The sequence below is a fragment of the Alteromonas sp. 76-1 genome, assembly GCF_900654235.1.
Taxonomy (GTDB): Bacteria; Pseudomonadota; Gammaproteobacteria; order Enterobacterales; family Alteromonadaceae; genus Alteromonas; species Alteromonas naphthalenivorans.
Genome location: NZ_LR136958.1, coordinates 3,978,753 through 4,036,423 on the forward strand (window position 1 = coordinate 3,978,753; position 57,671 = coordinate 4,036,423).

43 protein-coding genes, 2 tRNA genes and 3 rRNA genes (2 of these 48 cut by a window edge) are annotated in these 57,671 nt (G+C 43.4%); 26 read left to right on the plus strand and 22 right to left on the minus strand.

Features of this window, described 5'->3' with window-relative positions; all coding sequences use genetic code 11:
- From ALT761_RS16855 to ALT761_RS16870, 4 genes are all read left to right on the plus strand, one after another.
- Positions 1 to 595: the end of a monovalent cation:proton antiporter-2 (CPA2) family protein gene (locus ALT761_RS16855; RefSeq protein ID WP_129740077.1), read on the plus strand. Its footprint begins 1,265 nt before the window's first position; 595 of the gene's 1,860 nt are visible here — the last part of the coding sequence; the start codon falls outside the window, past its left edge; it ends in the stop codon at positions 593 to 595.
- A gap of 156 nt (positions 596 to 751) precedes the next feature.
- A complete protein-coding gene (locus tag ALT761_RS16860; RefSeq protein ID WP_129740078.1) occupies positions 752 to 1,912 on the plus strand; it encodes a GGDEF domain-containing protein in 1,161 nt (386 codons plus the stop codon).
- A 242-nt stretch (positions 1,913 to 2,154) separates the two neighbouring features.
- Positions 2,155 to 4,356 (plus strand): VTT domain-containing protein, encoded by a 2,202-nt coding sequence (locus ALT761_RS16865; RefSeq protein ID WP_129740079.1) that lies wholly within the window; start codon positions 2,155 to 2,157, stop codon positions 4,354 to 4,356.
- On the plus strand, positions 4,344 to 5,072 hold the full coding sequence (locus tag ALT761_RS16870; RefSeq protein WP_129740080.1) for an endonuclease/exonuclease/phosphatase family protein: 729 nt from the start codon (positions 4,344 to 4,346) through the stop codon (positions 5,070 to 5,072). Before ALT761_RS16865 ends, ALT761_RS16870 begins: the two co-directional genes overlap by 13 nt.
- Here ALT761_RS16870 and ALT761_RS16875 read toward each other — a convergent pair.
- Entirely contained in the window at positions 5,021 to 6,025 is a 1,005-nt protein-coding gene (locus ALT761_RS16875; RefSeq protein ID WP_129740081.1) for a LysR family transcriptional regulator, read from the minus strand. The genes ALT761_RS16870 and ALT761_RS16875 overlap by 52 nt on opposite strands.
- A 421-nt stretch (positions 6,026 to 6,446) precedes the next feature.
- Between ALT761_RS16875 and ALT761_RS16880 the strand changes: the two genes are divergently transcribed.
- From ALT761_RS16880 to ALT761_RS16905, 6 genes are all read left to right on the plus strand, one after another.
- Positions 6,447 to 9,047, plus strand: coding sequence for a TonB-dependent receptor plug domain-containing protein (locus tag ALT761_RS16880; RefSeq protein ID WP_129740082.1), 2,601 nt, complete (start codon positions 6,447 to 6,449; stop codon positions 9,045 to 9,047).
- Between the two features lie 118 nt (positions 9,048 to 9,165).
- Positions 9,166 to 9,987: a sulfite exporter TauE/SafE family protein gene (locus ALT761_RS16885; RefSeq protein WP_013782671.1), complete on the plus strand. Its 822-nt coding sequence runs from the start codon at positions 9,166 to 9,168 to the stop codon at positions 9,985 to 9,987.
- Between the two features lie 32 nt (positions 9,988 to 10,019).
- Positions 10,020 to 11,189: a pyridoxal phosphate-dependent aminotransferase gene (locus tag ALT761_RS16890; RefSeq protein ID WP_129740083.1), complete on the plus strand. Its 1,170-nt coding sequence runs from the start codon at positions 10,020 to 10,022 to the stop codon at positions 11,187 to 11,189.
- A 251-nt stretch (positions 11,190 to 11,440) separates the two neighbouring features.
- Entirely contained in the window at positions 11,441 to 11,809 is a 369-nt protein-coding gene (locus ALT761_RS16895) for a response regulator (protein ID WP_126872624.1), read from the plus strand.
- A complete protein-coding gene (locus tag ALT761_RS16900; protein WP_129740084.1) occupies positions 11,806 to 12,390 on the plus strand; it encodes a chemotaxis protein CheX in 585 nt (194 codons plus the stop codon). Before ALT761_RS16895 ends, ALT761_RS16900 begins: the two co-directional genes overlap by 4 nt.
- A complete protein-coding gene (locus ALT761_RS16905; protein WP_129740085.1) occupies positions 12,390 to 13,673 on the plus strand; it encodes a sensor histidine kinase in 1,284 nt (427 codons plus the stop codon). Before ALT761_RS16900 ends, ALT761_RS16905 begins: the two co-directional genes overlap by 1 nt.
- Positions 13,674 to 13,676: 3 nt before the next feature.
- Here ALT761_RS16905 and ALT761_RS16910 read toward each other — a convergent pair whose 3' ends face one another.
- Positions 13,677 to 14,687: an MBL fold metallo-hydrolase gene (locus tag ALT761_RS16910; protein ID WP_129740086.1), complete on the minus strand. Its 1,011-nt coding sequence runs from the start codon at positions 14,685 to 14,687 to the stop codon at positions 13,677 to 13,679.
- A gap of 231 nt (positions 14,688 to 14,918) precedes the next feature.
- Between ALT761_RS16910 and ALT761_RS16915 the strand changes: the two genes are divergently transcribed.
- Both ALT761_RS16915 and ALT761_RS16920 read left to right on the plus strand, forming a co-directional pair.
- Positions 14,919 to 17,288, plus strand: coding sequence for a DNA polymerase II (locus ALT761_RS16915; RefSeq protein ID WP_129740087.1), 2,370 nt, complete (start codon positions 14,919 to 14,921; stop codon positions 17,286 to 17,288).
- A gap of 240 nt (positions 17,289 to 17,528) precedes the next feature.
- Positions 17,529 to 18,128, plus strand: a complete 600-nt coding sequence (locus tag ALT761_RS16920; protein ID WP_129740088.1) for an EF-hand domain-containing protein — start codon at positions 17,529 to 17,531, stop codon at positions 18,126 to 18,128.
- Positions 18,129 to 18,622: 494 nt separating this feature from the next.
- Here ALT761_RS16920 and rrf read toward each other — a convergent pair.
- The 5 genes from rrf to ALT761_RS16945 form a co-directional block, all read right to left on the minus strand.
- Positions 18,623 to 18,738, minus strand: a 5S ribosomal RNA gene (rrf, locus tag ALT761_RS16925).
- Positions 18,739 to 18,960: 222 nt separating this feature from the next.
- A 23S ribosomal RNA gene (locus ALT761_RS16930) occupies positions 18,961 to 21,838 on the minus strand.
- A gap of 736 nt (positions 21,839 to 22,574) precedes the next feature.
- A tRNA-Ile gene (locus ALT761_RS16935) sits at positions 22,575 to 22,651 on the minus strand.
- Between the two features lie 4 nt (positions 22,652 to 22,655).
- Positions 22,656 to 22,731 (minus strand) — tRNA-Ala (locus tag ALT761_RS16940).
- A 100-nt stretch (positions 22,732 to 22,831) separates the two neighbouring features.
- Positions 22,832 to 24,364, minus strand: a 16S ribosomal RNA gene (locus tag ALT761_RS16945).
- The 16S, 23S and 5S rRNA genes sit together here with 2 tRNA genes alongside, the layout of an rRNA operon.
- 681 nt (positions 24,365 to 25,045) lie before the next feature.
- Between ALT761_RS16945 and ALT761_RS16950 the strand changes: the two genes are divergently transcribed.
- Positions 25,046 to 25,510, plus strand: coding sequence for an RNA recognition motif domain-containing protein (locus ALT761_RS16950; protein WP_057789431.1), 465 nt, complete (start codon positions 25,046 to 25,048; stop codon positions 25,508 to 25,510).
- A 38-nt stretch (positions 25,511 to 25,548) separates the two neighbouring features.
- Here the strand turns inward: ALT761_RS16950 and ALT761_RS16955 are convergent, their stop codons facing one another.
- Positions 25,549 to 26,826 (minus strand): DUF5610 domain-containing protein, encoded by a 1,278-nt coding sequence (locus ALT761_RS16955; protein WP_129740089.1) that lies wholly within the window; start codon positions 26,824 to 26,826, stop codon positions 25,549 to 25,551.
- A 157-nt stretch (positions 26,827 to 26,983) separates the two neighbouring features.
- On the opposite strand from ALT761_RS16955, the gene trmA reads away from it, so the two are divergent.
- Positions 26,984 to 28,078, plus strand: a complete 1,095-nt coding sequence (gene trmA / locus ALT761_RS16960) for a tRNA (uridine(54)-C5)-methyltransferase TrmA (RefSeq protein ID WP_129740090.1) — start codon at positions 26,984 to 26,986, stop codon at positions 28,076 to 28,078.
- Positions 28,079 to 28,126: 48 nt separating this feature from the next.
- On the opposite strand, the gene fabR is transcribed toward trmA, so the two are convergent.
- Entirely contained in the window at positions 28,127 to 28,747 is a 621-nt protein-coding gene (fabR, locus tag ALT761_RS16965; RefSeq protein ID WP_129740091.1) for an HTH-type transcriptional repressor FabR, read from the minus strand.
- 323 nt (positions 28,748 to 29,070) lie between these two features.
- Here fabR and ALT761_RS16970 point away from each other — a divergent pair, with 323 nt between their 5' ends.
- From ALT761_RS16970 to sthA, 3 genes are all read left to right on the plus strand, one after another.
- The gene (locus ALT761_RS16970; RefSeq protein WP_129740092.1) at positions 29,071 to 30,444 is read left to right on the plus strand and encodes a DsbA family protein; all 1,374 of its coding nucleotides are present in this window, start codon (positions 29,071 to 29,073) and stop codon (positions 30,442 to 30,444) included.
- 325 nt (positions 30,445 to 30,769) lie between these two features.
- Complete coding sequence (locus ALT761_RS16975; RefSeq protein WP_129740093.1) at positions 30,770 to 31,897, plus strand: acyl-CoA desaturase; 1,128 nt, start codon at positions 30,770 to 30,772, stop codon at positions 31,895 to 31,897.
- Between the two features lie 214 nt (positions 31,898 to 32,111).
- Complete coding sequence (gene sthA / locus ALT761_RS16980) at positions 32,112 to 33,539, plus strand: Si-specific NAD(P)(+) transhydrogenase (protein ID WP_129740094.1); 1,428 nt, start codon at positions 32,112 to 32,114, stop codon at positions 33,537 to 33,539.
- A gap of 53 nt (positions 33,540 to 33,592) precedes the next feature.
- Here sthA and ALT761_RS16985 read toward each other — a convergent pair whose 3' ends face one another.
- Positions 33,593 to 33,907, minus strand: coding sequence for a pyridine nucleotide transhydrogenase (locus tag ALT761_RS16985; RefSeq protein WP_013782656.1), 315 nt, complete (start codon positions 33,905 to 33,907; stop codon positions 33,593 to 33,595).
- A 115-nt stretch (positions 33,908 to 34,022) separates the two neighbouring features.
- Between ALT761_RS16985 and ALT761_RS16990 the strand changes: the two genes are divergently transcribed.
- Positions 34,023 to 34,601, plus strand: a complete 579-nt coding sequence (locus ALT761_RS16990) for a uracil-DNA glycosylase family protein (RefSeq protein WP_129740095.1) — start codon at positions 34,023 to 34,025, stop codon at positions 34,599 to 34,601.
- A 4-nt stretch (positions 34,602 to 34,605) separates the two neighbouring features.
- Here ALT761_RS16990 and ALT761_RS16995 read toward each other — a convergent pair whose 3' ends face one another.
- A complete protein-coding gene (locus tag ALT761_RS16995; protein ID WP_129740096.1) occupies positions 34,606 to 36,840 on the minus strand; it encodes a bifunctional diguanylate cyclase/phosphodiesterase in 2,235 nt (744 codons plus the stop codon).
- A 135-nt stretch (positions 36,841 to 36,975) separates the two neighbouring features.
- Here ALT761_RS16995 and ALT761_RS17000 point away from each other — a divergent pair, with 135 nt between their 5' ends.
- Positions 36,976 to 37,887, plus strand: coding sequence for a TIGR03899 family protein (locus ALT761_RS17000; RefSeq protein WP_129740097.1), 912 nt, complete (start codon positions 36,976 to 36,978; stop codon positions 37,885 to 37,887).
- 80 nt (positions 37,888 to 37,967) lie between these two features.
- Here the strand turns inward: ALT761_RS17000 and ALT761_RS17005 are convergent, their stop codons facing one another.
- From ALT761_RS17005 to ALT761_RS17015, 3 genes are read right to left on the minus strand one after another with little or no spacing between them, the layout of a single operon-like run.
- Entirely contained in the window at positions 37,968 to 38,714 is a 747-nt protein-coding gene (locus ALT761_RS17005) for a phosphoadenylyl-sulfate reductase (protein ID WP_013782652.1), read from the minus strand.
- Positions 38,707 to 40,425, minus strand: coding sequence for an assimilatory sulfite reductase (NADPH) hemoprotein subunit (gene cysI / locus ALT761_RS17010; protein ID WP_013782651.1), 1,719 nt, complete (start codon positions 40,423 to 40,425; stop codon positions 38,707 to 38,709). Before cysI ends, ALT761_RS17005 begins: the two co-directional genes overlap by 8 nt.
- On the minus strand, positions 40,425 to 42,251 hold the full coding sequence (locus ALT761_RS17015; protein ID WP_129740098.1) for an assimilatory sulfite reductase (NADPH) flavoprotein subunit: 1,827 nt from the start codon (positions 42,249 to 42,251) through the stop codon (positions 40,425 to 40,427). Before ALT761_RS17015 ends, cysI begins: the two co-directional genes overlap by 1 nt.
- A gap of 372 nt (positions 42,252 to 42,623) precedes the next feature.
- Between ALT761_RS17015 and ALT761_RS17020 the strand changes: the two genes are divergently transcribed.
- Positions 42,624 to 44,678 (plus strand): TonB-dependent receptor plug domain-containing protein, encoded by a 2,055-nt coding sequence (locus tag ALT761_RS17020; protein ID WP_129740099.1) that lies wholly within the window; start codon positions 42,624 to 42,626, stop codon positions 44,676 to 44,678.
- A gap of 78 nt (positions 44,679 to 44,756) precedes the next feature.
- Here the strand turns inward: ALT761_RS17020 and ALT761_RS17025 are convergent, their stop codons facing one another.
- From ALT761_RS17025 to dusA, 7 genes are all read right to left on the minus strand, one after another.
- Positions 44,757 to 45,512, minus strand: a complete 756-nt coding sequence (locus tag ALT761_RS17025) for a TIGR04219 family outer membrane beta-barrel protein (RefSeq protein ID WP_129740100.1) — start codon at positions 45,510 to 45,512, stop codon at positions 44,757 to 44,759.
- Positions 45,513 to 45,515: 3 nt separating this feature from the next.
- On the minus strand, positions 45,516 to 46,508 hold the full coding sequence (locus ALT761_RS17030; protein WP_013782647.1) for a DUF2333 family protein: 993 nt from the start codon (positions 46,506 to 46,508) through the stop codon (positions 45,516 to 45,518).
- Positions 46,509 to 46,665: 157 nt separating this feature from the next.
- Positions 46,666 to 47,010, minus strand: coding sequence for a hypothetical protein (locus ALT761_RS17035; RefSeq protein WP_129740101.1), 345 nt, complete (start codon positions 47,008 to 47,010; stop codon positions 46,666 to 46,668).
- Entirely contained in the window at positions 47,010 to 47,210 is a 201-nt protein-coding gene (locus ALT761_RS17040; protein WP_013782645.1) for a PspC domain-containing protein, read from the minus strand. The genes ALT761_RS17035 and ALT761_RS17040 overlap by 1 nt, the downstream gene beginning before the upstream one ends.
- 88 nt (positions 47,211 to 47,298) lie before the next feature.
- Positions 47,299 to 47,970: a phage shock protein PspA gene (gene pspA, locus ALT761_RS17045; RefSeq protein ID WP_126872811.1), complete on the minus strand. Its 672-nt coding sequence runs from the start codon at positions 47,968 to 47,970 to the stop codon at positions 47,299 to 47,301.
- Between the two features lie 351 nt (positions 47,971 to 48,321).
- Entirely contained in the window at positions 48,322 to 48,603 is a 282-nt protein-coding gene (locus ALT761_RS17050) for a hypothetical protein (RefSeq protein WP_126872812.1), read from the minus strand.
- Positions 48,604 to 48,831: 228 nt separating this feature from the next.
- Complete coding sequence (gene dusA, locus ALT761_RS17055) at positions 48,832 to 49,875, minus strand: tRNA dihydrouridine(20/20a) synthase DusA (protein ID WP_129740102.1); 1,044 nt, start codon at positions 49,873 to 49,875, stop codon at positions 48,832 to 48,834.
- Positions 49,876 to 50,203: 328 nt separating this feature from the next.
- Here dusA and ALT761_RS17060 point away from each other — a divergent pair, with 328 nt between their 5' ends.
- From ALT761_RS17060 to ALT761_RS17075, 4 genes are read left to right on the plus strand one after another with little or no spacing between them, the layout of a single operon-like run.
- Positions 50,204 to 50,740, plus strand: a complete 537-nt coding sequence (locus ALT761_RS17060) for a hypothetical protein (protein ID WP_013782641.1) — start codon at positions 50,204 to 50,206, stop codon at positions 50,738 to 50,740.
- Positions 50,741 to 50,746: 6 nt separating this feature from the next.
- On the plus strand, positions 50,747 to 52,519 hold the full coding sequence (locus ALT761_RS17065; protein ID WP_129740103.1) for an OmpA family protein: 1,773 nt from the start codon (positions 50,747 to 50,749) through the stop codon (positions 52,517 to 52,519).
- Positions 52,516 to 53,001, plus strand: a complete 486-nt coding sequence (locus ALT761_RS17070; protein WP_126872815.1) for a Rab family GTPase — start codon at positions 52,516 to 52,518, stop codon at positions 52,999 to 53,001. The genes ALT761_RS17065 and ALT761_RS17070 overlap by 4 nt, the downstream gene beginning before the upstream one ends.
- 9 nt (positions 53,002 to 53,010) lie before the next feature.
- Positions 53,011 to 55,116 (plus strand): sensor domain-containing protein, encoded by a 2,106-nt coding sequence (locus ALT761_RS17075; protein ID WP_129740104.1) that lies wholly within the window; start codon positions 53,011 to 53,013, stop codon positions 55,114 to 55,116.
- A 62-nt stretch (positions 55,117 to 55,178) separates the two neighbouring features.
- Here ALT761_RS17075 and fghA read toward each other — a convergent pair whose 3' ends face one another.
- A complete protein-coding gene (gene fghA / locus ALT761_RS17080) occupies positions 55,179 to 56,021 on the minus strand; it encodes an S-formylglutathione hydrolase (protein WP_129740105.1) in 843 nt (280 codons plus the stop codon).
- A 124-nt stretch (positions 56,022 to 56,145) separates the two neighbouring features.
- Between fghA and ALT761_RS17085 the strand changes: the two genes are divergently transcribed.
- Together ALT761_RS17085 and ALT761_RS17090 are read left to right on the plus strand one after the other, a co-directional pair.
- The gene (locus ALT761_RS17085; RefSeq protein ID WP_129740106.1) at positions 56,146 to 57,060 is read left to right on the plus strand and encodes an acyltransferase; all 915 of its coding nucleotides are present in this window, start codon (positions 56,146 to 56,148) and stop codon (positions 57,058 to 57,060) included.
- A protein-coding gene (locus ALT761_RS17090) for an acyltransferase (protein WP_129740107.1) crosses the window boundary here: on the plus strand, positions 57,057 to 57,671 show its 5' portion. Its footprint extends 279 nt past the window's final position; 615 of the gene's 894 nt are visible here — the first part of the coding sequence; the start codon lies at positions 57,057 to 57,059; its stop codon lies beyond the right edge, outside the window. The genes ALT761_RS17085 and ALT761_RS17090 overlap by 4 nt, the downstream gene beginning before the upstream one ends.

A 57,671-nucleotide genomic window follows, 5' to 3' on the forward strand; every position in this document is an offset into this window, starting at 1 on the left:
TGGACGACTGTTAAAAGCCCAAGGTTATGAAGTAAGCGTACTTGATCACAGCCCTAGTCAAATCGACTTGTTAAGGCGATTTGGCAATAAAGTTTTTTACGGGGACGCCGCTAGAAAAGAATTATTAGAAGCGGCAGGGGCAAATTCTGCCGACCTGCTTGTTATTGCCATTGATAATCCACACAAAACAATCGAAATTATCGACATTGCCCGTAAGCATTATCCAAACTTGAAGCTAGCAGTACGTGCCCGAGACAGGCGTCATGCTTATGAACTTATCCGTATGAAGGTCGGCACTTTTAACAGAGAGACCTTCGACTCTGCATTGGTACTCGCGGTTGAATCATTAAAACTATTGGGGAACGATGACATCGATGCCGAACGCGCAGGAAGGCTATTTAGAGAACATGATGTTGAATCCATGAACCTACTTGCTGAATTGTGGGGCGATGACCAATCTTATGGCGTCGCAATTAAACAGCGGATGGATGACCTCACCCAAGTATTAGCACAAGATACTGAAGCAAAGGATATGTTCAACACCTGTGACAGTACCCGAGATCCTAATAACGCTAACGAGGCGAAAGAAGGATGAAACTGAATAAGGGCAAAACTGCAACGATAGAATAGCCATAATAAAGTATAAAATTTAATAACTTTATCTAGTTTACGATACCAGGCTTAGGATGAGTGCCCTATTGCACTTTTTATACTTTGGTATAATTCGTCTTGAATCAATCTTTAGAGCAGTGTGTTGTACATTTTTCTAGCTACCTGCATTCTTGTTGCTATCGCGGTATGTGCTGCTCTTTGCGGCTACTTCACGATAAAAGCGGTCTATCAGAGAAAGACAATATTTCGCTACTGGTCAATTGCCAGTGGCTTGCTTTGCGGTAGCTTAATTTCTCGGCTTAGCGACACGCTATTTGCACTCCCCTCTTCATTTTTCATCTTAGGTCTCATCGCTTTTCTGATAGGCTTCTATCAGATCTTTTTGGGGTTGGAATCACTTCAGAAGCACAAAGACTACAAACTTAACCGCCATGCACTTCCAGTTTTGGGAATGGGTGTAAGTGGAATTTGCGCGTTGTGGACAATGCCCGCACTGGCCGAATCTGTGGCTATGTTTTTTTGTGCTGCACTTGTGCTGTTAAGTGAGGGCGTGCTGTACAACGACAATAGAGTAAAAGAGGAAAGGCATGCCTTACTTCGCCGCTTACTGCTTATCTCCTCATTTTCACTTTTCCTACACGGCACGGTATCAGTGGTAAACTCTATTACCGGCGGTATGGATGACTTATCACTACTGTACCAACTCACGTCAATGTTGATGGTGATAAGTGCTGCATTAATCGTTTTGTCATTGATGCGGTGCAGCATGAAACCAGCTTCTCAATCACTTTATACTCGGTCGATTAGAGGCTCTGGTGCAGTAGTACTAAATCGTGACGACTTTATTCAACAAGCCATTAAAAAACTTCAACACACTGACAAAGATGAAAACGTACTTTTGCTAGTTGAAATAGATGGTTATCAAGACGTTATCGATAACTATGGCGCAAGCGCCGGTGAGAGCGCCAGTTATCAAGTGGGCCAGTCACTCATTCATTTCACCCGCTCAAATGATATAGCAGGGCAAATAAGTGAAAGTAAGTTTGCGATTATGCTAGGCGGTGTCACCATTGATTCAGTTCACGTAGTCGCAGATAGATTAGTGAAACAAGTGTTCTCTAAAAATGTCCAAACATTAGACAGCGCCCCCATGTTTACTGCCAGTATCGGTATTGCACCTTCCTCTGACATCGTATTCGCGTGGCAACAAGGAGCGCCGCTTGATGAAGCCAGCATTGTACGGCAAGATGGAACCAGTTTGGTTTACATGCTGCCATCGCTTATAGTGGCCACGCTGTAAGTTAAATGCGTTAACACCTCAATTTGAGTTCATCTATTTATTACGCCTCAATTACTCTATTTCTGTGAAAAAGTTACATTCTCCAATTCTAACTATTTGAAAAATATTCACTCGCAAAGTGTTAAAACCAAGAAATATTAGTAAGTTAGCATTTTAGCCTAGCACTGCTGTGATCCGGAACGTTTCCTGCAACTTCTCTCGTATATTTACTTTATTACACGGAAGCGATGTCGGGAGACAACATGGTTGATAACAATAATATATTCAAACCAGGTGAAAACTGTTGGGTTAGCAGCAAAGCTAATTTTGTAGCGCCACTTATAGACTGTGGTAACTATTACAAAGCGCTACACAGCGCTATTGTAAAAGCCAAGCACAGTATTTTTATCATAGGATGGGACATTGATAGTCGCATACGCCTTTTAAGAGGCGATGATGAAGCAAACAGTGAAGCCCCGAGTGTTGTCAGCGATTTACTTGCATGGAAAGCAGAAAGTAACCCCGATTTAAATATCTACCTTTTGCGTTGGGACTCCTCTCTCGCGTTTTTCTCTAAACGAGAAATGTGGGCAAAAGAGGTGTGGGAAGAAAAAACCCCAGATAACGTACAAACCGAGCTTGATGACACCATTCCGATGGGTGGCAGTCAGCATCAAAAAATCATCGTGATTGACGATGAACTGGTTTTCTCTGGCGGCATGGACATTTCAACGAACCGTTGGGACACTCGAGACCATCCAGTAGTATCAGAAGAACGAGATGGCCCCGACGGTGAGTATGCACCACTGCACGATGTGCAAATGGTGTCTTCAGGCCCCGTAGTAGCCGATTTTTCTAAACTGGTTCGGTGGAGATGGTTGCGGGTGGCCGAAAGTGAACCGGTAGAGATTCGCGAGCAAGCCGATACGTCTTTAAATGGCCCAATTCCCGACACGTGGCCAGAAGGGTTTCCGCCTATCTTTGAAGAAGTCGATTGCGCGTTAGCCAGAACAATTCCGTTTATGGACGAAGTCGAGCCAGCGCAAGAAGTGCGCACCATGTTGCTTGATTTAATTGGTCAAGCCGAATCGCTTATCTACATTGAAAATCAATTTACTACTCGTCAGGAAATTGCCGAAGCGCTAAATAAACGCATGAAGGCACGCCCTGACTTACACGTCATTATTGTGAGTTCTTACGAACCTAAAGGTAAGTTCGAATGTGAAGCCTTTTGGGCAAGTCGCATTGAATTTAAATCTATTCTTGAAAAAGACATCGACCCTAAAAGAATAAAGCTAACTTACTCATCGTGCGAAGACTTACAAGGCAGAAAAGCCTACAAACGCATTCATTCTAAGGTAATGACCGTAGACGATAAATACTTAGTGATAGGCTCGTCTAACCTAAGTAACCGTTCTATGACGCTAGACACCGAAATTGACGTTGTGCTTAGCGGCAACAGCGACTTAAACCGAGCAGCTATTTTGAATGTTCGCAACGATTTGCTTGCTGAGCATACCGGTAGGGATATCTCAGATATGCCTGCACTGTTCGCTGAAGAATATCCTGTTGAAGCATTAATCCATGGGCAAATTGCACACGGGTATGTACTAACAGAAGTCCGTGATGAAGTATTTACCACGCACTCAGTAAACAATGTATTTCGTTCTTTATCAGACCCAGAGGAGCCCTTAATTTCTATGCCTTCTTTTGATGGCGGGGCGTTACCCGCACGTAATCCAAGACGTAGAACTATTATGATCATGTTAGGGCTAGCCGTTATTGCTGTGCTCGGTGGTCTGATGTTCTGGGCGAGCCAATCCATCTCGTGGTTAAGTGGTGAGAGTATTAATGCGTTCCTTGAAAAAAGCAGAGGCACTTACTTTGCACTGCCTACGGTATTATTAGTTTACGTGGTAGGAGGCATACTCTTCTTCCCGGTTACCGTACTGTCTTTAGCGGTTGCCGCTATCTTCGGACCTATTTGGGGGCCAATATACGGCATCATGGGTGCACTGCTAAGCTCTGCTATTTTATTTGCTATCGGAAAACTTTCTGGTGACGCAGGCCTTAGGAAAGTAGGTGGTCCTAAAGTAGAAGCGTTGGATGAAAAGCTTAAGCAAAGCGGAATAGTGGGTGTTGCTGCCATTAGAATGTTGCCAATTGCCCCCTTTAGCTTAGTAAATTTAGTTGCCGGTATATCGTCTATAGGGTTGTTACAGTTTTTAATCGGTACCTTCTTTGGCATGTTCCCTCCAATGATTGCGAAAGGATTGGTGGGTGACTCTATAACTCAAATCTTCCGCAACCCGTCGGTTGAAACCATTAGCTATTTAGTAGGCGGTATCGTGTTGTGGGGATTGATGATTTGGGGTTCTCAAAAGTTCGCCCGCTATTATCAAGAGTCTCGTCAAAAACGTGCATCAGACAATAAAGCGTCGGAAAGTAAAGAATGTGCCGCATAATTAGTTATAACATTCATAGTGGATTGGGCAGAGACAAGTTACAAAATTATCATCGAATTGGGCAATTCCTAGCTGAATCGGGTGCCGATATTGTACTGTTACAGGAGATGGACACTCGTCCATCCGAGCGTGCAATTGAACGTGATATTGAAGACATTTGCGCTAAAAATGTCTACAACTTGGTGTCTGCCCCTGCTCTACACGAACCAAGCGGATGGTATGGTAACGCTATACTGTCGCGCTTCAAGGTTATCGAACGAGAAACCTTCGACGTAAGCCAGCAGGGGCGTCAGCCCAGAAATGTACAAGTGGTAGTGTTACAAACTGACAAAGGACCCCTTACTGTCGTTAACACCCATAAAGGACTTAAGCGATTAGAGCGCCGCTCGCAATTCGCATTGTTGCATGATTATCTTGAGCAAAGGATGCAAGCCCATCCCATGCCATTGGTATTGGCGGGAGACTTCAATGAGTGGCAATTCTTTTCACGGGCATTCACCTCGTTGAACAAGCTTTTGAATCAACATAAGGTAGGCGCTACCTTCCCGAGTCAATTTCCAATTTTCTCTTTAGATCGTGTGTGGGTAAGTGACGACATTACGGTTTCAGAATGTAAAAAGCTGACATCAAAAAAGGCGAGCGTCTTTTCTGACCACTTGCCAGTTCAACTCGACATTAAACTTCCAGAAGCTAATACGCCTTTCATTTCTGACTGATCAGCAAATGCTAAGGAGCCTCGCCAGTGTTGCAGCGCCTGCTCACTGGCGACAACTTGTTTTATCACTTTAAGCATTTTTAAGACAGCTTCGTTTAACGGACTCGTTTTGTTAGTCGCAGCTAGCACCAAACGCTGCATTTCCGGCTCAACTATTTTTAACGTAGAGACCAAGCCTGATTCTTCAAGATGGAAGATGGCCGAAGTCGGTAATATCATGACTCCCTCGCCTTGCATAACTTGTCGCAACCCTGTCATCAACTGCCCCGAATAGGCTAAGTTATGCTGCAAATTGACACCTGTCGCTTTTTCATAATGTTCGATAAGCTTGCCTAATGCATCTTTGTTTCCAGGCGATAATAGAGGGAATTGGCTCAACGCCCAAAACGGGATACTTTCTCTGCCCGCAAGGTGGCTGTATTCACTGGATGTTGCTTGATTAGCCATCACCAAGTGCAAGTTTTCACGAATAAGCGGTGAAACCGTCATAAACCTTGGGTCTACGTCTTGCTCGTAGGTTAACGCAATATCAACTTGCCGCCCTTCCAGCCATCCTTTTACTGAATACGAAGGGCCAGTACTTATTTCCAATTTCAGTTTTGGATGGTTTTGTTTTACTTCTGCAATAAGCGGCATAGAAAGTACATTACCAATAGACGGAAGCATACCCACTTTTACGGTACCTGCCGTTTTCCCCACTAACTCTCGCAGTTCAGATTTAGCGTTATTGATATCATCCATAAGCCTAGTGGCGTGGGTGAGAAACAAGTCGCCTGCTGGCGTTAACGTTACTCCAGAGAAGGTTCGGCTTAATAACTGCGCACCCATCTCTCTTTCAAGGCTTGCTAACTGCTGACTAATGGCAGGCTGGGCGATATCAAGCTCACGTGCTGCACCTGCTATACTACCTTTGTGTACTGTGGTTAAAAAATACTGAAGTTGCTTAGAGTTCAAAGTCTAATTTCCCGAATATGACAGTTTTTAACACGTTGCCATAAAGCACAGGTCGCTTTATTAAGATTAAAATCAGCAAGTTACATGCCATCGACTAGTAAAGCTGCCCTCACACTTGTAAAAATTACGTTAATCTCAAAGTTGCATTTATTTTTTTCATACTAAGCTAGAACAATTAAAGACATTAGAATCAGATAGTTAAATACAGCCTCAATACTTTTCTTATACCCCTCAATATTCTTTTTTCTTTCGCGATTTTAAAAGAATTTTTAGCCTGAGTGTCAATACAGGTAACCACACAAAACATTTATAAGATGCAGTATGCATCAAGGTGGTGCTTGTTATGCCAAACGTGGGCGGCATTAGTCCCTGCTCCAAGTGAAGAATAACAACTCATAACGGCTCGTTTTAGGGAACACACATGAGAAAAAACAAAATACATAATGCAATTGCACTAGCGTTCACTGGAATCTCTCTATCTTTGGCAGCACCACTCGCGTTAGCGCAAGAAGCTGAAGAAACCGCAGTAGATACTCAAAATGTTGAAAAAATTGCTGTTGTCGGTGCACGTGGTGCACCTCGCTCAGTAACTAGCTCTCCTGTACCTGTTGATGTATTAAGTGCTGAAGATATTGAAGCAGTAGCCTTCACCGACATGAACAACGTACTGATGACACTCGTGCCATCTTACTCCGTTGGTCGCCAACCTATTTCAGATGGTGGTACCTTCATTCGTCCTGCAACGCTACGTGGTATGCCTACAGACAAAACCCTAGTGTTGGTTAATTCTAAGCGTCGTCACAGAGCTGCACTAGTTTCTATCGGTGGGTCTGGTACACAAGGGCCTGATATCGCGACTATCCCTACCGCTGCGATTGGCAGTGTAGAAGTACTGCGTGATGGTGCTGCAGCACAATATGGCTCCGATGCTATTGCAGGGGTTATTAACTTCCAGCTAAAAGAAAATACCGAAGGCGGTTCATTCACCGCTGATTATGGAAGCTATTTCGAAGGTGATGGTGATCAAATCACGATTACTGGTAACAAAGGTTTTGCATTAGGCGATGACGGTTTCTTAAGCATTTCAGCAGAATACTCAGATAGCGAAGCCACCTTCCGTGGCGAGCAATACTGTGAATCTTGGTTCTGTGTGGATGAACAATCAGAACAATACATTGCAGATGCCGCCGCAATGGCTAGCTCAGTGCATGATTCAGATGTAGTTCAGCCTTGGGGACAGCCAGATACTAGTGGTACTCGCATCTTTTTCAATGCTGGCTATGCATTAACGGCTGAAATGGAGCTTTACGCTTTCGGTAACTACTCTGAAAGTGAAGGTAGCGGTAACTTCTATTATCGTTACCCGGGTAACGGCACTATTGAAGATATTCGGCTAGAAGATGGTTCTATATGGAGCCCTACTGAATTTTTCCCAGGTGGCTTTACGCCGCGCTTTTCTGGCGATGTAACCGACTACTCTTTTGTTGGTGGTATCAAAGGAATGTCTGGCGACTTAGGCTATGACATAAGTGGTCGTTACGGATATAACGATATTTCATATACGCTTGCCAATACGATTAACCCATCTATGGGTAATGAGTCACCTACCTCATTTAAACCCGGTGACCTAACTAACGAAGAAACGCAAATTCAGGCCGATTTCACTTACGACTTTAACGAGTATATTTTGGCCTTCGGGGCAAGCTATCTTGACGAGTCTTATGAAATTTCAGAAGGCGGAGTAGATTCTTACTTTGCAGGCCCTTACGCAACCTCTGATCCTTGGGGCTTCTGTGACGGAGATACAGCTAGTGCAGCTGGTTTAGCCGTCATTGGTACCGGTTCAACGCTAAATTGTGCTGACAGTGATGATGCGGTTTATACCGTGGTGGGTGTAGGCTCAAATGGTTTCCCTGGTTATTCACCTGACTACTCAGGCACGTATAGCCGTGACTCTTATGCGGTATATACTGATATTTCTGGTGACATTACCGACGAATTGTTCGCACAAGCCGCTATACGTTATGAAGACTATTCAGACTTTGGTTCTGAGGTGGTTTATAAGGTTGCGGGTATTTACCAAATTAATGACGAAATTGCAGTAAGAAGTTCATACGGTACGGGCTTTAGAGCACCGACGCCAGGTCAACAAGGTACAACAAACGTATCTACTCGTTTACCTGATGGTTTTCCAGTAGCAACGGGCTTGTTCCCTGCTGGTGGCGATGTAGCCCAAGCATTAGGAGCTGAAGAATTACTTCCTGAAAAATCAACTAACTTTACACTTGGTTTAACCGCTAGTTTTGGTGATTTAACGCTTACTGCCGATTACTACAACATTAAACTAGAAGACAGACTGTACTCAGTATCTACACGAGATGTATCTACTACGGTAGTCACTGACCCAGACGCTGATGGTTATGATGCCTACCAGAACTACTTGGCGCTATCAGGTGCGGGCGTTTCTGGTGCAGAATCAATTGGTGGTGTGTTCTTCTTCCAAAATGCGTTCGATACAGTCACTGAAGGTGTTGATCTCGTTGCCACTTATAAAATGGAAACGACCTACGGTTCAACTATGATTACAGGGTCTATTAACTATAACGATACCTCGTTCGACTCTGATCCTAGCGAATTCTTGGACCCCGAGGACATATACGATTTTGAACATGGTACGCCAGAAATGCGCGGTGTGTTCTCTGTGACACATAGTTATGATGTGTGGTCTGCGGTAGCACGATTGAGTTACTACGGTGAATACGAAAATGTAGGCAGCGATGATGGTACCGTAATCGATGCCGAAACAATTCAAACCTACGGCTCTGAATTTATGTTTGATATTGAAGGGTCATACCTTATCAATGAAAACCTAACGTTATCAGTAGGTGTACGTAACCTATTTGATAGCTATCCAGACCCTTCAACAAATGGTGACGCCTGCTGTGGTCAAGTCTATGACTCAGGATCAGTCGTCGACTGGCAGGGTGGTTACTACTACACCCGCTTAGCGGCAAGGTTCTAAAAACAACTAATACTAAACACCGGCAAATGCCGGTGTTTATGTTTTCACCCCTCGTTTTATAAGTAAAATTTAAAGGTCTATTCATGTTATTAGAAGTATTTGCTGGAGATGTAGTTTCATGGAAATAGAGCTTCTCTGGTTCGTTGTTACTCTTTGTATTACAGGTGCTATTGCTGGCATTACTGCTGGTCTTTTTGGTAATGGCGGTGGGTTTGTTGTTGTTCCCGCTCTATTAGCCGTATTTCCATTTTTTACACCCCCATCCCAAGAGCTAGTGAAAGTTGCAATAGGCACTTCTTTAGCTTCTATTGTGGTATCGAGTACCCGCTCAGTTATGGCTCACCATAAAAAAGGCGCTGTAGATTTTGATATTCTAAAATCATGGAGCATCTGGATAGTATTGGGCGTAATAGGCGGTATTTATATTGCCAGTAGCACAAGTAGCGATGGTCTAACGGTCGTTTTTGCGGCAGGTGTTTTACTTTATTCTATTTACTTCTTGTTCCCAGAATTTGTCATTCGCCCTGGTGTGGCATTGTCTATGCCTGAAGGTGTTGCTAAATCAGTACTCGCTTTTGTACTAGGGGGCTTTTCGGCCCTTCTGGGGATTGGCGGAGGCACGCCCATGGTAATTACTATGGTTATCTGTCAACGCACAATCCAGCAAGCAGTAGCCACTGCTGCTGGCGTTGGTTTCCTAATAGGTCTTCCAGGCGCTATCGGCTTTCTGTTTATGAAACATCCTGAAACCGCCATTTTGCCCGTAGGAACTATAGGCTATATCAACATTCCCGCATTAGTTGCCATTAGCATTGGTGCCATTATCACTGCCCCAATGGGAGCAAAAATGGCGCATAACTTCAGCGAGAAAAAATTAAAACGAATGTTTGGTATTTACTTAGTAATTGTTTCTAGCGCTATGTTTTACAAGGCCCTATAAACACTTACGATGTTTGAGATAAGGAATTAACAATGTCACATAATGTTTCAAGACGCCTATTTTTGGGTGGTAGTGCTGCCGCTACTGCCATTGGTGCCTCAGGCTTGATTGCGTCTGCGGGGCTTCAAGCTGCAACACCCGCTATGTCCAAAGTACTCTATGGCCCTAAGCCAGGTATCGCCAAACTAAATGCTAATGAAAACCCATTTGGGCCAAGTAAAGCAGCATTGAAAGCGATTGCTACTGCTTCTGCAGAGGGCGGCGCATACTATGCCTACCCCGCTGCAATGACGTTGCTAGACATGATTGCGGAACGCCACGGAATTACACCTAAAAATATTTCGTTAAGTGCAGGCTCTAGCCCAATCCTTTCTTATGCAGCCCTTGCGGCAAGCAAAAAAGGAAAAATATTAGGCCCCGATCTTTTCTGGGATACCACCTCAAAAGCACCAGAGAAACAAGGTGCTCCTGAGATTGTTCGGGTACCTAACACGAAAGATTTGGCAATCGATTTGGATGCCATGTATGCAGCCATTGATGACAGCGTTGGTATGGTGCATATCACCAACCCTAACAACCCAACCGGACGCCTTCTAGACCCTGCCAAGCTTCGAGAGTTTTGTATCAAGGCTTCTAAAAAGACGTTAGTACTTGTTGATGAAGCGTATAATGAACTCACCGACGATCCGCCCGCAAACTCAATGATTCCGTTAGTAAAAGCCGGACACAATATTATTGTTGCACGAACCTTTTCTAAAATTTACGGGTTAGCGGGCATGCGTGTTGGTTACATGATTGCCTCTGAAGAAAATACTGAGTGGATAAATCGCTACGGCATGGGTGGCTACACGTTAAACCAAGCAGGTTTAGCCGCAGCAATTGCGTCTTACAATGATGAAGCTTTTCTAACGTTTGTTAAAGATAAAGTTATAGAAGCAAAAGGCTTAGTGATGGATGGCCTCAAGGCCAATGGCCTAACCGCACTTCCTTCTAGTACTAACTTTATTTTTGTGGACCTTGGTAAAGGAGATGCTGAATTATTTAGAGCCGCGATGGCGGAGAAAGATATTCACATCCGCGGTATTTATCGTACCTATACTAATTGGTCGAGAGTAAGTATGGGTAAAATCGCAGATGTGCAGCGGTATGTTGATGCCATTCCACAAGCACTTGAAACGATGACTAAAAAACAAAACACTTAACTGAGTTAAAACATCGTAATATTATGCGTGCAGCCACGTTAGGCTGTACGCCTCTCTTATTCCCCTCCTTATCAACTAGTATTTACACGTAAAGTATAATGCTCATAAATGCCCTCTTTGTCATATACTCTTAAAGTATCTTGCGCAAATACACCAACCTAGGTTTTAGAATCTCAGTATGTCTACTAAGCTTCTTTCAGGCGCTAAGAAATTGCACACACTGTATTAACAGACGTTAAAGGAGGCTGTTGATGGCACTATCTGTTTTAGTTACTGACGACTCTAAATTGTCACGCCGTAGCGTAAAAAAGTCGTTACCGCCGGAGTTAGACTACGATATTTCAGAAGCAACTAATGGCCAAGAAGCCATAGACTTGTTAGCGGAAAACACCTTCGACCTTGTGTTGCTTGATTTAACCATGCCAGACGTAGATGGCGTGGATGTGTTGGAATACTTATCTAAGCGTGAACAATGCTTTCCTAACGTTATTGTAATCAGTGCAGATTTTCAGCCTGAAAAACAGCGCATCGTACTGTCCTTAGGGGCGAAACGATTTATTAGAAAACCGTTAGATAAAGAAGAACTGGCAATGACTATGTTTGAGTTGGGGTATTTATGAGCGCTGTAATACCATTAGAAGAGGAACAACGCGATGCGCTGCAAGAATTGCTTAATATTTCAATGGGCCAAGCAGCAAATTCACTCGCGCAACTCATTGAAACCAAAATTGATATTTCAATCCCTAAAATAACTTCAGTGACCCCCACGCAGCTATACACCTTGCTGTTTGGTTCTGACAATACCTTTCATACCCGCCAGTCTTTTTTAGGTGATATTCAAGGTGAAGTGATGTCGGTACTTTCTCGTTCTGGACTGAGCGAGATGGCAAAACTGATGGAGTACAGTGAACCGCTCAGTAAAGAAGATGTAGAAGAAATTATACTTGAGCTGTCTAATATTCTCGCAGGCGCATGTTTGGCAGGCTTATCAAGCCAATTAGAACTGACCACCAATTTAAATATGCCAACGTTGTTTACCCCTAACAAAGAAAACTTCGATGAGCTCAAGTGGCAACATAGCTTGGTCATGGAAGTACAATTCACCGTAGCCGTTTCATCCTTTTCTATGCGCGTTGTTTTCTGCTTAGATGACGATTCACTGACAAGAATGAAAGATACTTTAGATGAACTTCTAGAATAATGTTTGAGCAACTGGTTGAAAAACTTCCGGTTGGAATTGGCATCGTTGATGAAAACTTTCTGGTTGTTTATTTAAACGATTTTTTTAGAGATCGTCTTCCTCACGAGAATCGTGCCTCGTACAAGGACACCCCGGTTACCGAAATTTTTAGCGACCAAGGCAAGTTTCTAAAGCGGAGACTAAAATCGGTTTTTGTTCTCCAGCATCCAAGTTTCAGCTACTGGGAGCAGCGCCCTCATATATTTCCGTTTAAAAGCAGTAGGCCGATTACTGGCGAAGAAACACAGATGTATCAAAACATGGAGATATTGCCGGTAAAGGACAAAAGTACTGGGAAAAAATATGCGTGCATTTTTTTACAAGATGTTACCGCGCAAGCCAGCTATTTTCGTACCCAACAAAAGCTATCTGCCGCACTAAAAGAAGAGCACGAGGCTCAACGCAAACTAATTCGTAAACTTGATACCGCCCAATCTCAACTAATACAAGCGGAAAAGATGGCATCAACGGGTCAGTTAGCGGCGGGCATTGCGCATGAAATAAATAACCCTATTGGCTTTATCAACGCAAACTTAGACACTTTGTCACAATATGCCAATAACTTAATATCTATCTGTGATGGAGTAGAAAATCACGTTGCCGATTTCAACGATGAACTAAAAGAACAAATCAAAAGCCTTTTCGAAGCACAACACTATGATTTGATAAAAGATGATATTGAAGAGTTGCTTGAAGAATCAAAAGCGGGCTTAAATCGAGTTAAAGATATTGTGGATAACCTAAAGCAATTTTCCCTCGATAGCACACAAGGCAGTCAGATTGTAGATTTAAACGACGTTGCCTCACAAACCATCAAGCTGGTATCTACCCAATATGCTTCTCATCATTATAAGGTGGAATCACCTGACGAAAAAATAGAAATAACGGCAAACCCGGGGATGATAAAACAAGCCCTGATGAACATTTTACTCAATGCCGCCCAAGCTATTCCAGACAAAGGCTACGTTAAGTTATCTTTGTTAAAAAATAACGAGAACGTCACCATTAAGGTGCTCGACAGCGGTGAAGGTATTGAACAAAAAAATATGAAAAGAGTCTTCGAACCTTTTTTTACTACCCGCCCTGAAGGTCAAGGCCAAGGGTTAGGGTTGTCCACCGCCTATACCATTGTAGAAAAACACAAAGGAAAAATTTCAATCAATAGCAAAGTGGGCAAAGGTACAGTGGTTACAATAGCGCTACCTATCACCTCAGAAGCCGACTCAACTACAGCCCCTCAGTAACGTCTATTGTTGCGCCCCATACAGATAAAGCCCTTCATCAGATAAATGGCGCGTTATTTTTCCATGAGACAAGAGGTAGTTTAAGTGGGACACACACTCGGCAACGGCAAATACGATATTTCTACCACTTAGTTCCCGTTTAAATAAAACAGGTAATAACTCGACAACGGTCTGAGGTTTATTACAAGCCTCTACAAGTGCATTTAAATGGCGATGGTGATGTTCAATAAGCTCATTCACTCGATCTTTTACCCCAATAAAAGGTTGTCTGTGTGCGGGTAAGACCAAGGTTTTTTCCGGTAAGTCAGTGAAAGGCAGTAGCGTAGACAAATAATCTTGTAGCGTATTACCCTCAGGCTCCGTTGAATATACCCCTATATTGGGCGTGATCTGCGGTAAAATATGATCGCCCGCCAGCAGTATTCCAAGCTCTTTAGAATATAAACATACGTGCTCTGGTGAATGCCCCCTTCCTATCATCACTTCCCATGAATTACCTTTTAACGTAAGCACATCACTTTGCTTTAATCGTCGATAACTGATTGGAATTGGCGATACAACATTGCTGTAACCTTTATTTCCTGACATGAGCGACATCACGTCATCGGATTGTAAACCTGCACGGTGATAGTATTGCTCATCCCGCCATGCAGAGGTGTCGCTTTTCCCCCCAGTGAACGCGCGCGCAGTAAAATACTCAACCTGCGACATGTAGAGTGGCACTTTGAATTGGTCGGCTATCCAACCGGCTAAACCAACATGATCAGGATGCAAATGAGTAACTAAAACCGCTGAAATGGGTTTATCCAATGCGGCAAAAATTTCACTCCACAATGCCTTAGTTGTATTTGTACCAAGCCCAGTATCAATAACTACCCAGCCATCATCATCTTCAACGAGATAAAGATTAATGTGGTCAAGTTCGAAAGGCAGTGGCATACGAAGCCAAAGTACGCCTTTCGCTATCTCTGTCCATTGACCTGGAGACGGTTGCTCAATTGCTGGGTAATGCATACATCTTCACCTTTTCGCTGGTATACTTACTTCTATAACGATAGGTAGGCAAAAACAAACGTATCTGTTTGATAATCAACTATAGCGTTAAGTAATAGCACTGCTATACCGAGAGTTATTAAGAGGTAGCGAGCATTAATGAACCATTTACCTCTCTCATCTCGAGTAAAGAAAATCGATTGCCCTGTACTATGAGTCCTTCATTATCTCACCAACGAAAATTAACTTGTCGTGATTAGAAAAGGTTACATTCTCAGTAAACACACTATTGCTAAACAAGCGCGCAGTAAGCATAAAGGCGCTTGCGTTGAAGTGTGGGTGTCTACCGACGATGGTCCTGTGTGTCTTCAAAGCGCTTTGCAGAAACCCTCATGTTTTGTTGCCACTGAAAACACAAAAAGCATAATAGAAAAAGCCAAGCGGGAAGGTATTGAGATTGAAGTTTCCTCTGACAGCTTCTTTACCTTAGAGCAAGTAGAAGTAGACACCCTTAAAACCACGTCTGATTCCCACATGCATCAATTAAGGCAGCTTGCTAAAGGCTTGCATATCACTTTGTATGAAGCTGATATACGACTTGCTGATAGGTATCTGATGGAGCGGTTTATTTACGGTTCATTGGAGTTTGTTGCGGCTGACGAAACCGCGACATTAATACCTGAGGCGCGAATTAGACCCGCAATCTACACGCCAAGCCTTTACTCGATTAGTATAGATATTGAGTGCGATGAAAATGAAAATCTATTCAGTATAGCGCTAGCGTCCAACGACGTTAATGAAGTGATGTTAGTTTCTGCCTCCACACATCCCAAGACGTTAGATGTTCCAGACACATTTACACTTAGCCAGTTTTCTACTGAATCAGCGCTGCTCACTGCGTTTGTAACGCGTATATGTGAAATTGATCCAGACGTTATCTTAGGCTGGAATGTCAAACAATTCGATATGGCCGTGCTTGCTAGACGAGCCAAAAAGCAGGGCGTGAAATTTACATTAGGCAGAGGCAAACGAGAAGCCTTCGTAAGAGATTGGGATGGTCAAACTATTGTGGATATACCTGGCCGCAGTATTGTAGATGGGATTGAAGCGCTAAAGACGATGACCTATCAATTTGATTCTTTCTCTTTAGACAATGTTGCACAGCAGTTACTCGGTGATAAAAAGCTCATACAGAGTGACGATAAGCTTGGGGCAATAAAGGCCTTGTATTACGAAGACCCCTCTTCGCTTGCCAGTTATAACCACAAAGACTGTGTATTGGTAAATGAGATTGCTACAAAAACTCGGTTTATAGAATTTCTTATCTTGAGAGGCACCTTAACCGGGCTCGATTTAGGAAGACCCGGTGGGTCGGTAGCGGCATTTCTGAATGTATATTTACCAAAGTTACACCGACAACGTTATGTAAGTGGCGTACGCCCCGAACACGGCGGGTTAGCTAGCCCTGGTGGCTACGTGATGAATTCACAGCCAGGCCTGTACTCTGATGTACTTGTGCTCGACTTTAAGAGCCTATACCCGTCAATTATTCGCACGTTTAAGATTGACCCAATGGGACTTGCTGAGGGCCTTAAAGACCCAGAGAGCGCCATTGAGGGCTTCAAGGGGGCGATGTTTAGTCGTGACAATCATTTTTTGCCCGATATTATTGACAATCTTTGGCGCCAAAGGGACGAGGCCAAAAAGCAAAACGATGCTCCCCGCTCGCAAGCAATAAAGATTTTAATGAATTCATTTTATGGCGTATTAGGCAGTGGCGGATGCCCTTTTTACGACCCAAGATTAGCAAGCTCTATTACTTTGCGTGGGCATGAAATAATGCAAACTACTGCAAAGTGGATAGAAGAAGCAGGGTTCTCAGTTATCTATGGTGATACAGACTCTACTTTTGTACATGTAAATAACAACACATCGTTAGGCACGCCTAATGAAACGGGACAGTCGCTAGCAAACACCATCAATCGAAAGTGGCAAAGCAAGCTTCGTGAAGATTATGATATAGACTGCCATTTGGACATTGAATTTGAAACCCACTTTGAAACTTTTTTTATGCCCACAATTAGAGGGTCTGCGTTAGGCAGCAAGAAACGGTATGCAGGTTTAAAGCAAACTGGTGATAAAAAAGAGCTGGTTTTTAAAGGGTTAGAAAACGTACGTTCAGACTGGACTGAATTAGCTAAATACTTTCAGTATGAGTTGTATCGAAGGGTTTTCGAAAAAGCCCCTGTATCTGATTTTATTAAACAAACTGTTGATAATATTCGCCAAGGGAAAGAAGACGTCAGACTCGTATACGCTAAGCGACTGCGAAAGCCATTAAACGACTACATCAAATCTTTGCCTCCTCATGTAAAAGCCGCGCGCCTTGCAGATGATATTAATCGTAAAACAGGTCAACGATTACGTTACCAACACAACACAACCATACGCTATGTCATGACAGTACAAGGCCCACAAACTACTGAACATCAAATGGCACCGCTTGATTACGACCATTATATTGAAAAGCAAATAATGCCTATTGCAGACAGTATACTTCCCCTCATCAATCTTTCTTTTTCTGAATTAACCGACGAACAATTATCCTTGTTTTCTAACTAAGGTGATGATGTTGGAGTATTCACATCATGAATGTCACTTCAGATGTAATTTGCCTGAATATTTTTCAAACCCTTGTTGCAAGTTAACAAGATTGAAAAACACTTAAATTTTGGATTCATCTAATTAGTAAATAAAAATCAGTCACTTACTTCAGTGGCATAAACAATGAATAAGTTTAAGTGAGTATTTTATTCCTTGCTCTAACCGAGCAAAGTGTTATCACTAAAAAAGGAGAACGTGATGAAAAAGCTTACACTATCACTTGTTATAGGCGCAGTAATGTCAACGACCGCAATCGCTGGAGATATCCAAGGTGGTCACAAATCTAAGGTTAGCGCTGATTTTTCTACATTGGATCATGATGGAAATGGACACATCACTAAAACAGAATTAAAAGAAGCAAACTCTAGTAAATTTTTTAAGAAGATGGACACAGACGGTAATGAAAAAGTGTCCCAGTCAGAGTTTGATAAATATGTAAAAAATAACCCTAGCATGTTTTCTGAAGAGATAGTGACGCGGGTTAAATCAAATGGCACTACCGATGCAGTGCTAACTCGTAGAATGTCGACATCGACATCCCAATCCATGAATGAGCCTATGATCTCTAGTAGCGGCTCAACCATGATGAAAAGCGAACAGATGAAGGGTAAAGAGATGTCCAGCGAAATGAAGGCAGAAGTTACTGCAAAATTTAATAAAGCAGATCGTAATGATGACGGTAAGCTTTCCATGATGGAAGTTGAAAAGGCTGGTATTGATGGCGATTTTAGTGAAATGGATAAAGACGACAACCAGTTACTAACCAAGATGGAATTTCGCCAGCATTTAACGCAGTAGCTGTTACTCGATAGGTTAATTATCTATTTTGTACATTAGTGTATGAGATAACAAAAACCCTGCTCTCGCGGGGTTTTTTATTGCCCGTTCACTTTCTTTCACGCATAAAAAAAGGGCTATCCGTTAGGCTAGGCTTCGTTGTGAAGCAATTTCTTCGAATGGGACCTGGCAGTGTGGAGGGCCACCCCGTACTACTCTCACATGGGTTGGACCCACACTGGGCTGGGCCGGTCACCGGAACCCCACACTACCCCTACGCCAGTTACTGGTCGCCGAGTCTCGGCATGCGCTAATACGTTTCACTTCTGAGTTCGGTGGCTCATATACCACGGGGTGCAGAATCATGATGCTTTTTATCATGCTTCTTTTTTGGAATGAGCGCGCAAGGAGGACCTGCAGTACGCTCAGTTTTTTACTACGGCGTAACTGCTAATATTATTTTCTATTAGACATAAAAAAGCCCTTGTCTTTCGACAAGGGCTTCTTCGAATGGGACCTGGCAGTGTGCTACTCTCACATGGGGAAACCCCACACTACCATCGCCGCTAATACGTTTCACTTCTGAGTTCGGAATGGGATCAGGTGGTACCGTATCGCTATGGCTGCCAGGAAAAACTTTAGTGCAGAATCATGATGCTCTTTATCATGACTTCTGCGCAAGGAGGACCAACATTACTCTCACGAGTCTATTTAATCATCGTTGCTTAAAACTTAACAATTTAGGAATTCTGATATTCACGTAATCAATCTTTTGAGCACTGAGTACTACTACTCTAGTTGCTATTAGCTTTATCTTACAACACTCAAGATTATAAAGCCTCTTGGGCGTTGTATGGTTAAGCCTCTCGGGCAATTAGTACAGGTTAGCTTAACGCCTTACAACGCTTCCACATCCTGCCTATCAACGTCATCGTCTATAACAACCCTTCCGGACTTTAAAAGTCAGGGATGACTCATCTTTGGGCCGGCTTCCCGCTTAGATGCTTTCAGCGGTTATCCGTTCCGAACGTAGCTACCGGGCAATGCCATTGGCATGACAACCCGAACACCAGCGGTTCGTCCACTCCGGTCCTCTCGTACTAGGAGCAGCTCCCATCAATCATCCAACGCCCACACCAGATAGGGACCGAACTGTCTCACGACGTTCTAAACCCAGCTCGCGTACCACTTTAAATGGCGAACAGCCATACCCTTGGGACCGACTTCAGCCCCAGGATGTGATGAGCCGACATCGAGGTGCCAAACACCGCCGTCGATATGAACTCTTGGGCGGTATCAGCCTGTTATCCCCGGAGTACCTTTTATCCGTTGAGCGATGGCCCTTCCATACAGAACCACCGGATCACTATGACCTACTTTCGTACCTGCTCGACGTGTCTGTCTCGCAGTTAAGCTAGCTTATGCCATTGCACTAACCTCACGATGTCCGACCGTGATTAGCTAACCTTCGTGCTCCTCCGTTACTATTTGGGAGGAGACCGCCCCAGTCAAACTACCCACCAGACACTGTCCATAATCCCGATAAGGGACCAATGTTAGAACATCAAACATACAAGGGTGGTATTTCAAGGACGGCTCCACACAATCTAGCGACTGTGCTTCGAAGCCTCCCACCTATCCTACACATGTAGGTTCAATGTTCAGTGCCAAGCTGTAGTAAAGGTTCACGGGGTCTTTCCGTCTAGGTGCGGGTACACAGCATCTTCACTGCGATTTCAATTTCACTGAGTCTCGGGTGGAGACAGCGTGGCCATGGTTACACCATTCGTGCAGGTCGGAACTTACCCGACAAGGAATTTCGCTACCTTAGGACCGTTATAGTTACGGCCGCCGTTTACCGGGGCTTCGATCAAGAGCTTCTCCGAAGATAACCCCATCAATTAACCTTCCGGCACCGGGCAGGTGTCACACCCTATACGTCCTCTTGCGAGTTAGCAGAGTGCTGTGTTTTTAATAAACAGTCCCAGCCACCTGGTCACTGCGGCCCTCATCTGCTCAAGGAGCAAGTCCTATCACAAACAAGGGCGTACCTTCTCCCGAAGTTACGGTACAATTTTGCCGAGTTCCTTCACCCGAGTTCTCTCAAGCGCCTTAGTATTCTCTACCTGACCACCTGTGTCGGTTTGGGGTACGGTTCATATAATCATAAGTTTAGAAGCTTTTCCTGGAAGCAGGGCATCAACAACTTCACTACCGTAGTAGCTCGTCTCGCATCTCAGCTTTAAGCGTCCGGATTTACCTAAACACTCGGCCTACTTGCTTTCACTTGGACAACCAACGCCAAGCTTGCTTAGCCTTCTCCGTCCCTCCATCACTGATTATATAAGTACGGAAATATTAATCCGTTTCCCATCGACTACGCATTTCTGCCTCGCCTTAGGGGCCGACTTACCCTGCCCTGATTAGCATGGGACAGGAAACCTTGGTCTTCCGGCGTGGGAGTTTTTCACTCCCATTATCGTTACTCATGTCAGCATTCGCACTTGTGATATGTCCAGCAGACTTCTCAATCCACCTTCATCCACTTACACAACGCTCCCCTACCATACGTGTAAACACGTATCCGCAGCTTCGGTATATTGCTTAGCCCCGTTACATCTTCCGCGCAGGCCGACTCGACTAGTGAGCTATTACGCTTTCTTTAAAGGGTGGCTGCTTCTAAGCCAACCTCCTAGCTGTCTATGCCTTCCCACATCGTTTCCCACTTAGCAATATTTTGGGACCTTAGCTGGCGGTCTGGGTTGTTTCCCTCTTCACGACGGACGTTAGCACCCGCCGTGTGTCTCCCGGATAGTTCTCATTGGTATTCGGAGTTTGCAAAGGGTTGGTAAGTCGGGATGACCCCCTAGCCTTAACAGTGCTCTACCCCCAATGGAATTCGTCCGAGGCTCTACCTAAATAGATTTCGGGGAGAACCAGCTATCTCCCGGTTTGATTGGCCTTTCACCCCCAGCCACAAGTCATCCCCTAACTTTTCAACGTTAGTGGGTTCGGTCCTCCAGTTGATGTTACTCAACCTTCAACCTGCCCATGGCTAGATCACCGGGTTTCGGGTCTATACCTAGCAACTAAACGCGCAGTTAACACTCGCTTTCGCTACGGCTCCGCTATTCGCTTAACCTTGCTACTAAATATAAGTCGCTGACCCATTATACAAAAGGTACGCAGTCACAGAACAAGTCTGCTCCCACTGCTTGTACGTATACGGTTTCAGGTTCTATTTCACTCCCCTCACAGGGGTTCTTTTCGCCTTTCCCTCACGGTACTGGTTCACTATCGGTCAGTTAGGAGTATTTAGCCTTGGAGGATGGTCCCCCCATATTCAGTCAAGATAACACGTGTCCCGACCTACTCGATTTCACAAAAACAAACACTTCGTGTACAGGGCTATCACCTTGTATCGCGCCACTTCCCAGAGGCTTCCACTACGTTCATAATTGCTTAAGGGCTAATCCCCGTTCGCTCGCCGCTACTAGGGGAATCTCGGTTGATTTCTTTTCCTAAGGGTACTTAGATGTTTCAGTTCCCCTCGTTCGCCTCGTTACACTATATATTCATGTAACGATACCTATAAATAGGTGGGTTTCCCCATTCGGACATCTGTGGCTCAAATGCATTTTGTCGGCTCACCACAGCTTTTCGCAGACTTACACGTCCTTCATCGCCTCTAACTGCCAAGGCATCCACCGTATACGCTTAGTCACTTAACCATACAACCCCAAATGGCCTTCTTCATTGGTTTTTATCTTTCACCAAGCTTCCTCGCTCACTCAGTTACATACTGGAAGTATGCGCCTTCGTTCGCTCGTTGCGTGGCTCAGCTAAAACCCAATGTCTCGGCCATTGCACTAATGAACACCGAAGTGTTATTGATACAATGAACAAGAAAGAAAGACTCTCCCGCCTTTTGATATCAGGACTGGATGAGATCTAACTCAGTTGTATGCATGACAAGCTAATCGTGAAATTGCCTTGCTATCAAATAAAGATTGATAACAAGCAATTCAAGTCAAGTAGAGTAGTAAGTACGTCTTTCGACTTCTCAATTACTCAAATTTTGATTGATTTACTAATTAAATATCAGCTTTCCAAATTGTTAAAGAACGTTGGAGATTTCATGCTAAAAGCATTACTTTCTTCCTTAGAGTAAAAAACCCTAATCAATGCTTACTCAATCGAGTAAATATTCATTAGGATTTATGGTCCAACATGACACAAAAACAAGCTTTCTATATTAGTTTATAACTACCGCTAACTTTAGCGAGTAGAAAAACCGTCAGGAAGCTCCGCTTCCGGTTAAGCGGATTTTTCACGACCACTTGCAAAGCAAGTGATAAAGAAAATGGCATCCAGTTCGCTTGGTACAGGTAGTTTCAACGCGAGAAACGCAGTGTGCGCTAGCACATGAGTATCGCAGCGATTGAAAATAACAAAACCAAGTAGAAATGGTAGGCTTGGGCAGACTTGAACTGCCGACCTCACCCTTATCAGGGGTGCGCTCTAACCAGCTGAGCTACAAGCCTGTAGTGGTGGAGCTAAGCAGGATCGAACTGCTGACCTCCTGCGTGCAAGGCAGGCGCTCTCCCAGCTGAGCTATAGCCCCATTTTCTGTATAACTACAAAAAACTTCGTGTCGTTCTTCATTTAATAACAAAACAATCTGTGTAGGCACTACACTAACAATGTCACCATCGACATTTTGGTAAGGAGGTGATCCAACCCCAGGTTCCCCTAGGGTTACCTTGTTACGACTTCACCCCAGTCATGAAACACAAAGTGGTAATCGTTCTCCCGAAGGTTAAACTAACTACTTCTTTTGCATCCCACTCCCATGGTGTGACGGGCGGTGTGTACAAGGCCCGGGAACGTATTCACCGCAGTATTCTGACCTGCGATTACTAGCGATTCCGACTTCATGGAGTCGAGTTGCAGACTCCAATCCGGACTACGACATACTTTAAGGGGTCCGCTCCACATCACTGTCTCGCATCCCTCTGTATATGCCATTGTAGCACGTGTGTAGCCCTACACGTAAGGGCCATGATGACTTGACGTCGTCCCCACCTTCCTCCGGTTTGTCACCGGCAGTCTCCTTAGAGTGCCCAACTAAATGCTGGCAACTAAGGACAAGGGTTGCGCTCGTTGCGGGACTTAACCCAACATCTCACGACACGAGCTGACGACAGCCATGCAGCACCTGTGTTTGAGTTCCCGAAGGCACGAAACCATCTCTGGTAACTTCTCAACATGTCAAGTGTAGGTAAGGTTCTTCGCGTTGCATCGAATTAAACCACATGCTCCACCGCTTGTGCGGGCCCCCGTCAATTCATTTGAGTTTTAACCTTGCGGCCGTACTCCCCAGGCGGTCTACTTATCGCGTTAGCTTCGCTACTCACGACTTAAAGCCACAAACAGCTAGTAGACAGCGTTTACGGTGTGGACTACCAGGGTATCTAATCCTGTTCGCTACCCACACTTTCGCACATGAGCGTCAGTCTTTGGCCAGGGAGTCGCCTTCGCCACTGATGTTCCTCCAGATATCTACGCATTTCACCGCTACACCTGGAATTCCACTCCCCTCTCCAAGACTCTAGTCTGCCAGTTCTAAATGACCGTCCCAGGTTGAGCCCGGGGCTTTCACATCTAGCTTAACAAACCGCCTGCGTGCGCTTTACGCCCAGTAATTCCGATTAACGCTCGCACCCTCCGTATTACCGCGGCTGCTGGCACGGAGTTAGCCGGTGCTTCTTCTGTTGTTAACGTCACGGCTAGCAGGTATTAACTACTAACTTTTCCTCACAACTGAAAGTGCTTTACAACCCGAAGGCCTTCTTCACACACGCGGCATGGCTGCATCAGGGTTTCCCCCATTGTGCAATATTCCCCACTGCTGCCTCCCGTAGGAGTCTGGGCCGTGTCTCAGTCCCAGTGTGGCTGATCTTCCTCTCAGAACAGCTAGAGATCGTTGCCTTGGTGAGCCTTTACCTCACCAACTAGCTAATCTCACTTGGGCCTCTCTTTGCGCCGGAGCCTAAGCCCCGTTTGGTCCGAAGACATTATGCGGTATTAGCAGTCGTTTCCAACTGTTATCCCCCTCGCAAAGGCAAGTTCCCAAGCATTACTCACCCGTCCGCCACTCGACATCATCTAGCAAGCTAGACATGTTTCCGTTCGACTTGCATGTGTTAGGCCTGCCGCCAGCGTTCAATCTGAGCCATGATCAAACTCTTCAATTAAATATATCGAATATGAATCGTCGTTGTGTGACACTCTTAATGAGTGCCCACACAGATTGTCTTGTTATAAATTGTTAAAGAACTATCGTGCAAAAATCATAATGCGAAGCATTCTGTTTTTGCGCAAGGAGGACTAACATTACATATAGTTGCTTAGACTTCCTCACCTCACCCGAACGGCCATTGCCTTTTCGATGAGTGCTTCTCTTCGAAGCGGATGCGCATTCTACGCGTTTCGTTTTCAGTGTCAACGTTTTTCATAAATTTCTTTTCGAACCGTTGTTAACTCCAAAGAGTTAATGAAAACTGCTTTTCCAGTGTTGTTACCAACTCCTTGAAGCGAGGCGCGCATTCTACATCGTTAAGTTACGATGTCAACCCAGTTTTTAACTTTTTAATCAGTCTTAATTCAAGGTTGTGCACTACGTCTTGTGAGTGCCTGAAGCCCCCTCAAAACGTGGAGCGCATTATAGATAGGTGGCGTAAAAGATCAACCGTTATTTGGCACTTATTTGCATTTAATAACATTTCCACTCTCAAACGCTTATTTTTACATCATTTAGGTGTATTCCATTGGACTTTAGGATAGTTCTTTCACATTTTATTGTTCTAATTGTTACAAATGAGTAAACTGTAACCAGCCTTCATTATTATGATAATAAACACTAGAAAGGTAGGTATATGAAAGTAGGCTTTATTCAATGCACTGTTATTAGTGCTATCTTTGCAATCGCAGGATATCTGTTGTTTTCATCAGCTAGTATAGAAGCGCACGTTCCGTTAACGGTTTCAGCGTCTCTATTAATAAGCGGTATATTAACGCCGTGGCTAGCTTCACTCCTTAACAATTCACCCTCTGAAACAGCTGCGCCCTCCACCAGCAGCACAACCACTGAAACACTCTATGTGGGTAATCTACCGTATCGTGCAAACGAATCTGCGGTTAAAGAGTATTTTGGTAGTTTTGTCGAAGTACAATCTGTCCGACTCATGAAGGATAGAAAAACTGGCAAGCGAAAAGGTTATGGCTTTATTGAAGTGATAACTAGCGACCTTGACCCAGTAATAGCCAAGACTAACGACTCAGTGTTCCAAGAGCGAACATTAAAAGTTAGGCCAGCTAAAGACAAAGTAGAACAAGCATAAATTAAAAAAACCTGGGCATGACCCAGGTTTTTTTTACTCTATTCTGAAGCCGCTTGCTGTGGCATCGCGTTTAATAAGTTTTGGTTAAACGTATGGAAACGATTTATAGCTGATACTAAATCAGGTATTTGTACATCTTTCATTTCACTAATAATACCTGCAAGCAATGTATTGTAGTCATCTCCAGATCCTAGGGTATTCTCAGCATTTTCGAATGTAGACATCATCTTTTCGAGATACTGTGCTATTGGACTGACTACATTACCGTATTGGTTTTCAGCCTCACCCTCTTCACTATAGTGCTTTACGTTCTCATAAGCCTTTACCATTTCGGTTTGTGTAGTGCGGTTTAACTGCAACGCATACCCAACTAACTCTTTATCATCGAAACCTAAATTCAACGCTTGTTCGAACGCCTTATCCATATCCCCGCTATAGAAGGTATCCGCTAAGTCTTGTGCTTCACCCACAAGATTTGCAATAGCTGTCATTTCATCTTCGTCTATTTCACCCTTTAACGAAAAGCTGATGCCACTTCGTTCAAAGTATTCATATTGAGATGACTGCTGCGCCACAACTGAATCTGTATTCGAACTAGACGTTTCAGCATCGTCATTCGCGGGTATATATAGCGAAGCCTGACTAGCAGCACTAAACTGTCTGATACTTTCAAAGCTAAGGTTTACTTCATCCCCATCTTTGGTTCGAATAAGCAAGCTTCCTGATTTAGCATCAGATGCAGATACCGCGTTAAGCTCGCTCACACTTGCTGGATTAGGATTGAAGATATTCTGTTCTAAATCGTTAATGCCGCCGTCTATCATTTCACGGCTACGAGTAACACCTTCTTCAATCTCATCATTCATAAAACCTTCGAGATCCTTTTCAGCCATAGCGAAGCCACGACTTACGCCTTCACGGGCCTGACCAAATAACCCTTTTAGGGTATCGTCATCCGCACCACCATCAGCGGCACCTTGAATGACTCCGGTCACGAACCCAAGTACATTACGGGCGACTTTTTCGAAATCGAATAAGCTTTTGTTTTCTTCGCCGTCTTCAGACTGCTTGCTTTCATTTGGGCGCTTGCCATCAACAACCACATTTTGACTTAAGCTACCACTGAAGACCTTTAAGCCGATACTGGTCTGCGTGCTATTCACGGTGACCGTTGCTGAATGCTGTTTGGTAAACTCGGCTGCTTGCTGTAAGCCTTCCTGTTGAAGCTGCTTCTTTATAGCTTCATTCGGGTGAACCGATGCCTTTTCATCCACTTTCTGGTCGCCCATGAAAGCCTTAATTTGACTCACGTTCATAATTTGATCCTCACTATCCTCAATCAAGTTATCGGCAACAATCACGTATTGTTTAATTTTAATACGAAATTTTTGGTTCTGTGAGTTTTATCCGTTGCACATATAATATAAGGCACTACAATTCGCAGCCTTATTTAAATGATGTTCGGAGAACCACATGACAACCACCACTGCAAAAGACTATCAAGCTCAACTCGATGAGAAAGTGGATCGGTTAGGTACTCTTCTTACGCCGTTTAACGCACCGAGTCTGTCGGTGTATCCGTCAAAACCTGAAAACTACCGTATGCGAGCGGAGTTTCGTGTATGGCACGACGGTGACGATCTTTATCACATCATGTTCGATCAAGGTTCTAAAGAGAAGTACCGCGTAGATACATTTCCACCGGCTAGTGAAACCATTAACAAGGCAATGCAGCAATTAATTGACTATTTAAAGCCAAACGAGCTGCTGCGCAAAAAATTGTTTCAAATTGATTATCTAACTGGATTATCCGGTGAATTGGTTATTAGCTTGCTGTATCACAAGCCACTAGATGACGAATGGGAAGCACAAGCTGAACTACTTCGCACCTTTTTAGCTACCCAATTTACGGCTGTGAGTATTATTGGGCGAGCTAGAAAGCAAAAGCGTATTGTAGGGAGCGACTTTATTATAGAACGCCTACCTATTAACGGCCGAGAGTTTGAATTCAAACATATTGAGAATAGCTTTACCCAACCTAATGCAGAAGTAAATTGCAGCATGATTGAATGGTCTCTTGAATGCTCTGCTCCCCTAACCGGGGATTTACTAGAAATGTATTGTGGTGCAGGAAACTTCTCAATGCCATTGGCAGTTCATTTTGACAATGTGATAGGGACTGAAATAGCAAAGCCATCGGTACAAGCGGCGCAATACAACATTGCGGCAAACCACTTAGATAACGTGAAAATTGTGAGATTGTCGGCTGAAGAGTTTACCGAAGCAATGAACGGGGAACGAACCTTCTCTCGTCTAGAAGGTATCAACTTAACTGAATACAATTTTACCACTGTATTGGTTGACCCACCCCGAGCAGGGTTAGACGTAGATTCATTAAAAATGATTCAAGGGTACGATAATATTATCTATATCTCTTGTAACCCTGAAACCTTAGCTGAAAACTTAAGCCTACTTTGTGAAACTCACGAAATAGCAAATGCGGCACTGTTCGATCAATTTCCATTCACCCATCATATAGAAGCGGGTGTGTTACTAACTAAAAAGTAACCCTCTGCATTTTACAAATGGATTTGCAGCAACTGTAGATTTTAACGCTTAAGATGCGTCGGCCGATGTTTGTGATGCAAGCTTCGACATTGCGCCCAATTGCACGAAACGTAATTGGGCTTTAACTCTTTCGCCAATTTCCACCTTCAACTTAGTATCAGCTTCTAACGCTTCTGCTCCAGCACTAAATACCAATCTAACCATAGCATCAGCTTGGAGCTGCGCAATATTGTACTCCACGCCTTGTTGCTCGATGATGTAATCGGTTAGCTCTTCAATAAAATGCTGAATTTCACGAAAAACCGCCATTCGGTATGCAGCTGACGTGCCTGTATGTTCCCGCAACAATAATCGAAAGACATTTTTGTTAGCAGAAATGAACTCCATGAAGGTTTCAACTGACGTGTGAATTACGCCGCCACCTGAAGCAATTCTACGGCGAGCCTGACGCATTAATTGGCGAAGGGCTAACCCAGCTTCATCCACCAACGTGAGCCCTAATTCATCCATGTCTTTAAAGTGTCGGTAGAAGGACGTTGGCGCAATGCCTGCTTCTCGAGCAACTTCACGTAAACTAATAGCAGACAAACTGCGATTTTCATCCAGTAATAGGAATGCCGCATGAATGATATTTTGGCGGGTTTTAAGCTTTTGTTCCTGACGAGTCACAATAGTACCAGTTTGTTAGTCTTCACTAGTCTATCGCATGAGTGCCTATGGGGAGAAGCTTAAATTAATTCGGCTCTAGGCATAAACGCTATTAACACTTACTCAATATTATCTCCATAGCGTTTTATATTAACTGTTGTTACTGTACATTCAACTCTTAACAAGTTGTTAACCATGTAGCCGTTATTCGTTTGTCAGGTATTACTGGGACTTTATCAGAGTGCCTAGCCAGAATTATTTTATCTCATTATTTCCTGTGGGAATGATGGGCTATGGGGTTATAGGACTATCGGCCTACATGAACAAAAATAGCTGACCCAATAATGAAAAAAAGTATTCAGCACTACGTGCTACGGTTCATTTCGAGTAACACGCTACTAAGTATTAAACGCCGCTATTATACTTGTGCACGCTTTTTTAAGCGTGGTGTACCTAAATTAGAAATTTTCATAAAAGTAGATGACCCCTACTCATTCCTACTTGTTCAAGCATTACCGACACTCGAAAAAAAGTATCGCGTAGCCATTACAGCTCGCGTCATTATCAATTCAGATCCAGTAATGTTTCCTGAATTAGCTATGTGGAATAAGCATTCAATTAATGATGCGATGCATTTAGCCAACGTCTACCATCTTCATTTTCCGTGCTCTGCTGCTGAGATTACCCACCAAGCTCGCTCAGTTTTTACTGCGTCCTGTGCCGTTCAGCAAAAAATAGATGAAGGCGCTTCATGGACAGGCATTGCTGAATTGCTACTAGCCTATTGGAAAGGTATTCATATTAATGCCTTGTCTAGTATTGATGAGGCGGCATTAGAAAAACGCTTTGAAGCACACCTACATCAGCTTTCCTCGAAAGGTCACTATCTTTCGGCCACGATTCATTATGATGGGGAATGGTATTGGGGTGTAGATAGGCTTGATCACCTTGAACGTCGACTTATCGATGAAGGCTATGGCATACAACCCAACCCTCAAATTGAATTTAATAAAACCTATGCTTCGCTATTACAGCCTCTCAATTTTTCGATAGATACAAAAAAGTGCGCCGAACCTTTAACCCTGTTTTGGTCTGCCCGTAGCCCCTACTCTTATATTGCGTTGCTACAGGCCGTAAAACTAACCAGGCATTACGGTATTCCCCTTGTAGTAAAACCTGTATTGCCGATGATGATGCGTGGGTTATATGTTCCCCCTAAAAAAGCCATTTATATTTTTTTAGACACAAAACGCGAAGCGCAGAAATTAGAAATTGATTATGGGTTTCTGGCTGATCCGTTAGGTGAAGGTGTAGAGCGATGCTATGCGTTGCTAGCCTATGCTAGAGCGAACAATAAATACCTAGATTATTTACTCTCGTTTGCGACGTTGGTAAATGCACACGGTGTTAGAGCCGATACAGACAGCGGATTGAAAAAAATAGTAGAGGACGCAGGGCTATCTTGGCAGGAGGCAAAGCGACACTTAGCCAATACTGACTGGAAAGAAGAGGTCACTGCAAACCAAGCGGATATTTACCAAACAGGCAGCTGGGGTGTGCCCGTTTTCAGATATAGAGATATTCAGGTATGGGGACAAGATAGGCTATTCGTTATGGAAGATGCCATTCGTCAAAACCTTAACCTGCATGAAGTTGCCCCTATTGATAGAGCAATGCATGACAATCGCCAAACAGTGGGTAGTTTACAATATGAATGAAGGGGACAATTAAACTAACTGGTATTAGGTAGAGTTCAACAATATGAAGCAATTGTTATGACGCAATCCCCACGAAGCAAATTACTGTAAGACTGCAAGATATCGGGCACTATCCCCAACTTGAAGCGCCTACCGATGTTAGTAATTCAATAATTTCCTTTATAAACAGCGATAAGACTCCCTTAGCATAAAGTGTAGTAGGCAATTTTTAGAAGCTTACTATAATTAAAGTTTACACACGTAAGCAGAACTTCTGTCCATTCTGCTTGCCTGATGAGCAATAAAACGATAAATTAGCGCACAGTTGTAAGCTGAGTTGTAGAAAATGAAAAAACCACCTCTTATCCTGACGAATGTCTTAGTGTTCATAATTACCGGCGCCATCGCCTTTATTGGCGTACCTGTATGGGTTATCAATCATGGAATTGATTGGGCGGAAATAGGCACTGCGATCTTCTTATTTTATTTCACTGGTATGTCAATTACTGCCGGTTACCATCGTCTGTGGTCACATAAAACCTATGATGCGAATATTGTCGTGCGCGTAATACTTGCTATCGGCGGCGCAATGGCACTGCAAAATAGTATTTTGCACTGGAGCTCAGATCACAGAATTCACCACCGTCACGTTGACGACAACGACAAAGACCCTTATTCAGCAAAGCGCGGTTTGTGGTTTGCACACATTGGTTGGATGCTTCGCGAGTATCAAGAAAAGCGATATGACGACTACAGAAACTGTAAAGACTTGCAGAAAGATAAAGTGGTTATGTGGCAACACAATTACTACTTACCTATCGTTCTTGCCGCGAACTTCGGCGTTACCGGCTTTTTGGGTTGGTTGAATGGTGACATCCTAGGCATGATTTTGGTGGCTGGCGTATTGCGCTTGGTACTTGTGCATCATGTAACCTTCTTTATTAATTCCTTAGCACATTTCTGGGGAAACCAGCCGTATACTGATGCAAATACGGCTAGAGATAACGGTGTACTAGCATTCTTCACTTTCGGCGAGGGTTATCACAACTATCACCATATTTTTGAATACGACTACCGTAACGGTATTCGTTGGTATCAGTTTGATCCAACAAAATGGTTAATCCGCGGGCTTTCTTACGTGGGACTTACCCATAACCTGCGTCGTGTGCCCGAAGAGCGTATTGAAAAAGCGAGAGCGGCAATGCAACTGCAACGTGCTAGCGAACAAGTCTCTGTATTACCGAATGCAGAAGAGCTCATGCACACCATTGAGCAAGAGTATGAGCTACTTATGCAACGTATGTCTGATTACTACGCGGCGAAAAAGCGTTTGATGAAAGTAAAACAAAAATCACTCAAACGTACCATAGAAGGCTTAGAGCTTACCTATAAGTATAAAGAGCTTAAGCATGCGTTAGCCGTACAAAAAGAAAAGTGGCTTCAGTTACAGAGTCTATCGCTTCAAGCCGTATAAATTTTTGGCTTCAGCTTAGGGACTGCTGACATTTGATATACAGTAAAAGTCCACACGCTCTAGACTATTTTAAAAACCCACATGCGCTTTGCTCATGTGGGTTTTGTTTATTTGGCGATTAGCACTAGAGTTAGTGTTACAAACCCAGTAACGTAGAATATTAGTAATCGTTATTTTACGACAAGCGCGGCCACTTAAAAAATAGGATGTAGTTATGGCGACAAAGCAAAAAGATAAACCAGCAACCCCTTCTTACCAATACGATGCCATTGTTATAGGTACAGGACCTGGAGGCGAAGGTGTAGCCATGCAGTTGGCTAAAGCTGGCAAAAAAGTCGCCGTAGTAGAAAGGTACGAAGCCGTGGGAGGTGGGTGTACGCATTGGGGCACCATTCCATCTAAAGCGTTAAGGCATTCAGTAAGCCGCTTAATTGAATATAATAGTTCGCCACTTTTTGCTGATAACCATGTAAGCAGAAGCCTCACATTTGCAGAAATAATGCGTCATGCTAGCGGTGTAGTGAATAGCCAGACCCGTTTGCGTTCTTCGTTTTACGATAGAAATAGAGTCACTCTGTATCATGGAGAAGCTAGTTTTATTGATGCCAACACCTTACAAATTGTCCGTGATGATGGTTCGAAAGATATTTTAACCGCAGCACAGATTGCTATCGCTACTGGCTCTCGCCCTTACACGCCACCCGACATCGATTTTAATCACCCTCGCATTTATAACTCCGACACGATTTTATCTCTTGATCACGATCCTAAATCCATCATTATTTACGGCGCTGGGGTTATTGGATCGGAATATGCCAGTATCTTTCGCGGCATGGGCGTAAAAGTCGACCTCGTGAATATGCGAGACAGACTTCTGTCTTTCCTTGATACCGAAATTTCAGATGCGCTAAGTTACCACCTTTGGAACAACGGCGTACTTATTAGGCATAACGAAACCTATAAGTCGGTGGACGGTAAAGAAGACAGCGTAGTGTTGAACTTAGAGTCTGGTAAACGAATGAAAGCTGATTGCTTATTGTTTGCCAATGGTCGCACCGGTAACACTGACATGTTGGGCTTAGATGCTGTTGGCATAAAAGCGGATAATCGCGGCCAGCTTAGCGTGAATGAGAAATACCAAACTCAAGTAGATAATATCTTCGCTGTAGGTGATGTTATTGGTTACCCAAGCTTAGCATCGGCTGCGTATAATCAAGGACGATTTGCCGCAGAGGCAATGCTCGGAGCAACGACACATACCGCATTGGTAGCAGATATTCCCACTGGCATTTATACCATTCCAGAAATTAGTTCGGTGGGTAAAACAGAACAAGAGCTTACCGCCGCAAAAGTGCCTTACGAAGTAGGTAGAGCCCAGTTTAAGCATTTGGCTCGTGCGCAGATTGCATCAACACAGGTGGGTAGCTTAAAAATTCTGTTTCACAGAGAAACGAAGAAAGTTTTAGGCATTCATTGTTTTGGAGAGCGTGCATCTGAGATTGTGCACATTGGGCAGGCGATTATGCAGCAAAAAGGCGAAGGAAATACCATCGACTACTTTGTTAATACAACCTTTAATTACCCCACCATGGCCGAAGCTTATCGCGTAGCAGCAATAAATGGACTAAATAGGATATTTTAAGGAATTTTGGGCACAAAAAAACCGGCACGTGGGGCCGGTTTTTTTTAGTGCGATTAATCTCGGTTGGCAGCCAGAGTATTTAGCGCTGAAAGCGCATCTCTATGTGCTACGATATCGATCTGCATCTTTTCTTGGTCAAATGTCATTGTTGCAGTGGCGTAGTCTCCAAGACTTTCGCTGGCAACATTAACCAAATCAGTTTGTGCATCACGGAAATGAATGTTGTTGTTGATGTTCTCAGCTATACATTCATTATTCAATTCGAACGATTTTGCGTCCATACAATCGAAAAGCTGGTTTTCGCCAGAGCCCGCATGCGCAATACCAAAGACGGACATTAAGGTTAATCCTAGTACTACTTTACGCATGGTTTTTCTCCTGTTCAGCAGTTCATTACTGCGATGATCCAATAATAATGTATATACGTTTTAATGTCAAATCGGATCACGCAAATATGACAGCAATATTACAAAGTGAAATATTATGAGAAATTCGACAATTATTTTTGAGGATTTAGTAAAAGAAGCGAAACAGTGTTCATTGTGTGTTGAACACCTTCCCTATGGCGTGAACCCAATTTTTTCAATTGGCCCACAGGCAAAGGTTGTGCTAATTGGTCAAGCGCCCGGCCTGATCGCACATCAAAACACAAAAGCCTTCAGCGATAAAAGTGGTGAAAGACTAAGGCAGTGGCTACACATCGATACTACAACGTTTTATGATGAAAACAAATTAGCCATTATGCCTATGGGGTTTTGCTTTCCAGGCTATAAAAACGGGGCCGATGCGCCGCCTAGAAAAGAATGCGCGCCCACTTGGCACGAAAAAATGTTACACGCCATTCAACCAGAATTAGTTCTACTTGTAGGTAGATATGCTCAGCAATACTACTTACCTAAGTACCGAACATTAACAGACGCTATAAAGAACAATTGTGATGAGAAGTTTGCTGTGCTGCCCCACCCGTCTGGTAGAAACAACCGCTGGCTTGCACAGCACCCTTGGTTTGAAACTGAATATTTACCCCACGTGGTAGCGCGCTTAACACCCCTACTTGTGTGAAACGTTAGTTCGCGTCTTTTTGGGACACAAGGTAATCCATCAATTCATTAAATGGCATGGGTTTAGCGTAGAAGAAGCCTTGCGCTTCGTTACATCCCAATTCAATCATATACTCAGCTTGCTCTTTAGTTTCAATCCCTTCAGCAATAGTGAGTAGCCCTAGTTTGTTTCCTAAGGTCACAATAGTTTCAGCAAGCACGGCGCTTTTACCGGGTTCAATATCACGAATAAACGAGCGATCTACTTTAAGCCTGTCTAACGGAAGTTGCTGCAAGTAACTCATAGACGAAAACCCCGTACCGAAGTCGTCTATTGCTATGGCAACACCATGCTCTTTTAACGTTCTAAGGGCATCTATCACAATTTGCGGTTCATCCATCACCACACTTTCTGTTATTTCTAACTCGAGTAAACTTGGATCGCATTTAGATGTACTAATAGTGCCAAGCACTTTATTAACAAACGACCTATCTCTAAACTGAGGCATTGATATATTTACTGCTACCCTCAAGTCACCGAAGTTTGCTTCTTTTAAATCTTTCAATCGATGACAGGCTTCTTCAATAACCCACTCACCAATATCAACTATAAGACCTGAATACTCAGCTAGAGGTACAAATACAGCGGGGGAAATATAGCCGTTGTTCCCATCAGGCCAACGTAGCAAACCTTCCATGCCAACGACTTTTTCACTGACCAAATCTACTTGCGGTTGGAACCATAGCTCTAACTTTCGTGCCATGAAGTCACTACGCAAACGACGGATCATTTCTAGGCGCCACGTAGTTTTGTCTTCAATATCTTTAGCAAAATACTCGAAGTTATCGCTTATATTCTTTTTCGCGCGATTTAAGGCAATGTTAATGCGCTTTAATATTTCTAAGCCAATATTTCGTTTGTCATCAAGCTGGCATAGCCCCATCGTCACGTTGACTGGCAAAGTATGATCACTGACTTTAAACGACGATTGAAACAATGAATTAATATTGTCTGGGTTAACCGCATCTGAAGGGCCAATAAGGCCAAATACATCCGCACCAATACGCCCGATTTTTACTGATTCATCGAAGCACGCTTTAAACCTGTCACTAATAGCACGCAATAGTTCATTACCAGCTTCTTGCCCTAAACCATCGTTAATATCTGAAAAGTGGTTTACATCAATAAGCGCGACTGAACAATTTTCGCATGCAAAGATATGCGGTTTATCGAGCATATTGATAAATTCATTACGGTTCGGAAGTCGCGTTAGCCAATCCCTAAAGGCAGCATTTCTTAATTGATGAAACAAGTTTACGTTTTCATAGCCTACCGAAATACTGGATAAAAACACTTCTAACAAATTTTTATCTAGGTTAGTAATTTCACTTACCATATTCACGTAAACTGCCGCTTCAAACCCGGAACGGTTTATATACAGCACAGATGAATCAGATTCGAAAATATGACGTTTAAGGCGAAGACAGCGACCTACTTGCTCGGCAATTTCGCTGTTATTGATACTATCGATAGATTCATTAATAAAAGAGGCATATTCGCCAGCTGCCCCTAAGACATAAACACCGTTATCGTCTTTATCGAGAACCGAACCAGCTCTAGCACAAACAAGACCCTCGGCATCTAATCCAATCAATGAGCTAATTTGAGTAACCACTCCTTCGCAAAACCCTTTTACCGAATGCTCTTCAAATAAATTGGCCGACGATGTGATGATTTTTTCTAAACCAACGCGGTTTTGATTTATTGTCATTATTTGCTGATAAGAGCGCAGAGAAGAGATAACCGTGGTCATCAGTTTAGCGCGGGTCAGCTCAGTCTTTGTTTTGTAATCGTTAATGTCGTAAAGCTTAATCACCTCTTCTTCAGGTGCATAACCAGGTTGCCCTGTTCTTAAAACGATACGTGGTTCGGTTAGCCCCATGGATTCTCGGATATAACGCACTACATCGAAACCGGCGTCATCAGTTTCCATGACAACATCCAATAAAATGATAGCTATCGTTTTACCGTAATCGTGCAGCAGTGTTTTGGCTTCTTTTGCCGAATAAGCATGAAGGAAATTTAGTTTTCTATCATTAACAATAAGGTCGGAGAGTGCGAGTCGCGTAACGGTGTGAATTTCCTCATCGTCATCGACGATAAGAATATTCCATTCTTTATAAAAAGTAGTATCGATATCAGAACTTCCATCATCATCTAAGAAGATAAGTTCATCGTTATCGTAATCCGTTGCCGACATAACTGCTTAAACCCTCGTCACTGATTCATACATACTTTTTTGTTGTATGCTGTTTATCAGAATTGCTAAATCGATACTGCAATGCAATAGTGGTAACCTATTGTTCATGCTTTGAATGGCAATCTACATATTAAAATGAAGATAACCCCTGATCCTTATACTAGTTCACTTCCTAAAACCAAGCGCCCTACTGAACCATCGCCGGCTAGCCGTAACGACAATCCAAACCAAAGTGCGACTCTAAATGTACAACAAGATACACCGACGCATTTTGTACGGCAAAAGATACTCTCTTGGTTCTCTCGTGTCGGCATTTCTCCTTCAATGGCGAAAGATCCTAAAAGCCAACGCAACACGTTAGAACGAAGAAAGCAGATAATTGAATTACAAAAAGCTGCAAATCTCCAAGCTGTTTTAAATATAGCACTAAATGTCAACATAACCGAATCAGAAAACGATGGACTTGATCCAGATTGGTTTTTTGCCTTCAGCAACATGGCAGAAGAAATTCACAGCCCAGGAATGCAGGAGCTTTGGGGCAAAATTTTTGCCGTAGAGGTAAGTAAACCAGGCAGCTTTTCTCTTCGCAGTTTGCAAATGCTAAAACTGCTTACTCACAGAGACGCTAAAGTCTTTGCGAAAGCCGTCAGTATAGCCAGTAGACGGCAACACGATACTATCCCTCGTATATTAGTGGGCTTTCATAGAAAAAAAGGCATACTGTCATTTTTCAAGCGTGCGGTGCCGGAACAGCTCAACTTAGCCTCTGTCGGCCTTTCCTACCCCGATTTGCTGGCCCTTCAAGATATGAAGCTACTTTATGCTAGCGAGATAGAAAGCGGTGAATATGCAGAAGGCCAACAAACGAGATGGCGCTGTGGTGCCGAGCAATTCACGTTAGAAAGTAAGCAGCCAGGTGTGGCCTTAGTGTATTTTAAGTTTACCGCGGTAGGCGGCGAGCTTTATAAGCTCGTACCGAGAAAACAAAACCCAGCTTACCTATCAGCTCTTAAGAACGTATTAAGCGAAGTCTTCAATATTCATTAACCCGTTGTATTAGCGCGGCCTTATATCAGGCCTGCTTTTTCATCTAGCGATTCCTGTATGCTAGGCGAGCGGGTGACAGCTTAAATACCGTCACCAAACTCGTGCAAACCACACTCTCGCTTGAGCCCGAAGAAACGAGTATCTTGCTCACTCATGCCTTCTTGCAATGACTGCGTGGTATGCCAATCGCCAATAGACACATAACCTTCGTCCCACAAAGGATGGTACGACAAACCATGTTCTTTGAGGTAGTAGTGCAGGTCTTTGTTGCTCCAATCAATAATAGGATAAAGCTTAAACTGACTACCTACCTTTTGAAGCACAGGTAACTTGCCGCGGGTATCAGATTGACTGCGGCGTAAACCCGCAAACCATGTTCCAGCATTAAGCTCTTTTAAGGCACGTTGCATAGGTTCAACCTTGTTCATTCGGTTGTACTGTTCTATGCCTTCAACACCTTGTTCCCATAACCGTCCAAATCTCGCTTCCTGCCACGCAGATGAAATATCTGCGTTGTACACGTGCAAGTTCAAATTCAACGCGTTTTTCAGCTCATCAATAAACTTGTAGGTTTCAGGAAACAAATAACCAGTATCCGTTAGTACCACAGGGATATCTGGCTTAGCTTGAGTAAGCATGTGAAGCATAACCGCAGATTGAGCACCAAAGCTTGATGACACAATGTGACTGTCAGGTAAGTTTTCAAGCGCCCACTCAACGCGGGCTTGAGCACTCATTGCTTCCAGTTCAACATTGATATCGGCAAGGGCTTCCTTGCTGATATCAAGTGTTAGCGGACTGCTATTAAGTAGCGTCGAATTACTCATAAAAGTCTCTAGCTGAATCGACAACGGGTGCGACAATTTCAGCGCGAATAACATAATCACCGAACGATTCGTTACCGTTACGCTCTTTCGCCCACTTGCCAATTAATGAATCAAGTTCGGCCATAATTTCTTCTTCACTGATGTTTTCGCGATACATCTTAGGAATACGGGTTCCTTCGCGATCGCCACCTAAATGGAAATTATATTTACCTGGGCCTTTACCCACTAAACCAACTTCGGCCAACATGGCACGACCACACCCATTCGGGCACCCCGTTACGCGGAAAATAATACTGTCGTCAGCTAAACCATGCTTCGCTAGCAAGCCTTCAAGTTCCGTTACCGCATCAGGCAAATAGCGTTCTGCTTCTGCCATTGCTAATGGACAAGTTGGCAATGCAACACAGGCCATAGAATCAAGACGTTGGTTTGAAGTTTCTGGCGCGATAAGGCCATGCTCACGCGCCAAGGCTTCAATTTTTTCTTTATCTTCTGCCGGTACACCTGCAACAATCAAGTTTTGATTCGCGGTTAAGCGGAAGTCGCCGGTATGAATTTTCGCAATTTCAGCACACCCTGTTTTTAAGGTTTTGCCTGGATAATCTAAAATTCGGCCGTTTTCGATAAATAACGTTAAGTGATATTTACCGTCAATACCTTCAACCCAACCGAAGCTATCGCCACGAGTCGTGAATTCATATGGACGTGTTTCACCAAAGGTTACGCCTGCACGCTTCTCTACTTCGGCTTTAAAGTTATCTACGCCCACACGTTCTAGGGTGTATTTGGTTTTAGCGTTTTTACGGTTAACACGGTTACCCCAATCGCGCTGGGTCGTTACTACTGCGGCAGCAACGGCTAACGTGTCATCCAAACCTATAAAACCAAAGTCACTGGCTTTACGTGGGAAAGTGCTCTTATCGCCATGCGTCATGGCAAGGCCGCCGCCTACCAGTACGTTAAAACCAATCAGTTTGCCGTTTTCAGCAATAGCCACAAAGTTAAGATCGTTCGCGTGAACATCTACATCGTTTTGCGGTGGGATAACCACGGTAGTTTTAAACTTACGAGGTAAGTAGTTGTCACCTAAAATTGGCTCTACTGGCTTTTCAGTGGTTTCCACTCTTTCACCGTCTAACCAAATTTCAGCATAAGCACGGGTTTTTGGAAGTAAGTGCTCGCTTATCTTCTTAGCCCATGCATATGCTTCAACGTGCAAGGCAGACTCAACCGGATTAGAGGTGCAAAGTACGTTTCGGTTTACGTCACCAGCGGTGGCAATAGAGTCGATTCCTGCTTTATTAAGCATTTGGTGCATCGACTTGATTTTCGGCTTCAATACACCGTGAAACTGGAATGTTTGACGCGTAGTAAGACGAATACTGCCGTACATAGTGTGATCGGCGGCAAATTTGTCGATAGCTAACCATTGGTCAGGGGTAATCACGCCACCCGGTAAACGGGCACGTAGCATTACGTTGTGCAATGGCTCTAGTTTTTGCTTAGCACGCTCGGCGCGAATATCACGGTCGTCTTGCTGATACATACCGTGGAAGCGGATAAGTTGGAAGTTATCTGCCGTGAACCCACCGGTTAAATCGTCTTTTAAATCGGTTTCGATAGTGCCGCGTAAGTTATTACTTTCACGCTTTAAGCGCTCGTTGTCAGCCAGTTTGCCCTCAACGATAAATGGTGATTTTTCATTGCTCATTAATAGACATCCTTCTGGTAACGTTTCGCTTTGCGTAATTCAACTAAGTACGCTTTAGCATCGGCTTCTGATTTTTCGCCGTACTGTTGCACAATACTAATCAGTGCATTTTCCACATCTTTGGCCATGTAGGTTGCATCGCCACACACATAAAAATGTGCACCTTGCTGAAGCCATTCGTACACTTCTTTACCATGCTCAAGCAAACGGTGTTGCACATAAACTTTCTCTTCTTGGTCGCGAGAGAAAGCCAAAGTAATCTTATCTAGTAGGCCGTCTTTCACGTAGCCTTGCCATTCCACTTGATACAAGAAGTCTTGTGTGAAATGCGGATTACCGAAGAACAACCAGTTCTTACCTTCAGCCTCTTGAGCATCACGCTCTTGCATAAAGGCCCTGAAAGGGGCAATACCCGTACCTGGGCCAACCATGATAACCGGTGTATTTCCATCTTCAGGTAAACGGAAGTGATCGTTGTTTTCAACAAACACGTCTACTTCACCGTTTTCTTCTAAATATTCACATAAGAAACCAGATGCCCCGCCTTGATGACGATGACCAAAGGCTTCATAGTCTACGTGAGCTACCGTTAGGTGAACTTCGTCTTCAACTTCGGTTTGGCTAGACGCAATAGAGTATAAGCGCGGTGTTAGCGGTCGAAACGCTTCTACCAGTTGTTGCGCGGTTAAGCTGCCCGGATGGTCGCGCACGATATCAATCAACTGACGCTCGGCCATATAAGTGCGCAGTTTTGCTTTATCTTCCATCATCGCGGCTAAGCTTTCAGAGCCGGTAGCCGCTTGATAGGCTTTAATGAAGTTAGGATAGCTAAGCGTAAGCTCAAGCTTGCTGGTTAATGCTTCTCGCAACGTCAGCGTTGCATCAGCAACCTTCACTTCTACATCGCCATCAAGAGAAAGTGTATCTATGAACGCATCAACAAGACTTGGCGCGTTTTTAAACCACACGCCTAATGCATCACCCGCTTTGTAGGTAATACCAGAATCTTCAAGGCTAATTTCAATATGGCGAATGTCTTTTACTGAATCACGACCTGTAATTTTTTGAGCATCAAGCAAGGTTGCCGTAAACGGCGCTTTTTTGGTATACGCTTGTTCAGGTGCGCCTTGCACGGCTGAGCCAGTTTGCACTGCTTGGGCAACAGGCGCTGACGCTGTAAAGTCATCTTTAAGAGAAGCGATTAAGTCATTCAGCCACGCCTCAGCTTGCGCTTCATAATCAACATCGCAATCGGCACGGGCCACTAGCTCGGTACCACCAAGCTTGCCTAAGCGTTCATCGAAGTCTTTGCCCGTTTGGCAGAAGAATTCGTAGCTACTATCACCTAACCCTAACACCGCGTACTTAGTGTTGCTTAACTTAGGTGCTTTTTTACCGCTAACAAACTCATGCAACTCGATGGCATCATCTGGCGCATCGCCTTCACCATGGGTGCTAACAAAAAGCGCAACATGGGTTTCAGCCTTAAGCGAACGAGGCTTGTAATCTGCCATGCTAACTAACTTTGAGTTAAAGCCCGCTTCTTCCGCTTTTGCCTGACACTGTTGAGCCACACCTTTCGCGTTACCGGTTTGTGAACCGAATAAAATGGTAAGCGTGGGAGCATCAGTCTGCGCTGGTGCTACTGCACCGGCAGTGGTTGGCGCAACGACGCCGCCTTGTGCAGCGGCCATACCCGCAGCATAGCCACTGATCCAAGTCAGTTGGTCGCGGTTTAACCCAGATATCGATTGGGTAATTGCATTGAACTGTTGTTCGTTTAGTACGGCACCAGTAGCCGATGGATTGTTCGATTGTTGTGACATAATTCTTTAGCCTTAATTCGATGGGCATAAGGCTAACGGCTTTCTACAAGAAGAGAAAAGAATAAATGAGACTTTTTTATTACTGAAAGTGATTAAGGATGTGTTTTGGAGTATAAACACGCTGTTTTCGATGATAACACTACCAGTAAAGTTGATTTTAGGTAGCTTCCCTAAAGAATTTTTAGATATCAACGCCTGAAATTAAGCACAAACCTAAAGTGTTTTAAGTAAGTTTTAAGGTATAAGATAACTTTCTGAAGGAAAAGAAAAAACACCTAAGCAATTAATAAATAAAGGGCTTTATGCTTAAATTCACAAAGACTAGCATGTGGAAATATGTTGTAATCAACCAAATTTTCTAATTGCTACATTATGTCCCAACTTCCGTTTTTTAGATCAACCACCTCGTTAATCATTCTGTTCTTTCTTAGCGCAATTTCATCTAGCCATGCCGACACATTTGAGTATTCAGATTTGCAATCTAATCAAGAAGAGCACAAAGATGAGCATGCAGACTCCTCGCACAATGACCAAGAGCATGAAGACCATCACGATGAGGTTGAAAAAATATTAATTCAAGCGTCTCGCTCTGGACGCATCGCCGATGAGCAACCAATTCGTGTTGAACTTATAAACCGCGAAGAAATTGAAGAGAAAGCGGCAATGCGGCCGGGCAATATCTCTATGCTGGTTGCTGAAACTGGCGGCGTTAGAATGCAAACTACCTCGCCCGCCTTAGGCAGTGCCAATATTAGACTGCAAGGTTTATATGGGCGATACACTCAATTGCTTGCAGATGGTTTACCGTTATATGGCAACCAAGCTGCTTCTATTGGGCTACTTCAAATACCGCCTACCGATTTGGGCCGCATCGAGATTATAAAAGGGTCTGCCTCTTCCCTTTACGGTGGGTCTGCCTTAGGCGGTGTTATTAATTTAGTCTCTCGCCAACCTGGCAATGCGTTTAGTGGCGAAACCTTACTTAATGCCACCACGAGAGACGGCCAAGATCTTACTACTTATTTTGAAACCCCCATTAACGATTCAATAAAGGCGTCAATTACCGCAGGCGCGCACTATCAACATGAACAAGATATCGATGGTGACGGCTGGATTGACTTAGCAAGTTATGAACGCTACACCGCTCGCCCTCGCCTTTTTTGGGAAGGAGAAGATGACGAAACACTTTATGTCACTACAGGCTTCATGACAGAACAACGTGAAGGTGGCACGCTAGAGGGTGCAACTGTTGCCAATGGAGAAGCGTTCGCGCAAACACAAGACTCAAAGCGTATTGATGGCGGGTTTGTATTTAGCAAACCCGTATTAGACACACTTACTTTTAATGCTCGCGGGTCGGCGATGTTGCAAGACCATGAGCATGCTTATGGAAACGACTTTGACGATGATGAACATGAGAGCTATTTAGCTGAAACGAGTTTATCTGGCTACACAGATAAAAGTGATTGGGTGGTAGGCATTGCCTATCAGTCAGAGGTCTTCACTTCGCACACCTACCCAGAATTTGATTACGATTATCAAGTTCCTGGTATCTTTACTCAGTTCGACTACGAACTTACTGACATACTCACCACCTCGCTTAGCGCACGAGTCGACGAGCATAACGAATTTGGCACCCAGTTCAGCCCTCGAGTATCGTTACTTTATCGTCCAGGTGATATTACGGTAAGAGGGTCTTATGGTCAGGGTTATTTTGCTCCCACTCCCTTCGTTGAAGAAATAGAAGCGGCGGGGTTATCTCGCTTAGCCACTATTGAAGATTTAGAAGAAGAAAATGCAGAAACCGCCTCGCTTGATGTGACTTATACGTTAGGTAACATTGAAACGAGCTTAACCTTGTTTGGCTCAAACGTTGATAATGTTACCCAGCTAGAAGCTTTTTCAAGTAATGGAACAAATCAGCTAGACCGAGTTAGGTTGGTAAATGCTGAGGGTGAAAGTAAAATTCGTGGTTCTGAGTTTTTGGTGCGCTACTACTGGCGCGACGTAAAGCTAACCGCGAGTTACCTGTATGTTGACGCTAGTGAAGTGTCACAAACGAATGAAGGTAGGCAAGAAATTGCACTTACCCCTCGTCATTCAGCAGGTTTTGTTGCCATGTGGGAGCAGCATGGTAGTTTTAGAACCGGTTTTGAAGCCTATTATACCGGCGTACAGCGCTTGAACGACAACCCCTATATAAATGAAACCAAACCTTACTGGCATTTAGGACTAATGGGAGAAATTACCCTTGGCCGCATTAGCTACTTCATCAACTTAGAAAATCTATTGAATGTGCGCCAAACCGACGAACATCCTCTACTTTTACCTAGCCGAGCGGCTAGTGGGCAGTGGACTACTGATATATGGTCTCGCAACGATGGCTTCATTGCCAATGCAGGAATAAGAGTTAAATTTGGCCACTAGTACAATAGTACTAATATAAAAAAGCAAAAAAACCGACACATGTCGGTTTTTTGTTTATCAGATAGATGTCGGCAACAATTAGAAGTGGACTTCTAACCCTGCAAACGCGCCATCAAATTCCATATCTGCATAGATATCGTCAAGATCTTCAATATCCACCGTCACTTTGCGATAGCCCACCTGAAGGGTCATATCAACCGCGAGACTTTCTATAAATGAGTAAGTCACTGCTACTTGGTAATCGCTTAGTTCGTGATCGTCAAACGACAAGTAGCTACCTTCAGCGTAAGCCGCTAACCCCGTAAACGGCAAGCCTACTTGTACTTTCGAATACAGCATTGGTACAACACCAGAAAAATCACCTGAGCCCTGTGTGTCGCTAGCGGTATCGTAAACTGAGAACGCGCCGTCGATATACTTGGCATTTAAGCCTACATCGAAGCTTATTAAATCGTTATCAAACAGTTCGTAATACAAAATAATGTCCGTAGCGTCTAACTCAACAATGGTATCCACTTGACTATCGGCAGTGTACAAATCGCCATCGAAGGTAAAGTTAGTATTTAGCGTAGTCGTGCCCGAGTTATCAAGGGTGGTATGCCCTATCTTCACGTTAGGCACAAATGGCAACGGATGCTCAAATGCAACGTATAACGCGGTATTTGTTTCATCATCAAAATTGAAATCAGCAGTAGACGAACTATCGGCGAAACCACCTGTTGTATCCGTCTGCCAAACTTGTGCACCTGCGTACACTCCTGCAATTGTGTCTGCATGTGAAGATGCGGAGAAAAGAGCACAACCCACTAGGGTTGCCAATAGACACTTTTTCATTTGTTATCCTTGACTGAGAAGTTCTGAAAGTTCAATTAAAGCAGCGTTAGCGCGAGAAATATAGTTCGCCATCACTAAAGAATGGTTAGCCAGCATACCAAAGCCACTGCCATTTAGAATAACAGGACTGAACACAGACTGCTGAGTTGCTTCAAGCTCACGAATTATCTGCTGTAAGCTAACCAATGCGTTTTTATCTTCTAATACATCGTAGAATTCAACTTCTACCGCTTTAAGAAAGTGTAGTAGCGCCCACGTCGCGCCGCGCGCTTCATGGAAATTATTGTCTAGCTTGAACCAACTAGTTTTAACCGTACGCTGCTGCGCTACCGAGGTAGATTGCTTCGCTTTCGAATCGCCCGCTAAATCTGTATTAATTCTTGCAGAACCAACACTGGCACTTAACCGCTGCGAATAGCTGCCTAAACGCTTTTCAACTTGCTTAAGCCACTCACGTAAATTATCAGCACGAGTATAAAATTGACTGTCAGAATTTTGCGGGTTCGCAAGCTGATCGCGATAAAGTTTTAGAAGCTCTATGCCGTCTCGGTAACTAGACTCAGACGACGGAAACATCCAGCTCTTATGATCCATATTAAATTTAGGATGCGCTTTAGTCAGATAAGGGTTTTCTAACGATTGAGATTGCGAACGGCTAAAGTCTTTACGCATAGAAAGCGCAAGGTCTCGAATCATTTCCAGCGCGCCAAATTCGAAAGACGGCATATTATCTAAGAAAACACCTGGGGGCATTACATCATTCGACAGGTAACCACCCGGTTTATCTAGCAAGGTTTCAGAGACATCAATCATAGTTGCAGTAAGCGTATAGCCGGCCACGTCTTCTGGATTAATATTTTGTGCTTGTTGCGCCACCCGCTTTTTAACGTCGTAGGCGTCTGGTGCCATGCTCCAGTACAGACCTATTAACCAAAAAATCAGAAACAACACTGCAATGACAATGGCTACTCGTTTTGTGCTAATTGATTTTCTCATATCAATGCCAACCTTCCTTTCAAATGACACAAAGCCGGACTTAACCGGCAATGTATAACTAATTATAAATACGCGAGAATTACTAAACCTTTATGACGGTTGCAGTTATATCACCATTTAACGGCCTAATAACACAACTTAAATAAACTTATAATCATCATACAGGACGATTTAGGTGTTGATCACGCTTGGATTTGTCCTTAAATGCATAGATAAGTATAGCTAAAACAACGATTGGCCAAAACGCGCCAATGCCTGCAGCAAGTAATGCTAAGAACACCGCACCAGCAGCCAACAATAGCGTGCCAAGAACACTGACTGCCACGACAAAACCGACTACCGCTAACAGAACCCCTATCACAGATAGTGCAGCAAGGTTTTCCCAAGGACTAAGTAATTCATCTGACATTACGATATGCATACCAAACCAGTCGTCAATAACACTGCCTAAACAATTAACCAAGATCACAGCTAACACAATAGCGATGAGAAAGTTTTTCATTACACTGCCCTTGGTAATAGCATGACTGCCGCGAAATAAGAGACTACGGCGATAGCTGGCATAAAGATAAGCGCCGTTGCTGCGCCAACGCGAACCCAAATTGGATCTACCTCTAAGTGCCGTGCAACGCCTGCGCAAACACCTGAAATAACCGCGCTGTCTAAATCTCTATAAATACGTTTTTGTGATGGCATTTTCATTTTCATTTCCTCAATTCATTTCAGATTTGCTTAGGGTTGTACGGTGAGAGTGCGCAGCTACTAGCCTACGCCGCACTCCACTTAATATTTACGCTACCTTTTTTTTCTTAAGCGCAGCCAGTTCATTCTCTATCGTTTCATCGGCTTCTAGGGCGTCGAACTCTGCGGCTAAAGAGCTAACACTGCCGCTATCCTTGGTTAGGTCGTAAGCATCCACCTGCGCTTCAAGTGTGTCGATGCGCTGCTCGTAATGCTCAAAACGCATCATGGCATCATCGATTTTGTTGCTGTTATCCACGCTTTTTACTTTAAGCCGCGTTTCTAACGTTTGTTTGCGGCTAACAAGCGACTTTTGCTTTTGCTTCGCTTCATTTAGCTTGCTATTTAAACGGCCTGTATCAACCTGAATTTTCTCTATAATTTCAGCCAGTTGTACCTGCTGTTGCTCTAGCTGACTTAGCTTGGCAACATATTTCTGCTTTTCTACCAACGCGGCTTTAGCCAAACCTTCTTTGTCGTTATTCATGGCAAGCTGCGCTTTATCCTGCCAACCGTTGATATCTTTTTCTGCTGAAGCCATATGGCGAGCTAAGGTTTTCTGGTCGGCTAAGTAACGTGCTGCATCAGTGCGTACTTCAACCAAGGTCTCTTCCATTTCTTGGATAATTAGACGAATGATTTTTTCAGGATCTTCAGCCTTATCTAGCATGGCGTTTAAATTTGATTGCACGATGTCATTTATTCTTGAAAACATACCCATTGTTATTGCTCCGTTTCAGTGTGATTAATAACGTAGACTAGGCAGTGGCCATGCTACGGTTGGCGATTAACTATGCTGACGCCAATCTTGTCGCTTACATCTCTTTGCTTATCAAATACATTACAATTGGCGTGCCAAATCAGTAAGATGCTGTTTTTATTAATTAAAACTTAAAAATAAAAATAACTGGTGCTCCGCCGCTTTCCTATAAACCAACTTTTTAGCAAATTTAACCACTCACTATTCGTCAATTTAACCAGTGACAAAATCAGCGTTACGTTTAAAAATTAAGGCAAAAAAAAACGACCTTATTAGGTCGTTTTTCATAAATAGGGTAGAACCGTCGATGGCTTACTCAGCACTAGAGCTAGCTTTTTCAGTATCGGCAGTTGATGTTGCTGCGATATCGGTAACTTCTACTTTACCCGTTGTAGCTTCACCTTCTAACTCAAAGTGATATGCCGTATTCGCCACCGTTTGGTACACATTTGCTTTTACTTCGTTGGTAGTGATACTCACGGCGTGATCAACCATATTCGTCAATATTGACTGGAGGATTGATTCTTGCGCATTGGCGCCAGCGCTAAATAAAGTGATAGAAACGATTGATGCTGCTAAAAGTGAAGTTTTCATAATTTCCCTTGATGGTAATCACTGCAACAGCCCTTCGCTATTGCTTTGATTAATAGATAGCTAAACTCGTGCCATCTAGGAAAATTATAGGTAAGCTACTGAATTAATATAAGATATTAGAAATCACGACACCCGCGACATTTCGGCCACTTTTCGTACAACACCAAGGTTTGGTCAAATTAATTAATTCGCTTAGTGTATTTGACCACTCAGTACCTTACCGTTCATTTAAGAAATATTATTCGCCGCTTTTTGCGCATTGTAGTCATTGATTTCTTGCTGCGCTGACTCAACAGCTTCAAGCGCATTCATTAATAAATGAGGATCTGGAGACTTTCCGGTACCATTTTGGCTAAGATAACGACGCCATATACGCCCACCCGCTTGACCTTGATACAAGCCAAGCATATGCCTCGCTACGTGCCAAGGCTTGAAATAAGGGTCGTCTTGGCGCGCAATACACTTTTCTATATATTGCTGCATCTTTAATACGACATCGCGGCGGCTAATCGGTTGACCTGATTCGTCACCAAAAATCTCGGCGTCCACATTGGCCAGAATATAAGGGTTGGCATACACTTCTCTGCCCATCATTACGCCATCAACGTATTTCAGTTGCTCTTGGGTATCAGCTAAGGTTTTAACACCGCCATTAATACTAATAGAAAGGCCAGGATGCGCTTCTTTAAGCATGTGCACTCTAGGGTAATTTAGCGGCGGGATATCTCTGTTTTCTTTTGGGCTCAACCCTTGCAGCCACGCTTTGCGCGCATGCACAATAAAAGTATCGCAACCAGCATTCGCGACTATATCTATAAAACGGGCGAAATCTTCATATTCATCCATATCGTCGATACCAATGCGGCATTTTACCGTAACAGGTATATCAACTTCAGCCTGCATAGCTTTAACATTGTCAGCAACCACCTCAGGTTGCGCCATTAAACATGCGCCAAAGCTGCCATTTTTCACTCTATCAGAAGGGCAACCCACGTTGATATTCACTTCATCGTAACCGCGTTCTTGGGCAAGTACTGCACATTTCGCCATATGCTCTGGGTTACTACCGCCAAGTTGCAGCGCTACTGGGTGTTCTTCTTGGTTAAATCCAAGGTAGTCTCCTTTGCCGTAAATAATCGCACCCGTAGTTACCATTTCGGTATAAAGCAATGAGTGCTTTGAGAGCAGCCGAAGAAAGTATCGACAATGGCGATCGGTCCAATCGAGCATAGGGGCAATGGAGAACTTACGATTTAGTGGAGCGAAAGACAAGAAGTCACCTCAATATTATATAGATAAGTAGCGTTTGCTTGTTTTAGAGACTAATACTTAGTCTATAAACATTTCGCTGAATCCCGTTATTTTACTACTGTAATGGTAAAGGTTAAAGCTGTTCGGTCATATCAGCAGCAAGCTTTTTCGCCAAAGTAAAAAACACATTTAAAACTAATGTGTTATTTCCAATCGCACCTTTACACGCTATGGTAGAGAAAAGAATAAAAAGCATCCTATTTTTCTATTTAATGGGCTTATTTACTAAGCCCAGTTCAGAGGTTTGATGTGAACGCAGTTATGTTTATGCCCAAGGGAGATTTTTTGCATGGCAAATAAACCATCTAAAAATGTGGAAGCCGAACCCGACGATTCGCAAGCGGGTAACGAGCTTACTCAGTTAAGAGAGATACTTTTTGGTCAAACTAATCGAGCATTCAAGGCAGATTTGGCCAGCTTAGAATCTCGCATAAATGACAACTTTGCTACGTTGAATAATCAGCTAGAAGTTCAGTTCAATGACATTAGAAAGCTCATCGATAACCAAGTTCAAGATTTGTCACATCGACTTGAAGGGGCGAATAGCTCGAACAGTAATGTTCAAAATCAGCTTCAAGCCACCACTGATAAACTGCAATCAGAACTTGAAATAGCCGAAACCTCTGCCAAGAATGATAACGATGCCCTAGAAGCACATGTGGTCAAAGAACTAGATTCCTTAGAGAATGTATTTAGTAAACGTCATCAAGAGCTACTCGAGCGTCTGCAGCAGGTTACAAGTGAACTATCAGAAACGAAAACTGATAGAAAGACGCTGGCGAACTTGCTTTCCACCATGGCTTCGAACTTAGCAACTGACCAGTAGCTGTAAATGGAAGATAACGGGCTTTCTCCTGAATCGAAGGATAATTCTCTTGATCAAATCAGAGCATTAATACTTGGCCAGGATGACAAATATGTTCAAGAAATAGTAAAACGCAATGCCAAAGAAGTGGTAGGCGGTATTGTTTCTGAAGCATTACACGAAAGGGAAAGCAAAGACGGCTCGGTGAATAAAGTGCTGGTGCCACTGGTTGAAAAGTCACTGCATCGTTCAATTGAAGCAAACAGCGATAAAATCGTAGGCACGTTATACCCCCTTGTCGGCACCTTGGTTCGTAAAGCAGTATCGTCATTCTTAGTCGATTTCGTAGAAAGAACCAACGCACTTATCGAAAACAGCCTTAGCCCTAAAAGTGTTTCGTGGCGTTTTAAAGCGTGGCAATCTGGTATTAGATATTCTGATTACGTCGCATCTCAAGTCTATCAATACCAAGTTCAGCAGCTTTTTGTCATTCATCGAGAAACCGGTACGCTGCTGCATACTATTTCCTCTGATCCTGAGCGTAGTAAAGACGCTGATCTTATTTCATCAATGCTGGTTGCCATTAATGATTTTGTTGCTGATGCATTTCAGTCGCAAGAGAATGAAGCCGAAAACGAATTAGGTGAAATCAAAACCGGTGATTTCACACTGCTTATAAAAATAGGGCCGCAGGCCATTTTAGTTGCCGCAGTTGTTGGCAGTGTTCCGCCAGATATTAGAAGTCGATTGCAGCAAGCACTAGAAGAATTCCATCAGTTTTATCAGGTTCCATTGCAAGAGTATCAAGGCGACAGCGCGCCTTTTGCGGGTTGTGAAACCTTACTGAACGACTGTTTAATTAGCGCGAAGAAAGGTGAAGCGAAAGGTAAGAAAAAAAGACTCATTGGTGGTGTTGTTATCGGCATCGTACTGCTGCTTTTAGCTTATCTTGCATTTTTACGAATAGATTTATCGATACTACAAAGCACAATAAGGGATTTACCTCCTCCAGCTGGTATAGTGCTTACTGACACAGCCGTAAAAGATGGCAAGGTGCAAGTGCGCGTACTACGCGATCCTCATATGCAATCATCCCTTGCGTGGTTAGAAAGCCAAGAAGTCAACACCAGCAAAGTGACTATTTACGAAGAGCCCTTTGTGTCGCTACAAAAAAATGTCGTTATCGACAAAGTATCATCCTTGATGGCAACAACGAATAACGCTCTCACCGCCATTTATAGTGAAAATGATGTATTGTTTCTGAGCGGTGAGATGACGATTGATGCATTACGTTCATTCACACGTGATCTTCGAGCAATACCTGGTATTTCTCAGTTAAAACCTGATCTTACTGGTATTGATATTGTCGATGGGGTACGTGCAAATACAGAAGAACTTAATACTGCGGTTATAAATGACCTTGTAGCAAGAATTTCTTCAACACATTTACCGTTTGCAATTGCACAAGAGAACCTAGATTCTGAGCAATTAGAAGTAATAGAACAATTAGGTCAAGAGTTGTTCCAGTTGCAGCTACTCGCGAAGCAGCTTAATCTGTCAGTTGCGGTCTTTATTTTGGGTGCAAGTGATAATTCAGGTAGCTCTGCACGCAATCTTGCCTTAAGCAAATTAAGAGCTAACAACGTGAAAGAAGCGCTGCTACCCATGAAGGTTGACCCTAGCATTCTTTTTCCAATAGGGCTTGGCCAGTTATCTTTAAGTGAGGGTTCAATGGGACGAACTGTATTTATGAATGTTTTGCTATCTGACTCGCAGACTTCAGAGGTCGACGCACAGTGATTCAAAAAAAGGTATGCATCTTAGGCCCTACCGGTGTTGGTAAAACGAGCCTTGTTAAACAGTTCGTCGAAAGTATTTTCTCTGAAAAATATAAAACGACAATCGGTGTTAAAATCGATAAAAAACAAGTTAACAAAGATGGCCGAGGTGTGCAGTTGCTACTGTGGGATCTTGAAGGTATTGATAGATATTGCGGGTTCAACCCACGCTATTTGCGAGGCGCAAGTGCCTATATCATCGTGGTCGATCAAACTCGCTCTCAGTCATTATTAGAAGGTATAGAAATCCTCGAGATGGCTAGGGAACACTACCCTGATATTCCGGCTTTCTTCGTGGTCAATAAAACCGACCTCCCTTCAAGCTGGCACTGGAGCGAAGAAGAGCTTGATTCCTATGCGAAGAAGTTTACATCACTGACTAAAACCAGTGCGAAGACAGGCGAAAATGTTGAAGAACTCTTCAGTACAATTGCGTTTTGGTAGGAGTTACCTATGGATATACATCTTCTTAATGCGCTAGGGATTACAGACTGCGCTATATTTAAGAGTACAACGAGCCTTCAATGTCTTACACCTGATGTATCGTGGCTTCATAAAATCGTCTCTCTGAACGATGACGATAAGATTAATCCAGATGCATTCTCTTCCATTTTTCTAAACGATTTTATGACTGACGCCAATGATATTTGGCGAAATGACAGCATTAATACCCTATCTTCAGGTTTTTGGACTGAAGAAAACAAGAATCAAGCACTCCGTTTAGAAGCCCTCGCGATTAATAGCGGCAAAGGCGAACACTTCTTAGTGATAAAGAATGTAGAAAGCCAATACGAAGAAAAGCAAAAAACACTTCAAGCCGCCAGAGAGCTACTTTTAAGCCATCACGAAATTGTAGGTCAACACGAATACATACGTCAGCGTCTAGATAAAACACTACTTAAAAACAAAAATTACGAAAAGTTAGTTCCCCCCATAAAACAAGCTATCTACCACTTAGAAACTGGCGTCGTTATTTTAGATAAAAACCGTGAAACTGTACTAGATAATAAGTCCGCTCGACTGCTCCTTTCCTGTAGCCGAGCAAGTAACAGTTCTGACAGGCTTGAACACCTACTTGAAGATGTCAGCGTGCCAGACACCTTCCTTCCAACGCTCATTGAAAAGCGTTCAGCATGGCAAGGGGAGCTCTATTGGCAGCCCACGGAAAATTATGAAGTATGGTTACAGGTAACCATTCACCCCGTTATTCAGGATAGTGAACTCACCCACTGGGTATATCTTCTCACCGATATCAGTCACATTCGAAATAAAGAAGAAAGCGTACTCTCTGCCACGGGCATGGACTCTTTGACCAAAATTGCAAACCGTAATTTTTTCAATAGCTATGTTCAGAAGTTGGTTCAAGAGGACGTTAAATTTGCTCTGTTTATTATAGATATAAGAGAGTTTAAGAAGATTAACGAAAAGCTTGGTTATCATTCAGGGGATGAAATACTCAAGTCTTTTGCATCAAGATTGCAAGGTTTTGTTGGCAATAGTGGGTTTATCGCCAGAATGGGAAGCAACGAATTTTCCATAGTAAAACGCACCGATACCTTCAGTGGCGTCAACACTTTAGATTATGCGCAGGATATGAAGAAGAAGTTGGTGAACACCTATACTTCGCTGCATGGCGCTGAATCAAATCTTGGGATTAATATTGGCATCGCCGGTTATCCTCAACACGGAGAGCAAGGGAATATACTTTTGCGTCATGCAGATATCGCCCTCCAAATTGCGAAGTTTCAAGGTAAAAACGTTATTCTTGAATATAGTGAAATGCTGCAACGCCAACATAAGAGTATGTCTGAGTTGGAAAGCAAACTTCGCACTGCCATTCAAAACAATCAATTAGCGCTTTTCTTACAACCTATCGTTGATTTACAAACCGGTAAAATTGTTAAGTGTGAAGCATTAGCGCGCTGGAAGACAGAAGACGGAAGCTACATTCCACCGGATGTTTTTATTCCACTTGCAGAACGTACGGAGCTAATATTCCCATTTGGTGAATGGTTGGTAGAAGAAGCTTGTAATGCTATTGATAAGCTTACAGAGGCTAATTTAGACATTCGCTTAGCGATTAATATCTCAGGCCGACAAGTCACCGATCTTGTGCTGCTTCATCAAATACAATCGTCTTTAAAGCGCAGAGCCATCGACCCAAGGCATTTATCGATAGAACTCACCGAGAGTGTGTTCATAGACAGTTTAGATACGGTGTCTGTGTTGCTGAACGAACTTAGAGCCATGGGAATTACTATATCAATTGATGATTTTGGAACGGGTTTTAGCTCTTTGGTTTACCTTAAAAAACTGCCTATTGATGAACTCAAAATAGACCGTTCCTTTGTGAGCGATTTAGAAGCAAATACCGACGATCAGGCTATTATTCAAGCTATCTTGGGCTTGGCCAAAAATTTAAATATTAGCATTATCGCTGAGGGTGTTGAGACGCAAGAGCAGCAGACGTTTTTGGTAGACAACGCCTGCACTTATGCCCAAGGTTATTACTTTGACAGACCTATGTCGATTAGTGACTTCGTAGAAAAACTGCGTTAGAAAACTGCGTATATGATTTGGTCAGGCAGCTAACTAACGCATTTTATAAGGTACGCTGGCACTTAAATTAGGCCTAAATGCCCAGCATGAAACTCTAAGTGGTCTTCAATAAACGACGCGATAAAGAAGTAACTATGATCGTAGCCTTCATGCATATTCAGCGTTAACTGCGTATCTGATTGCTGAGCGGCTTGCACAAGTGCCAGTGGTTTTAATTGCTCAGACAGAAACTCATCGCTATTACCCTGCTCAACCAATAATGGAATGGCGTGGTTTTTACTAGCAATAATTTTTGCAGCATCGTATTCATCCCATGCTGATTGATCATCTCCTAAATACTGACTCAATGCTTTTTGGCCCCATGGGCAATCAGAAGGGTTCGACACTGGACTAAAAGCAGAAACAGATACATAGCGATTTGGATTACGTAAACCAGCAACAAGTGCGCCATGTCCACCCATTGAGTGACCGCTAATTGCGCGCTCTTTTGTCACGGGGAAATGTTGTTCAACAACGCTAGGCAACTCTTCGGTGACATAGCTATACATCTGATAATGCGCTTTCCATGGCGTTTGTGTGGCATCAACATAAAAGCCAGCTCCCAGCCCAAAATCATATGCGCCGTTTTCGTCATCAGGAACACCTTCACCTCGCGGGCTGGTATCTGGCGCAACAATTGCCATTCCAAGTTCTGCGGCTAACTTCATCGCCCCCGCTTTTTGCATAAAGTTTTGGTCGTTACAGGTAAGCCCTGAAAGCCAGTATAACACTGGTACTGGTTTCTCAGCGGAGGCAAACGGTGGTAGGTAGATTGCAAATGTCATACTGCAATTGGTGCTCTTTGCATCGTGACTGTAGCGTAAATGCCTACCGCCAAACGCACGATTTTCACTAATAAGCTCCATAATGACTCCTGTACACTAATAAATTTAGAAAAATAACCACTTTGCTGTAGCAAACAGTAAAGGGTCTATCGGATTTTAAATCAAGTTCGTTTACACTAAGTGCCTAATTTTTGAGGTAAGTACGATGATAAGAGGCCTAATGCATCACCTGATTGGCACCATTTCAGTGATTTTTTATTTTTTAAATACGGTTTTATGGGCAACGCCCATCATTATTTTGTCTTTTTTCAAACTTATACCGCTTGCGCCTTGGAGACGATTTATATCGTATATCTTGGACGCGTGCGCAACCGCATGGATTACGATTAACAATCTTAATCAGCGAGTGAGTAGTAGAACAAAGTGGGATGTTACCGGCCTTGATCAACTTACCCGTAATGACTGGTACTTAGTTATTGCCAACCATCAATCTTGGGTCGATATCTTAGTTTTACAACGCGTATTCAATCGTAAAATCCCATTTTTAAAGTTTTTCCTTAAAAAAGAACTGATTTACGTCCCTATCTTAGGCCTCGCTTGGTGGGCTCTCGATTTTCCCTTTATGCGCCGATACTCAAAATCTTTCTTGGCGAAGAATCCACACTTAAAAGGCAAAGACATGGAAACTACCCGCAAAGCATGCGAAAAGTTTCAAACCAAGCCGGTAAGTATCATGAATTTTGTGGAAGGCACCCGCTTTACCCAACAAAAACATGACCGACAGAACTCTCCTTTTAGCCACCTGCTTAAGCCTAAAGCGGGCGGCGTAGCCTTTGTACTTTCTGCCATGGGCTCGCAGTTACACAAGCTAATAGATGTAACAATTGATTACCCTGGCGGCGTTCCCTCATTTTGGGATTTCGTCAGCGGCAAAGTAAGTGATATTCGCGTAAGTATTAAAGTCACTCCCATCACGGATATTACCGAAAATGGTTACTTTAATGATAATTACTTTGACGACCCGCAGGTAAGAAGCCAATTTCAGCGTTGGCTAAATAGCCGCTGGCAAGATAAAAATGACCAATTAGAATCGATTAACGCAACTCAGAAGCCACTATGATCCGTACCTTGTTTTCCCCTCTAATTTTCGTTGTTCACACTGCGCTTCAAATTGTTAACCTTGCGCTGTGGGGAGGGCTCATCATCTTGTTCGGCGTAGTTAAACTAATACTCCCATCAGGTAGAATTACCGAAGCGTGGAATAGCGTCATGCACGCTTGCTTGTTTAGTTTTGGCCGCGTTAGCGTATTACTTATTCGCCTCTTCAATAAAGTCAATATTGAGTGTGCGGTTCATGGCGAATTGTCGAAAGACAGATGGTATTTAATTATCGCCAATCATCTTAGTTACCTTGATATTGTGTTACTGATTGAATTTGCCACTCATCGCATACCTGCCCCAAAATTCTTTCTTAAAAAGGAGTTAATTTGGCTTCCTTTTGTAGGGTTAGGGGCTTGGGCGTTAGATATGCCGTTTATGCACAGATACACTAAGGCCTATTTAGAAAAGTACCCAGAAAAAAAAGGTAAGGATCTAGAAACGACAAGAGCATCATGTGAAAAGTTTCGTACTGTGCCCACCACTGTTATTAATTTTGTTGAAGGCACCCGCTTTACCACACAAAAACACCATCAGAAACGAAGCCCTTATGAAACCTTACTTCCGCCTAAA

What these genes read in the sequence shown, in the direction of transcription:
- ALT761_RS16865 (WP_129740079.1), top strand. Translation starts at nt 2,155, where the DNA reads ATGGTTGATAACAATAATATATTCAAACCAGGTGAAAACTGTTGGGTT.
- ALT761_RS16870 (WP_129740080.1), top strand. Translation starts at nt 4,344, where the DNA reads ATGTGCCGCATAATTAGTTATAACATTCATAGTGGATTGGGCAGAGAC.
- ALT761_RS16880 (WP_129740082.1), top strand. Translation starts at nt 6,447, where the DNA reads ATGAGAAAAAACAAAATACATAATGCAATTGCACTAGCGTTCACTGGA.
- ALT761_RS16885 (WP_013782671.1), top strand. Translation starts at nt 9,166, where the DNA reads ATGGAAATAGAGCTTCTCTGGTTCGTTGTTACTCTTTGTATTACAGGT.
- ALT761_RS16890 (WP_129740083.1), top strand. Translation starts at nt 10,020, where the DNA reads ATGTCACATAATGTTTCAAGACGCCTATTTTTGGGTGGTAGTGCTGCC.
- ALT761_RS16895 (WP_126872624.1), top strand. Translation starts at nt 11,441, where the DNA reads ATGGCACTATCTGTTTTAGTTACTGACGACTCTAAATTGTCACGCCGT.
- ALT761_RS16900 (WP_129740084.1), top strand. Translation starts at nt 11,806, where the DNA reads ATGAGCGCTGTAATACCATTAGAAGAGGAACAACGCGATGCGCTGCAA.
- ALT761_RS16905 (WP_129740085.1), top strand. Translation starts at nt 12,390, where the DNA reads ATGTTTGAGCAACTGGTTGAAAAACTTCCGGTTGGAATTGGCATCGTT.
- ALT761_RS16910 (WP_129740086.1), bottom strand. Translation starts at nt 14,687, where the DNA reads ATGCATTACCCAGCAATTGAGCAACCGTCTCCAGGTCAATGGACAGAG.
- ALT761_RS16920 (WP_129740088.1), top strand. Translation starts at nt 17,529, where the DNA reads ATGAAAAAGCTTACACTATCACTTGTTATAGGCGCAGTAATGTCAACG.
- ALT761_RS16950 (WP_057789431.1), top strand. Translation starts at nt 25,046, where the DNA reads ATGAAAGTAGGCTTTATTCAATGCACTGTTATTAGTGCTATCTTTGCA.
- ALT761_RS16955 (WP_129740089.1), bottom strand. Translation starts at nt 26,826, where the DNA reads ATGAACGTGAGTCAAATTAAGGCTTTCATGGGCGACCAGAAAGTGGAT.
- trmA (WP_129740090.1), top strand. Translation starts at nt 26,984, where the DNA reads ATGACAACCACCACTGCAAAAGACTATCAAGCTCAACTCGATGAGAAA.
- ALT761_RS16970 (WP_129740092.1), top strand. Translation starts at nt 29,071, where the DNA reads ATGAAAAAAAGTATTCAGCACTACGTGCTACGGTTCATTTCGAGTAAC.
- ALT761_RS16975 (WP_129740093.1), top strand. Translation starts at nt 30,770, where the DNA reads ATGAAAAAACCACCTCTTATCCTGACGAATGTCTTAGTGTTCATAATT.
- sthA (WP_129740094.1), top strand. Translation starts at nt 32,112, where the DNA reads ATGGCGACAAAGCAAAAAGATAAACCAGCAACCCCTTCTTACCAATAC.
- ALT761_RS16985 (WP_013782656.1), bottom strand. Translation starts at nt 33,907, where the DNA reads ATGCGTAAAGTAGTACTAGGATTAACCTTAATGTCCGTCTTTGGTATT.
- ALT761_RS16990 (WP_129740095.1), top strand. Translation starts at nt 34,023, where the DNA reads ATGAGAAATTCGACAATTATTTTTGAGGATTTAGTAAAAGAAGCGAAA.
- ALT761_RS16995 (WP_129740096.1), bottom strand. Translation starts at nt 36,840, where the DNA reads ATGTCGGCAACGGATTACGATAACGATGAACTTATCTTCTTAGATGAT.
- ALT761_RS17000 (WP_129740097.1), top strand. Translation starts at nt 36,976, where the DNA reads ATGAAGATAACCCCTGATCCTTATACTAGTTCACTTCCTAAAACCAAG.
- ALT761_RS17005 (WP_013782652.1), bottom strand. Translation starts at nt 38,714, where the DNA reads ATGAGTAATTCGACGCTACTTAATAGCAGTCCGCTAACACTTGATATC.
- cysI (WP_013782651.1), bottom strand. Translation starts at nt 40,425, where the DNA reads ATGAGCAATGAAAAATCACCATTTATCGTTGAGGGCAAACTGGCTGAC.
- ALT761_RS17015 (WP_129740098.1), bottom strand. Translation starts at nt 42,251, where the DNA reads ATGTCACAACAATCGAACAATCCATCGGCTACTGGTGCCGTACTAAAC.
- ALT761_RS17020 (WP_129740099.1), top strand. Translation starts at nt 42,624, where the DNA reads ATGTCCCAACTTCCGTTTTTTAGATCAACCACCTCGTTAATCATTCTG.
- ALT761_RS17025 (WP_129740100.1), bottom strand. Translation starts at nt 45,512, where the DNA reads ATGAAAAAGTGTCTATTGGCAACCCTAGTGGGTTGTGCTCTTTTCTCC.
- ALT761_RS17030 (WP_013782647.1), bottom strand. Translation starts at nt 46,508, where the DNA reads ATGAGAAAATCAATTAGCACAAAACGAGTAGCCATTGTCATTGCAGTG.
- ALT761_RS17035 (WP_129740101.1), bottom strand. Translation starts at nt 47,010, where the DNA reads ATGAAAAACTTTCTCATCGCTATTGTGTTAGCTGTGATCTTGGTTAAT.
- ALT761_RS17040 (WP_013782645.1), bottom strand. Translation starts at nt 47,210, where the DNA reads ATGAAAATGCCATCACAAAAACGTATTTATAGAGATTTAGACAGCGCG.
- pspA (WP_126872811.1), bottom strand. Translation starts at nt 47,970, where the DNA reads ATGGGTATGTTTTCAAGAATAAATGACATCGTGCAATCAAATTTAAAC.
- ALT761_RS17050 (WP_126872812.1), bottom strand. Translation starts at nt 48,603, where the DNA reads ATGAAAACTTCACTTTTAGCAGCATCAATCGTTTCTATCACTTTATTT.
- ALT761_RS17060 (WP_013782641.1), top strand. Translation starts at nt 50,204, where the DNA reads ATGGCAAATAAACCATCTAAAAATGTGGAAGCCGAACCCGACGATTCG.
- ALT761_RS17065 (WP_129740103.1), top strand. Translation starts at nt 50,747, where the DNA reads ATGGAAGATAACGGGCTTTCTCCTGAATCGAAGGATAATTCTCTTGAT.
- ALT761_RS17075 (WP_129740104.1), top strand. Translation starts at nt 53,011, where the DNA reads ATGGATATACATCTTCTTAATGCGCTAGGGATTACAGACTGCGCTATA.
- fghA (WP_129740105.1), bottom strand. Translation starts at nt 56,021, where the DNA reads ATGGAGCTTATTAGTGAAAATCGTGCGTTTGGCGGTAGGCATTTACGC.
- ALT761_RS17085 (WP_129740106.1), top strand. Translation starts at nt 56,146, where the DNA reads ATGATAAGAGGCCTAATGCATCACCTGATTGGCACCATTTCAGTGATT.